Raw genomic sequence first — 57671 nt, forward strand, 5'->3', positions numbered from 1 at the left:
TCTCGCCCCCTCCCAACAAAGTTGGGAGGGGGTCGGGGGGAGGGCAACGCCGCTTACTTGTCGAGCCCGCTTGCGTGACAAGCACCAGGGGGCCAGTTCATAGCAAGCCGGCATTGGGAAATACGCGTCCAAAGGCAAATTGAGAATTGCTGGCGTGCAGACGGCGGCCCGTTCGCCGCAACTGCGCGCTCCATCCCGAATTAGTGTTTATAACCCCGCCATGGGCCATAAGTTGCGAGGAAGTTATGGAGGAAGATCACGAACCGGCGGGCGGCTCCGGCGCCGGTATGCGCGTTGCCGGCGGCAGGCTCTGCTGCTGGCGCAGGCGCTTGGTGACGAAGATCAGCATCGCGTACAGGACGCCGGCGACCGGAATGCCGAAGAACGCGCCCCAGATGCCCCCAACGCGCACGCCGACCAGCAGCGCGCCGAAGACGAGCAGCGGGTGCAGGCCGACCGATTCCGACATGATCTTCGGCATGATGACGTTCATCAGCACCTGCTGGAACACAAACAGGACGATGAGCACGATCAGCGCGGACGGCAGGGAACCGATGAAGAAGGCGATCACGACCGGCGGAATCAGCGTCAGGGCCACGCCCAGCAACGGAATGAGCATCAGGATGCCGGAGAGGACCGACGCCAGCACGAAGAAGTCCAGCCGCAGGATGAGCATGATGACGGCGGTCGCCAGGCTGGTGAGCAGCGCCTGCACCAACTGGCCGCGCACGAAGCCGCCGAAGTTCTTGTTCACGCTCGCCACAAACACACGCGCTTCCTCCCGGTAACGGCGCGGGAGGAGCGCCTCCAGCTCCAGGGCCAGTTCGCGGCCGCTGAAGCTCATGTAGAGGCTGAGGATGATGACGAGCAGCGAGTTCGAGACCGTCGCGGCAATGACGGAAAACGCGTTCATGAACTCCTTGAACGCATTGCCGGCCAGGTCCTTCAGGCTCGGCGCGACGTTGGCCTGGTACAGGCCGGGCAGGTCGACCTTAATGCCGATGCGCGTCAACTCGTCTTCGAGCGTCGTCATCAGCGCGGGCAGGCGGTTGGGCAGCTCGGGGATGAGCGTGCCCAGCTTCTGGCCCTGTTCGATAACCACCGGCAGGATGCTGCCCACCCCGATCATCAGCGCCAGCACCATGCACAGATAGACAATAGCCACCGCGCCGCCGTGCGACAGCAGGCCTCTGGCGCCTGGTGCGGCGTAACGCCGCTGCAGGGCCGGCGGCCAGTACGGGCGCTTCAGCCACTCAACCACAGGCGTCAGGGTGAACGAGACCAGCCACGAGAGCGCAAACAGCAGGATAATATCCTGGAACAGCAGCGCCAGCGACCAGAAACGCTCAAAGACGTATAGCAGCGCCGCCACGCCGACCAGAAAGGCGGCGACACGGTAGATTTGGTGGTTGTTGCCCATGGCGGTTATCCGCAGTGCGCTACATCGCCATCACGAGCTTGCCGAAGACGTCGCCCGCGGTCAGCACACGGTGCAGCTCGCGCGCCGACTCCGCCCCGAACGGCAGCACGCGATCAACCGGCGCCGTCACCTTGTGCGCGAAGACGGCCTGCATGGCCGCGCGGAAGTCGGCCTGGCTGCCCATCGTCGAGCCGATAATACTCAACTGGCGGGAGAAGATGAATCGGCTGTCGAGCTGGATGTTGTAGCCGCTGGTGTTGCCGACGACAAGCATGCGGCCGCCGCGCCCGAGCGAGCGGATCGACGACGTCCAGGTGGATTGCCCCACGTTATCCACGACAACATCCACGCCGCGCCGGTTGGTCAGCCGAAAGACTTCGCGGCTCCATTCGGGCGTCTGGGCGCGGTCGATGACGATAGCGGCGCCGAGCGCTTTGGCTTTGGCGGCTTTCTCGGCGTTGGAGGCGACGACGAGCACGCGCGCGCCGGCCATCCGCGCGATCTGGATCGAGACGGAGTTGACGCCGCCGCCCGCACCGACGATCAGCACCTCTTCGCCGGGGCGCAGGTTGCCCTTGCGGATCAACGAGTGCCAGGCGGTCACCATGACCAGATTTGCGGCGGCCGCCTGTTCAAATGAAATATCGTCGGGCAGCGGCAGCAGATTGCGGGCCGGAATCGCCATCTGCGCGGCGTAGCCGCCGCGCGTCGATTCGCCCAGCAGGTGAAACTGCACGCACATCTGGTCTTCGCCGCGCGCGCAGTATTCGCACTCGCCGCACGAGAGCGTCGGGTTGACGGTCACCCGCTGGCCAACCTTCACCGCGGTCACGTTCGCGCCGACGGCAGCCACCACACCCGCCACGTCTGCGCCGAGGATGTGCGGCAACGGCAGCTTGAGTGCGGGCCAGCCCTCGCGCACGAACAGGTCGAGCCGGTTTAGCGCCACCGCTTTGACGTCGAGCAGCACGTCGGACGGGCCGATCGCCGGCGCGGGCACGTCGGCTTCCTGAAGGACATCGATGGGGCCATGCTGGTGGAATACTACCGCTTTCATGGGCGGGTCTCCCGGTTCAGGCTGTGGCGGAGGCGGCGCGACTGCCGCCCTCCTTTAGGCTCAAGGGCGCGCCATCGCGGCCGTAGCGCACGGCGACAATTTCGGCCATGATCGCCAGCGCGACTTCTTCCGGCGTTACGGCGCCGACATCGAGACCGATCGGGCCGTACACGCGGCGCAGCAACTCGGCGGGCACGCCCTCGCCCTGCAACTGCGCGAAATGCTCCAGCCGTGTCGCTTTGCTGCCGATCGCGCCGATGTAGCGCGCGTTAGTATACACCAGGCGCTTCAGCGCGGGTAGATCGAACTTGGGGTCGTGCGTCAACACCGCCACATAGGTGGCGGCGTCGAAACGCAACTGCGGGATCGCATCTTCCGGCCAGGCATGGATCACCTTGTCGGCGTGCGGGAAGCGCGCGGCGTCGGCGAACCTGGCGCGGCCGTCCACGACGACGACCCGGAAACCGAGCGTGTGCGCGAACAGCGAGAGCGGAATCGCCGTGTGCACGCCGCCGAAGATGACCAGCGTGGGCGGCGGCATAACCACATCGACGAACACCTCGGCTTCGCCGGCGCGTACGATGCCGGACTCGGCGCGTTCCAGCCGCCGCCGGGCCGCCGCGGCCATGGCGGCGCGCAGCGGCTCGGGCGCGCCGCCCGCGATGCTCCCGTCGGCGCGGATCAGCAGCTTGGCGCCGATGTCGCCCGGCCCCGCAATGACCGTCGCCAGCGCGCACGGCTCACCGTCGGCAACGAGTTGTTTGAGCTGCTCGAACAGCGGCGCGGGTTCCATGCTACTGGCCGCTGAGCAACCCCGCGATGCGGTCGGCAATCGCCGCGTGCTCGGCCGATTCCGGGTGCTCGGCCCGGATCTGCTCGGCGATGCGCCGCAGGACGTTCGGGTTGACCGCCGCCAGCGCGCGCGTCGCCTCCAGCCAGCGCTGGCGCAGGTCGACGTTGGGGTGGCCGGCGGCCGTGGCGGCCACATCCGCCGGTGTGCTGGCCGGGCTGATGTGCAGATCGATCTCGCGGGCCAGATTGACCCAGTAATAAGAGAGCATCGGCACCATCAGGCCGCGCATCTTGCCCCACAATATGGGATCATCCTCGCGCACGAGCGAGAAGTAGGCGAGATAGTACGGCCGCGCGCCGGCGTAGTCGCGGTGCACCTGCGACAGCTCGCCGGCTTTGGTCGAGGCGTACGACGCGAGGTACCAGCGCAGGTCGTCGAGCGTCGCGCCGGGGTCGCCGCGCTCGACCGCGTCCCACTGCAGGCGGCAGGCGATCAGGAAGTCCTGCGAGGCAGCGCGGAAATCCTGCGAGCGCTCGACCATCGCGCGGCGCGCGTAGGCGTCGGCGCTGATGCCGTTGCGGCGCGCTTCGAGCGCGGGCTGCGCCAGGTCGCGCATGAGCGGCGCCAGCGGCGGGTAGTCGAGCAGGTCGCGCAGCGATTGGCGCCGGCGCTCGGCCTCGCTGCGCAGCGCGCCGCGCGCCGACAGGCTGTCCACCAGCGCCTGCACGTAATCGGTCTGGGCGCGGTCATTGAGCAGCATGCCGGCGAGCTCGGCGTTATCGATCGGCAGGCCGGCGGCCAGGGCCGCCGCGATAAACGTCGACTCAGCCTGCCGCACGAACTCGTCCAGGCTGGTCAGGCCGGACGCAATGCTCAACGGGACGTGGGCCGAGGCCGTCATGCTCCCGAAGTCGAAGGCGTGCTGCCGAAATGCCAGTTGCCAGATCTGGAACAACAGCGGTTTGCCGCGCGACAGGCCTCGCAATTCGTAGCGGTCGCGCAGCACGTCCAGCATCTGCTCGGCAGTCAACGCGCCCGGCCGCTCGCTGACCAACTCGTAGATGTCTTGCAGCACCGCGCGGCGCTCGGCAAAATCGGCCAGCGGCAGGCCGGCCTGCACGATGGCGCGTTGATAGTTTTCCAGCGGCGACGGCGGCGGCAGCGGCGTCGCGGGCAGCGCGGCCGGCGACGACTCGCCCGGCTCGATGCGCTCCGGCACGCGGAAGTCGCGCGGCGCGACGTACAGGTGCAGGTCGCGGAAGAACACCTGCACGAAGTCGTGGTTGTCTTCGAGCCACGATTTGAACTGGGTGTAACCGATAGCGGTCTCGCTGAACGCCGGCGAGAAGGAGAGGATGGTCTGCTTGAGGCGACTGGCGAGCACCGGCAGGTCGCCGCGCTGGACGTGCGCCTGGATGGCCCGCTCCAGCAGCCGGCGCGCCTCGTCGCGCTCGGCGCTGGCGCCGCGCGGCTCGTCCGGCATCGCGCCCAGTACCGTCTCCAGATAAACGAACTCGTCGCACGACTTGACGAGCAGCATGTGCGTGATCTTGCGCGGGCCGATGCCGAGCGTGTAGCGGCCGTACTCGCGCAGGCGCGAGGCGAGCATGCTGAAGTCGCTGTCGCCGGAGACAATGACGAACGTGTCGATCTGCGGGTGCGTGATCGCCGTCTCGAGCGCGTCGAGCGCGATGCGGATGTCGGCGCGGTTCTTGGACTCGCGCACGCTGAACAACTGGGTCAGGTCGATCGTGTGCGCGATCAGGTCATCGCGGTAGTTGCGGAACGCCGTCCAGTCGCCATAGGCGCGCTTGATGACGAGCGAGCCGCGCGACTGCAGGTACTCGATCAGCGGGGTCAGTTCGAAATCGAAGAACTCCTGTCTTGCCCAAATCGCAATGTTCTCGAAATCAATAAATACGGCAATCTGCGCAGTCATAGGTCGTGCCCTCGCCCGCGCCACGCACGGGCGTCCTTTATTTTAGTTTTCGGCGAACGCGTACCGCTTTTCCGTCGCCGCCGGAAAAGCGCCGGCCTGAATGATTTGGCCCGGGCCGGGCGAGCAGGTTAACCGCCAATGTTCGACGCGTCCGCGGTAGCGGGGAGCGGCTACCAGTCGAGGCGCTCGACAAAGACATCAATCGCGCCGCCGCACGCCAGGCCGACGTCGATCGCAAAATCGTCCGCGATGCCGTAATGCAGCAGCTTCGGCTGGCCGGAGCGGATCGTCTTGAGCGATTCCTGTAGCACGGCGCCTTCCACGCATCCGCCGCTGACGGAGCCGGTCATCTCCCCGGATTCGCAGACCGCCAGTTTGGCGCCGACGGCGCGGGGCGCCGACCCCTGCACGCGCACGACCGTGGCGATGGCGACTCGCTCTCCGCGCGCGCGCCAGGCGGCGACGACCGTAAGAATATCTTGCATGCTGTTCACTGCCGGGCACGGCAGTTCCGCCCTTATATTAAGCCGGGCGCGACATTTGCGCAAGGCGCAGCAATTCTCAATTTGGCATTGGACGGGTATATTCCAATGTCGGTTTGTCATACGCTGGTGCTCAGGTGCTTATCACGCAAGCCGATTCGACGAGTAATTAGTGCTGCCCTCCCCCCTGCCCCTTCCCAACTTCGGTGGGAGAGGGCAGCGATTCGATGGGGATTGGCGCGGCGGCTTTGCCACCGCGCCAATCCCCATTCATCTTTCCCCTTTCTCCCCGCGCGCGGGGAGAAAGGGCCAGGGGATGAGGGGGAAACCTGGGGCCAGACTTCAAAATGAGAATTGCTGCGCAAGGCGCCGATATGCCAGCCGGCGGGTCTTTTCGAGGTCGCGCGGTTTCGATGCTATAATTCTCACTTGCGGTTCAGGATTTCTTAATGCTACCGCATTATGATCTGAACCGCATCGCCGTGGGCGATTGCCACCAACCACGTTTCCGTTTATTGCCGATCAACGCTTCCTGGAGTCGCCATGATCGATGTCCAAAACCTCACCAAGACGTACGGCGCGCGCAGCGCGCTCAGCGACGTGACCTTTGACGTGCGCAAGGGCGAGATTGTCGGATTTCTCGGCCCGAACGGCGCCGGCAAGACAACTACCATGCGTATCCTCACCGGTTTCCTGCCGCCGACCTCCGGCAAGGCCACCGTGGGCGGCTTTGACGTCGTCGAGCAGTCGCTGGACGTGCGCCGGCGCATCGGCTACCTGCCGGAGTCGGTGCCGCTCTACACGGATATGACCGTCTGGGGCTACCTGAACTTCATGGCCGAGTTGCGCGGCGTCAAAGACCGCGAGGACCATGTCGATCACGTAATGGACGCGGTGCAGATCAGCGACCGCGCCGACCAGTTGATCGGCAAGCTGTCGCGCGGCTACCGCCAGCGGGTCGGCCTGGCGCAGGCGCTCGTGCACGATCCCGAAGTGCTAATCCTCGACGAGCCGACCGTCGGCCTCGACCCCAAGCAGATCTCCGAAGTGCGGCAGATGATCAAGAATCTGGCCGGCGACCGCACGATCATCCTGAGCACGCACATCCTGCCTGAAGTCCAGCAGATCTGCACGCGCGTGCTGATCATCAACAAAGGCAAGATTGTCGCGGAGGACACGCCCGAACGGCTGACCTCGGCGCTGCAGGGCAAGGAGCGCATCCACCTGCACGTCCGCCAGCCGGGCCCCGACGCCGCCGCGCTGATCGGCCAGGTTGAGAGCGTCTCGACGGTGGCGGCCACGGGCGACGGCGTCTTCGAAATCGAATGCGCGCTCGGCGCCGACCGCCGCGAGGAGATCGCCCGGCTGGCGGTCAATAAGGGTTGGGGTCTGCTCGAATTGCGGCCGGTGCGCCTGAGCCTGGAGGATATCTTCATCCAACTCACCACCGAGGATACCGAGGAAGACGCCGCGGATGACGAGTACGACGAGGACGAGATCGATGAATCCGACGATTTCGAAGATGACGACGAAGCCGACGAAGAGGAGGAGAAGTAGACCGCTGCGTTAGCGGCCTGCCGAACACCGATGAAAAACATCTGGGCCATCACCAAGCGCGAATTGGGCGCGTATTTTGCGTCGCCCGTCGCCTACGCGATCATCGCGGCGTTCCTGGTCTTTTCCAACGCGCTGTTCATGTTGTATCTCCAGCAGCGCGAAGCAAGTTTGCGCGGATGGGTAGGCACGACGACCTTTCTGGCGATCTTCTTTGGACCGGCCATCACGATGCGACTGCTGTCCGAAGAGAAGCAACTGGGCACCATCGAATTGCTGCTCACTTCGCCTGTGCGCGATTGGGAAGTGATCCTGGGCAAGTTCTTCGCCGCCCTGGGCTTCTGGGTGGCCTTGCTGCTGCTGACCCTGGTGTATGTTGTCATCCTGCGCATCTTCGGCAACCCGGACATGGTCCTGGTGGCGGCCTACTATCTGGCGCTGGTGCTGTTCGGCGCGGCCGCGCTGTCGATCGGCGTGCTCACGTCAACGCTGAGTTCAAACCAGAATGTGGCTGTCTTTACGGCGATCGCCATCATGTTGGTGCTGTGGATCGCCAGTTTCCTCACGCAACTGATTCCGGGCGGTAGCGGAAACGCGATTGCCAGCATCATCGCTTACCTGTCTATTGCCGACCATACCAACGACATGGTCAAGGGCGTCATTGACAGCAAGGACCTCATTTACTATCTCAGCGTTACGATCGGGTGCCTGTTCCTGAGCACGCGCGCGCTTGAAGCGCGGAAGTGGGGTTAGTTATGAACGAAAACCTTCGCCGTATCGCACCCGGCGTGCTCTTCGCCGGCGTGATCGTGTTTGTGCTGGGGCTGGTGGTTTTGGTCAGCACCATGATATGGGGCACGGGCCGCGGGCCGGTGCCGACCGAGTGGATGCTGCTCGGCGGCGTCGTGCTGATGCTGGTCGCCGCCGTGCTGAACCCGGACCCGGTGCGCCGGCTCTTCGGCGTGCGCTCGGTGCGCGCCGGCAGCAACGCGCTGGTCGTCTCGCTGGCGTTTATCGGGATTCTGGGACTGGTGAACTACTTGGGCACCCAGAAGCAGTTCAACTGGCGGCAGGACTTCACCAGCAACAAACAGTTCACACTGTCACCGCAGACGCTGCAGGTGCTCGAGAGCCTCAAGAAGCCTGTAAAGGCCTACGTCTTCACCGGTCTGGACCCTACCACCGGGCAGGAGCAGCCGTATAACAAGAAGGAGATCCTGGACAGGCTTAACGAGTACGCGCTTCGCTCGCCCAACTTCTCGTACGAGCAGGCCGATCCGTACGGTGCGCAGGGCGCCGTGCTGGCCGACCAGTTCGAAATGCGCCTGCCCTACTCGGTCATCATGACCGCCGGCGGCAAGCACCAGGAAACCAGCGGCACCGGGGAAAGCGATTTCACCGGCGCGATCCTCAAAGTCACGACGGACGTGACGCGCACGGTCTACTTCCTGGCCGGCCACAAGGAACGCGATCCCAACGACGCAAGCGTGGCCGGTTACAGTTCGTTGCGCGCGGCGCTGGAACGCGAAAACTATACGGTGTCCAATTTCAGCTTTCTGGTCACCGACACGGTGCCCTTCAGCGCCACCGTGCTGGTCATGGCCGGGCCGGCCACGGCGCTCGGCGATGCCGAGGCGGCGGCACTCGACGCCTACGTCAGGAGCGGCGGCCGACTGATGCTGCTGATTGATCCGCAGAAGCCGAACCCGGCGCCCGCCCTGCTGGCCGCGTGGGGCGTCGAACTGCGTAATGATGAGGTGCTGGATCAGCAGTTTGTGCAAGGCGCCAACCCGCTCTATCCGCTGGTGGTGCGCTATCCGAACCATGCGATTACCAAAAAGTTCACGGGGCTGCCCTCCGTGATCCCCATGGTGCGTTCGCTGAAACGATCGGAGACGTACACCGGTACCGCCACCATTGAGAGTGTTATCCAGAGTAGCCCGCAGAGTTGGGGCGAGACCAATCTCGATTTCCAGGCATCGCCGCCGCAGTTCGACAATGGCAAAGACACCATGGGGCCGCTCGATCTGGGGCTGGCGATTGAAAGCTCCGGAGCCGACTTGGCGCCCGGCGCGAAGAAGTCGCGCATCGTCGTCTTTGGCACATCGGAATTCGCGTCTAACCGTATGCTTCAAGCGAACCAGTTTGTGAACGGCGACCTGTTCTTGAATGCCGTGAGCTGGCTGGCGGAGGAAGAGGCGCTTATCTCTATCCGCCCGTCCCTGTCGGACACCCGCCAAATCACCATCAACGATCAGCAGTGGTGGCTGGTGCTTGTTTCGCTGGTCTGCTTGATGCCCGGCCTGGTCGCGCTGGCCGGCTTCAGCATCTGGTGGCGGCGGCGCTAAGGCGGCACGCATGTCACAATACCGCAACACCATCATCATGGTGCTGGTGCTGGCCGCGCTGCTTGCGTTCGTCGTTTTCAACGACCAGCAGCAGCAACAGCAGGCGGCCAACGCGCCGCTGCCGACCCCGGCGCCCGAGACGCTGGTGCTGGACCGCAAGGCCGACGACGTGACGCAGATCGCGGTCACGACGCCGTTCTCGCGCACGGTGGTGCGCCGCAGCGGCGAGGCCTGGCAGATCGCCGAGCCGGTCGCCGAGGACGCCGACCCCGTGCGCATGAGCGGGCTGGCGGCCGGCTTCGCGCGCTTGCGCGCAACGCGCGCGCTGACCGATACGCCGGCCAACATGGCCCCGTTCGGGCTGGTGACTGGGACGCTGACGCTGACAGTGCAGTTCAAGGACAATCAGAGCGAGACGGTGCGCTTCGGCAACGCCGTCATCGGCGGCGGCGCGTATTACGCCCAGCGCGCGGGTGACACGAAGGTCTATCTGGTCGCCGCGCAAAGCTATAACGATGCGCAGGGGCTGCTGACGACCCTGCCCAAAAAGCCCACGCCGGCGCCGACCATGCCGCCGCTCGACACGCCGGCCGGCACGCCGCAAGGGCCGCCGCTGCCCCCGGCGCCGACGCCGACGCCGTAATTCACGACCAGGCTTGCCCCAATCGGGCAAGCCTGGTTTTTTGTGCCCGTCGCGCACGCCCAACGTCGAGACCTCGCGGGTTTTCAAAACCCGCGAGGTCTCGATGCGCGCTATCCGCGAAGAACCGTTAAATCGTCCAGCAGTTCTCATTTTGGAGTCGGCTGCCAATATGCCCCCTCAGCCCCTGCCCCTGCTCCCCCGCGCGCGCGGGGGAGCAGGGGAAAAGCTAACGGGGAGGGCAGCGCCATTTTTTTGGCGGGCCAGCTTGCGTGACAAGCGCCTGAGAGCCAGCGCATCGCAAGCGGCATTGGAAAGTGCCCGTACAAAGCCAAATTGAGAATTGCTGTAAATCGTCCGCCGCGATTGACGCGCCTCAACGGCTTTGCTAGAATGACCTTAGTTTACCCGGGCGACCGTTGGCAGTGTAGCACAATCAGCCTCCCACGCTGCGCGCTATGTTGTCCACCAAGGGAGAACCCATGCCCGTCCCACTACGTCTCCTGCTCGTCGAAGGCAGCGCGGACGACGCGCTGCTGGTGGTGCAGGCGCTTGAACGCGGCGGCTTCGATGTGAGCGCGACACGCGTCGAGACCGCCGATGCGATGAGCGCCGAACTGGCGTGCGCCGAATGGGACGTGGTCATCGCCGACTATAACCTGCCCCGCTTCGACGGCACGGCCGCCTTGCGCCTCGTGCAGGCGATCGGCAAAGACATCCCGTTCATCCTCGTCTCCGGCACGGTCAGCGACGATGCCGCGATTGAGATCATCAACGCGGGCGCGCACGATTTCATCCGCACAGACCAATTGGCGCGCCTGCCCGCCGCGGTGCAGCAGGTGATGGATGCCGCCCGCGCGAGCCATCCCCAACCCCCGCCGAGCGCGCCGCCCACGCCGCCGCTCAAACCGCGGCTGCGCTGGCGCACGTCAGTCGTTGGCAAACTGACTCTGGCGGCTGTCGCCATGTTCGTCGTGCTTCTGGCAGTCCTTGCCTATGTGCGGTGGATGCAACTCCAGAGCGCGGAATCCGACGCGATCAGAGATGGAGAGCATCTGGCCCAGGCGATCGCACTCGCCATTGTGCGAGAAGGCAAACTGACGCAAACCCTGCCGTTGTTTGCTGACCCCGTCGAGTTGCAGGCTTTTGTCGCCGACCTCGGCCGCATCGCGACGCACGAGAGCCACGAGGGATACAGCATCGTCGTGGTGGACAGGAACAAAAAGGTCGTCGCCAACACGGTCGTCGCGAACATCGGAACAACTTTTGATCACGACGCCGTCAATGAAGTGAGCAAAACGATGGCCGATGGCAAGCCGCGCGCTTTTGTCGAGATCAGTCCCGAGTATCCCGCCGGTATCAAGCAGTTGGTCGTACCACTCAAGTTGGAGCAGAGCGAGACCGTCGGCGCGGTGATCTTGGAATACACGCCGCTGTACCAGGAGCATCTGACAAGCCGGATTGAACAGACGACGGGCGTCGCCATAGTACTGATTGGCGCGATCGCGCTGCTTATCGTCGCGATGTCTTATGTGTCCTCTCGCGTCATCATCCGGCCGCTCAATGAACTGCGGCAAGCCGCGGTGCGACTGGGGCTGGGGCAACTGGACACGCCGGTGCCGATCGGTCGCGCGGACGAGATCGGCGAACTCGCCGACGCATTCGAGGAGATGCGCGTCAATCTGCGCGCCGCGCTGGATGCGCAATGCGATGAAGTGCAGCGCCGCGCGCGCGTGGAAGCATCGCTCCTGGCAAGCAATCAAACGCTGCGCACGCTGGTTGACACCGCGCCCGTGGCTATTACGCACGTCACCACCGACGCCATCGTGCGGCTGTGGAATCCCGGCGCCGAGCGCTTGTTCGGTTGGCGTGCGTCGGAGGTGGTTAACCGTCCCCTGCCGATTATTCCGCCCGACAAGCGTGACGAATTCGATGCACTGTTCGAGCGGATGAGGCACGGCGAGGTGATCATCCAGCATGAAACCACGCGGCTCCGGAAAGATGGCACGTGCGCGGACGTCGCGCTTTCGCTTTCGCCGCTGCGCGATCCGGGAGGCGCGGTGACCGGATCGATCGCGATTATCCATGACATGACCGACCGCAAACGCGCCGAAGAAGCGCGGCAGCAGGCCGATGCCGAAATCGCCGCGTCGGTGCGCGCGCTGGAAGGACGCACGGCGGAACTCGACACGCTGCGCGAAATGACCGAGCTGGTGCAGAGCAGCAGCGGTCCCGGCGAAGCGCAACCGGTGTTGCAACGCTATCTGACGCGGCTCTTTCCCAACGACACGGGCACGCTCTATCTGCTGCCGCCCTCGCGCGATTATCTCGAAGCGGTTGCGGTGTGGGGCGCGGAGGCGGCGCGCATGGCGCTCACCATCGTGCCCGACGACTGCTGGGCCTTGCGGCGCGGGCGCACGCACCACGCGCGTACGAGCCGCAACGACGCGTTCTGCCGGCACATGCCCGCCGCCGACATGTGCGAATCGCTCTGCGCACCGCTGACCGCGCAGGGCGAGGTGCTGGGCATCCTGCACGTCTGCCGCCGCGAGGCGGCGCAAACGCCGGCGGTGGAGCAGGCATTTCTGTCGCTGGCCGAAATGGTCGCCAACAGCATCGCGCTCTCGATCGCCAACCTGCGCCTGCGCGAGACGCTGCGCCAGCAGTCGATCCGCGATCCCTTGACCGGCCTGTTCAACCGGCGCTACCTGGAAGAGATGCTGACGCGCGAAGTGCTGCGCGCCAGGCGCCTGGGCGCGCCGCTCGGCGCGATCATGCTCGACCTCGATCATTTCAAACGATTCAACGATACACATGGGCACGATGCGGGCGACGCGGTCCTGTCCGCCCTCGGCCGATTCCTGCAGGACCGCGTGCGCGGCGACGACATTGCGTGCCGCTACGGCGGCGAAGAGTTCACACTGATTCTGCCCGGTGCGTCGCTGGACATCGTGCGCGAACGCGCCGAGCAGTTGCGCGTCAACGCGCAGTCGCTGGCGGTGCGGTTTGCCGATCGGCAGTTGGAAGCCATTACGCTGTCGCTGGGCGTCGCGGTCGTGCCCCAGCACGGCGAGACCGCCAGCGCGGTGCTGAAAGCGGCGGACGCCGCGCTCTATCGCGCCAAGCATAACGGCAGAAACCGCGTCGAGGTGGCGGCATAACCCGGTGCACGCGCCCGCCGCCGCTTGAAACCGGGCTATAATACCGTCACCTAACGACCACCGCGCATGAAAGTGGCTGCGGTACGGGCGTTCAATTGAACGCCCCCGGCGATCGGCTTCTTCATACGGAGCAGAAAAGAGAGCTATGCGCCAACCACGCTGGGCCGCACTCGTCCTCGTCATCCTCGCGGCCGCCATCGCGCCGCTGGCCGGCGGCTTCGCCGAGGAGTCGCTCGGCTGGCGCGACCCGGCCACCGGCGCCACCCACCCCACGCCGCCGGAAATCAGCACGATTCACGACGACATGACGTACGTGCTGGCGCTGGCGGCGGGCTTCTCGATCACCGATAGCCAGACGCTCCAACTCTGGAACCAACTGACCGATTCCGAGTTGCTGCCCGGCGCGGTCGTGTCGTACACCAACGGCGGTGGGAGCTATCCACCCGTCGTCAACTCCGGCGACCCCGGCGTTTGCACCGGCGTGTTGCCGATCAACCGCGCCAAGACCATCTGGCCGATGCCGGAGCGGATGATCGTCACCAGCAGCGTCACCTCGCGCTACAACGTCTACACGCCGTTCTTCCACTTCCCGCACCAGAACGCCGCCGACCTCGGCGCGCTGCACGACTGGGCCTGGGGCATCACGACGACCCTGCGCGCGTACGAAGCCTATGCTTGGGGCAATTCATCCGACCTGACCGTCATGAGTGCCAAGTGCCTCTACACGCGCACGTCAGTCATCGCCACGCCGGTCACGCTGACGGCCGGTTCGCTGCCCGCCTTCGCGACGTACCTGCACTCGCTGGCCGATTCGTACTCGCACAAAGACTGCATCGATGCGATGGACGCGCTGGGCATGCCGTGGGCGACGCATTCCACGCCGCCGATCGACGCGAGCGTGCCCGCCTGCGACTATCACCCGCAAACGCCGGACGCCGATGACGTGCACGGCCGCGAATTCTACACCTACACCGATGCGCTGCGCACCGACCAGGCGATCCATGCGGTATACGGTGAACTGGTCTCGCGCAGCCTTCAATACGAGGGCGTATATGCGCCGGTCAGCCTGAGCGCCGTCCTGTCCGGCACGCAGACCTTCAGCGAGACGCTGTACACGTTCGTGCACCAGTGGACGTTCGACCAGCCGGCCAATCGCCGAGCGTATGCCGACGCACTCGCCACCAAGATCATCCTATACCAGGGACGGCAGCGCATCTGGCTGCCGGCCATCCGGCGCTGAGCGGGCGCGCAGCCGCGCGCTGTCGCCATGAGATAAAGCGGCCGGCACGTCGCGTCGTCGCTCCGGCGGAAGCCGGAGCCCAGGATCATGGACCGGATGCCGGGTTGATTGCGTGTGTGCGCCCCGGGCTGAAATTCGCCCGCATGCATTGCACGCACCGTTGCGGCGCCAGCATGCTACTTGCGCGTGATCTCAAGCACCGTCACCAGCGCATCCGCGTAGACCGTCTTGAAGCAGCTATCCGGCTCGTCCTTGTCCACCAGCCAGTTGTACGCGCGGGTCTGCGGCTCGATCAGGATCACGTCAATGCCCAGGCTGCGGAAGATGCTGCACGACTCCTCCATGGTCGGCGCGGCGAACGCCTGCTGGATGCGCTCGCGCCGCTTCGCGTAGACGTCCAGCGGCGTCGCATACAGCCATGCGTTATCGTGTACAAACAAGCTGCGCCGGTGCGCCGCGACCGTGATCGCCGTTTCAGACTGTCCCAGGTCGGGGTCGACCTGCATGACCGTCTCGGGCCGCGTCTGGGTGCGGATGGCGCGCAGCGCATCGCTATAGGCGAAGCTGTACGCATCGGCACGCGCCGTCTGAGCGTCCAGCGCCGGCAGGAACCGGGCCACGTCGAACACGAAGAGCTGTCCGAGCGTCGTGAGCAATCCAACGAGCACGAGGGGTGCGATCAGCAGCTTGAACGGGCGCGTCTGGCCTGTAGCGAGGCGACACCCCACCGCGCGCCAGGCCGGTACGCCCGCATAGCGCACGAACCAGATCATACCGAGGAGCGCGGCGGCATAGGGCAGCGCGGGCGCAGCGAGCGGCCGGGCAATCAGCAAGGCGATGACCGGCGCCAGCACGCAGGCGATCATCCATCGGCGGCTCATGCCCGCGCCGAAAAAGCCGGCGCAGGCGCAGGCGATCAGCACATCCCACGACGGCAGGGCGAACGGCGCGGCTGGACCCGCCGGGAGGAGCTCCACCGATTCAAGCAGCACGCCGAGCGCGCGCCGGTCGCCGAGACCGAAGTCGGCGGGCCGGAACGTATCCACCTGCAACTCGATCTGCACGCCAGTCTGCCCGCCGAATAGATCGGGGCCGAGGTCGGCCGCATACGCCTGCGGCGCGACCACGACATCAAACTGCCCGCGCTGGGCGCCATTGGCCCAAACACGCACGCGCGCGGGAGGCGCACCGGCCGGCCGGCCGCCGGCCGCCGCCCGCACGACGAGTTGGTACGGCGCGTTCGCCGCCAGCCCGTCGAATGACAGCCCGACCCGCTCGCGTGTCCAGCGATACGCGCCGCCCCCCTCTGGAGCGTAAAGCCCTGTCACCGGACGGAACGACGGCGCGCCGCTCAGCACGTCCGCCCGCCAGGCGTGCGGCCATTGATAGGCCAGCAGCGCGCCCGCCACGGCGAGCACGCCCCACAAGACGCCCGCGCGGATGGGCATATTGGAACGGGGCTCCGCCGCAGTCTCCGCCGCCGGCGCGAGCGGCGACGGTCGCGTCAACGCCAGCCAGCCACCGCCCGACAGCAGCGCGAGCACTGCCTGCGCCGGGAAGATCGAGCGCATCCCCAGGTCGTTGCACGACAGCGTCGATTTCAGGAACGTGCTGATCACGAGCCCGGCTGCCATGCTCAGCAAGCCGATGAGCCAGCCACGTTCCAGCCGCCGGCCGCGCAGAGCCGCCAGGCCGAGCAATGCCAGCGGCAGCGCCGGACCGATCTCAATCAGGTAGTTCAACGGCAGGTCGAGCATCTGCGCGAGTATGCCGCCCTGCGGAAACAACTGCCGGAAGACGGTACCGCTGACCAGCCCCCACACTGGCACGCTGCCCGTGCGCACCCAGGGCACGATGAGGGGTTCCGACGAGACGCCGGACTGCCCGGAAAATTCATAGGCAATCAGCGGTATGGCGACCAAGGTGGCAAGCGCCGCGGCCAACGCCCAGGGCCACGCATCGGACAGCGCGCGACGCCATGCGCCCGAACGCAGCGCCTGTGCGCTATTGAACACCGCCACGAGGCCGATGCCGGCCACCGCGCCCAGCGGCACATAGACACTGTGGCCCACCGCGCTGACCACCAGCAGCGCAATGATCAGCGGCGCGCGACGGCTGCGCGGATGCCCTTCGTAGATCAGCCACGCCGCGAGCAGCACCACCAGGGACGCCGTATGATGCGGGACCCAGGTATACGCCGTGAAGAACGTGCTGACCTCGGCGTTGCAGCCGGGCCAGCCGTCGAGATGCACATAGAGGTTCGGCGCGACGCCGGTCGCCGCGCGCGACAGCAGGTCGTAGAGCACCGGGATGATATCCAACCCGCCGAGCACCGATGTATACAGCAACGCGCCAACCGCGGCGGCCGTGTACCGGAACAGGCGGCGCGCCAGCGTGTAAACCAGCACGAGCAGGTTCAGCGTCGTGAGCGTGGCGCAGGCAACGAGCCAGAAACTGAGGCCCAGCCACTGGTCGGTCAGCAGATCGAGCAGCGCAACGGGGATATAGAAGAAGATGTAGTAGACCTGAGTCTGGGGCGGCCGGGTGAAGTAGAACAGGTTTTGCGGCGGGATGCCGCTGACCTCGATCTCAACCGGAATGCCGTAATGTTTTGACGAGTCGCCCGCGCGAATCGGACCCCACATCGGGATGATGTTGTCGCGGAGCGGAGTGCGCAGCGGCGCCAACGCCACGAAGACGAGGATGACCGTCAGCGCAATCAGCAGCGCGCCCGCACGCGAGAGCGTGATGCGCGGCGCATCCGAGTCGTCGCCCGGCGCTGTCAGCAGGACAGCGCCCGTGAACAGCGCGATCGCCAGCGCCGCGCCGGCCGGCGTGAACACGCTGACGATGGACAGGGTGAACACGACCAGCGACGAAAACGCCGTGCCCAGCGGGAGCACGGTTGCCCAACTGCGCAGATCGCGCCAGTGCAGGCGCTGCCCTAGCCAACGCGCGACGGCCACACCCGGCCAGAGCAGGACGAGCAAGGGCGCGGCGAGCAGATGCAGCGCGGGCAGCGGCGTCAGCACGCCGGCGAGTGTCAGCCCGAGCAGCGCCAGCAGCATCCAGCGGGATATGTGTGGATTGGCGTTCATGAGTTGAAGCCGAACGCACCGCATAATCACGATGCCGGGGGATTATACCGTGATGGCATGGCGAGGCCAATCACGAGGCGGGCGCCCAATGCCCCTCAGCACAGCGCATTGACGCATGCCCCGAACGGCTTATACTGAGAGTTGCGCGCCCAGCAAGGAGCATACTCGCATGACGCATACGCCAACCGGCCCGCAGGCCAGCTACGATCAGGTCGCCACAGAGTACGCTGAACGGTTCCGCGACGAGATGGACAAGAAGCCGTTTGATCGCAAGATGCTGGACTGGCTGGTTGAACGGGCCAGCGGCATGGGCGCGATCTGTGACATGGGCTGCGGCCCGGGACAGATTGCCCGCCACTTGCGCGGTCGCGGCGCGGAAACGTGCGGCATTGACCTGTCACCGGAGATGGTGAAACAAGCGCAGCGCTTGAACCCGGACATTCCCTTCCAACAGGGGAACATGCTTGCGTTGACTGATGTGGCCGACAATGCGTTTGGCGGTATCGCCGCCTTCTATTCCATCATCCACATCCCGCGACCCGCAGTGGTCGATGCGCTGCGTGAGCTATGGCGGGTGCTGCGTCCGAACGGCACACTCCTGCTCACCTTCCATATCGGACACGAAATCCGGCATCTCGGCGAATGGTGGGGCAAGCCGGTGTCGCTCGATTTCATCCTCTTTGAGACCACTGAGATGAAAGACTACCTTCAGGCAGCGGAACTTACGCTGGCGGAAGTGATTGAGCGGGACCCCTATCCCGACGTCGAGGTGCAGACGCGCCGCGCGTACATCTTCGCCAGGAAGCCGCGAATCTAGAGCGTTTCCCAGAAACAACGATACGCGACCTATCACTGCGTAACCCATGCTGGGGCGCGGCATGCGCGGCCGGCAAGATTTCTCAGGCACTGCGTGCCTTCGAAATGACGGTGCGCGCGCTGTCGTCATTTCGAAGCCGCGTAGCGGCTGAGAAATCTTGACATCGTCTCGCCACCCACTGGCCGTATCGGGTGGTTATTGAAAATGCTCTAAACGAGGAGTCCTCATGACCGATGCCACTCGTCCCCGGACTACCTATCACGGCGAATCGCTGCGCGCCGTTGCCATGCCGCTCGGCGGCATCGGCACCGGCACGATTGCACTGTGCGGCGACGGTTCGCTGCGCCAGTGGCAGATCCACAATCAGGTCAACCACGTCGCTTGCGTGCCGCACTCGTTCTTCGCGCTCTGGGCGCGGCGCGCACGGCCGCCGGAGGAACCGGTCGCGCGCGTGCTGCAATCGGCCGCGCTGTATGACACGGCCGGCGCGTCCCCACCGCCGACCGCCAATGACCATCTGGTGCCGCAAGCACATCGCTCGCTGCTCAAGAAACTGCCGGGCGTCGCCGAGACCGAGTTCGCCGGCGAGTATCCAATCGCCGAACTGACCTACCGCGATCCGGCGCTGCCGCTTGACGTGCGGCTCGAAGCGTTCAGCCCGTTCGTCCCGCTCGATGCGGACGATTCCGGCCTGCCGGCAATCCTGTTTCGCTTCAGCGTGAGCAATCCGACCGATCACGCGATGCTCGCGTCGCTGGCGGCCTGCCTGCAGAACTCGGCCGGCTGGGACAACGTCACACCGATCTTCGGCGCGAAGTGTTCGCTGTACGGCGGCAACGCCAACACGCTGGCCCGGCTCGGCGGCGCGACGGCGATCCACATGGGCACGACGCGTCTGCCGGAAGACGATGACGCCTACGGCACGCTGGCGCTGGCCGCCGACACACCCGACGCGACGTACCTGACGCAGTGGGAGGATCTGCGCGCGTTCTGGGACGACTTCAGCGCCAACGGCCGCCTGCATAACGCCGCCGATTCGACGCCGAGCGCGGCCGGGCGGACGTGGAACGGCGCGCTGGCTGTGCCGTTCGCGCTCGCGCCCGGCGAGACGCGCACCGTCACATTCACGATCGCGTGGCACTTCCCGAACCGTTACGTGAACTGGTCGCAAAACCGCTTTTTCGGATTGCAGGACGAGCGGAGCAAGTTCTGGCTCGGCAATCGCTATGCGACGCGCTTCCAGTCCGCGCTCGACGTCGCGGCCTACGTGCAGGCCAACCAGCCGCGCCTGCGCGACGAGACACGCCGGGCACGCGACACGTTCTACGACACCACGCTGCCGCGCGCGCTGATCGACGCGGTCACGTCGCAGATGAGCATCATCCGTTCGCCGTCGTGTTTCTGGGCGGAAGACGGGCGCTTCTACGGCTTCGAGGGCTGCGGCGGCGCGTCCACCCCGCACATGGAGCCGGTCGGCGGCTGCTGCCCGCTCAACTGCACGCACGTCTGGAACTACGAGATGGCGCTGGCGCGGCTGTTCCCCGGTCTCGAGCGCACGATGCGCGAGATCGAATGGGACATCCAGCAGCACCCGAGCGGCTACCTGCCGCATCGCGTCCTGCTACCGCTCTACCTGCCGCGCGTCTGGGATCGCGACTCGGAAGGCCCGGCGCATCCCGCGCTCGACGGCCTGCTCGGCGCGATCCTCAAGACGTACCGCGAGTACCGCGCTTGCGGCGACCGCGCATGGCTGGCGCGCGCATGGCCGGCCGTGACCAAAGCGCTCGATTACATCTGGGCGCGCCACGACCCGGAGCGCACCGGCGTCATCACTGGCGAGCAGCCGAACACGTACGACATTTCGATCTACGGGCCCAACACGTTCATCGGCACGCTCTACCTCGCTGCCCTGCGCGCCGTGGAGGCGATGGCGGCATTACAGGGCGACGATACGCGTGCGGCGCAGTGCCAGGCGGCGTTCGCGCGCGGGCGCGATGCGCTCGACCGGCAACTGTGGAACGGCGAATACTACATCCAGGACGTGGATTTGGCCGCGCACCCGGAGCAGAACTGGGGCGCGGGCTGCCACTCGGATCACTTGTTGGGACAGTGGTGGGCGCATGCGCTCGATCTCGGCCATCTGCTGCCATCGGAGCACGTGCGCGCGGCGGCCGCAGCGATATACCGGCACAACTTCCGCGAGAACTTCCGCGGCCACGTTCAGACGCCGCGCGCATTCGTGAGCGACGACGATCAGGGGCTGTTGCTGTGCACGTGGCCGCGCGGCGGACGTCCGGCCGTGCCGACGCTCTACTCCGACGAAGTCTGGTCCGGCATCGAGTACGCCGTCGCCGCCTTGCTCCTACACGAGAGCGAAACGGACGCGGCGGTAAGGATCGTGGAGGCGGTGCGCGCCCGCTACGACGGGCGGCGGCTCAATCCGTGGAACGATATCGAGTGCGGCGACCACTACGTGCGCGCGATGTCGTCGTGGTCACTGCTGGAGGCGGCGTCCGGCTACGCCTACGATGCCGGCGCGGCGATGATGGCGTTCGATCCACGGCTCACACCCGCCGACTTCCGCGCGCCGTTCTTCGCTCGCGACGGCTGGGGCACGTTCGCCCAGCGGATCGCGAATGGCGCGCAGACCTGCACGCTGACGATCGCATGCGGACGACTGGAACTGGCTAGCCTGCGTCTGCGCGCGCACGGTACGCCATCGAGCGTGGCGGCGACAGTGGACGGTCAACCTGTGGCGGCTTCACTCACGATGGATAGTGATATAGTTGCCATCACGTTTCAGCCCACCATCTGCCTATCGGAAGCTGGCACGCTGGCGGTGACGCTGCGCGAGTAGATTGGCGCACAAATAGAACGGGACGTTCGCGCAACGCGCGAACGTCCCGTATCCGTTCATCCGTTAAATATCCGTTGACAAGCGCGGCTAGATCAGCCGCCGGTTCGCCAGGCTCGGCACCTCGCGGCGAATCTTCTCCAGCCGCTCGGTATCCAATTCCGCCACGATCGTGCAAGGCTGGTCCGGCGCTTGCGCCAGCACCGTGCCCCACGGGTCCACGATCATCGAGCGCCCGTACAACGACTTGGTCGTGCGCGCGATCGGCCCAAAGTTGCCGGCTGTGATCATGTAGTTCTGGTTCTCGATCGCGCGTGCGCGGATCAGCACTTCCCAGTGGTCGCGGCCAGTGTTGGAATTGAACGCGGCCGGCAGGAAGACCGCCTCGGCGCCCTTCACCGCCAGGTCGCGGAACAGTTCCGGAAAGCGCAGGTCGTAGCAGATCGCCAGCCCGACCGTCAGCGGCCCGATCTCGGTGACGACCGTATCCGAACCTGCCGCCACGGTCGCCGATTCCTCGTATTTCTGCCCCGCGCCGAGGTCCACGTCGTACAGGTGAATCTTGCGGTAGGTGGCGATGCGCTCGCCATCCGGCCCCAACAGCACGGTCGTGTTGTACGTCTTGTCCGAGTTGGGGATACGCTCGTTGATGCTGCCGCCATGCAGGTAGATGTGGTTGCGGCGCGCCGCCGCTTCCAGGCGCTGCACGATCGGGCCGTCGAGTGACTGGGCGTTGGCCACCACGGTCGCGTTGTCCGCGCTGATACACGGCCACGTCTCTGGCAGGGCCACCACCTGCGCACCCTTCGCCGCCGCCTCGTCAATCAAGGCGTCGGCGGCGTTCAGGTTGCGCTCGACGCTCTCGTCGGCCAGCATCTGCACTGCCGCTACTTTCATTTTCATCGGTTCGCTCCTATTGTTTGTGGACAGCGCTTGCGACGGCCGCCACTTGCCGAATCGTCTCGAAGGGTTATCACATTAGATCACGGATTCGCCCGAGCCAACAAGGGTCATCCTGAGCGCGGAGGCAACATCCAGCACTTCCATGGAGCCACGCGCGCGAAGGACCTTAAATCTGTGACGTCACAGTGGATCGTTGATTGAGATGCTTCGCGCGTGCGGCAGACATAAAGCCAAAGGTGTTGCCTTCGCGCTCAGCATGACAAGGTCATGGAGGGCTTGTCGACTCGAATCAGTATAACCAATTGTGCAGTATCGGTGATTATGTAGCTATTCCCAACCTGAGCTATTGCATTTTCTGCAACAGTTGCCAAATGTCAAGCCATTTCGGGTCAGTTGTTGCATTTATTGCAACAACTGCGAGCACTATGCATTTTTTGCATATTGCTTTCTTCAGCCAGTTCTCCTTCCGCAAACACATTGCGAACATGGCGCGAAATCACAGACTGGTTGCGCTGAAACAGCTCTGAAAGCTGTGCCTGTGTCAGCCAGACCGTCTCGCTTTCAATGCGCACGTCGAGCCGGATCTTACCGTCGGCCGATTCGTACAGGACAATCTCGCCAGTACCTTTATTCACCCGCGCGCCTCAAGGTCAACAAACTCAAACTCGACGCCATCGCCAGGATAACGATGACCGCGATGCCCAGATTATAGCTGCCAGTGGCATCATGCAGGAAACCGGTGAACGGCACCGCTAGCGCCGAAGCGAGCTGGTTCATCGGGTTCAGCAGGCCCGCCACCGTGCCGTACGAGCGCCGCCCGAACGACTGCGCCGTGACGACCGACTGCAGCGCCGCCAGCCCGCTGATGCCGATGCCGCCGACCACCGCATAGACCCACGCCAGCGCCGGCTCGTTGGACAGGATCAGAATCCAGATACCGCCCGCCGCGATCCAGATGCTCACCGTCGCGATGCGCTGCACCGGCAGCTTGTCCGACAGGTAGCCCCACAGGAAGCGCGACAGCGCCGCGCAGACCGCGTAGGCCGAGACGATGGCGGCGGCGACCGCGTTGCTGAAGCCGCGCTCGGTCAACACCGGGAACTGGTAGACCAGCGTCACCTGCAGCATGCCGAACGCGAACATGTAGCCGAGCGCCTGCTTCCAGAACGCCGGCGCGCGCATGACTTCCCGCGTCGTCCACAAGCGCTCCTCCAGTGCCGACGCAGCTGTCACCGCAGGCGAGGCGCTGCCCGGCGGTGGCGGATCCTCGCCGTCCGGGTGCAGGCCCATCTGCTCCGGGTAGTCGCGCATGAAGAAGAAGACCGGCGGCAGCATCACCAGCAGGATGCCGATGCCGATTGCGCCCAGCGCGAAGCGCCAGCCGACGTTGTCGATCAGGTACTGCGCGGTCGGCACCATGACGATGCCGCCCGCCGAGATGCCCATCGTGGACATCGCGATCGCCATGCCGCGCCGCCGGCGGAACCAGCGCGTGACGACCGCCTGCGCCGGCACGCCGCCCAGCATGCCGTAGCCGACCGAGAGAATGACCGCGTAGAGGAAGTAGAACAGCGCCGGTTGCTCGGTCAGCGCGGCGAAGATGAACGCGCCGCCCGCCACCAGCGAGCCGGTCAGCATGATCGGCCGCGAGCCGAAGCGGTCGGTCAGCCGCCCGATGATCGGCGAGAGGGCGATGCCGGTCATTGAGCGCGTGAAGTTCATGGAGGAGACGAAGCCAACCGTCCAGCCGAACGCCAGCGACATCGGCTTGATGAACTGGCCGAAGATATAGCCGCCGGTGCCGGCCGTGATAAACGAGCCGCAGAAGGCGATGGCGACGATCAGCCAGCCGTAGAAGATGCTTGTGCGCCGTGATTGTGATATCGCCATCATGCGCTCCCGGCCGCGCGCCGCGCGTGCTCGATCTTCGGCAGGCGCAGGAGGCTCAGGCAGGTCGCCAGCGCGACGACGATCACTAGCGTGAAACCGAGGTTGTAGGAACGCGTGCCATCATACAGAAAGCCGACGAACGGCACGGCCAGCGCGGCCGCCATCTGGTTCATCGGATTCAGCAGGCCGACGACGGTGCCATACGAACGACGCCCGAACGAAAGCGCCGTTACTGTCGGCTGCATCGACGCCAGGCCGCCGATGCCCGCCCCGCCGACAATCGCATACAGCCACAGGACGGGCGTGTCGGTCGCAAACATCAGGATCGACATGCCGATGCCCGCCAGCCAGATGCCGGTGACGGCCAGTTTGCGCGGGTCGGCGCGGTCGGCGAAATAGCCCCAGCCGAACTTCGACGCGCCGGCCGCCAGCGCGTACAACGACACGATGGACGCCGCCATCGTACCGTCGAAGCCGCGGCTGACGATGAACGGGTACTGGTACACCTGAAGCGTTTGCAGCAGCGCGGATGCGAACATGTAACCGACCGCCTGCTGCCAGAACATGCTGGAGCGCATGACCTCGGCCGTGGTCCAGATGCGGTCATCGTGCACCGGCCCGGCCGTGGGCGCGGGGCCATCGGCTGCCGGCGCGTCGCCATCGGGATGCAGGCCCATCTGCTCCGGATAGTCGCGCATGAACAGCAGGACGAGCGGCAGCATGAGGATGACCAGCCCGACGCCGATCAGCAGGAACGTCATGCGCCAGCCGACCGCGCCAAGCAGGTACTGCACCAGCGGCACCATCACCACGCCGCCGGTGGACACGCCAACCGAGGTCAGTGCCAACGCCATGCCGCGCCGTCGGCGAAACCAGCGCGCCACCGCAGCCTGCGAGGGGATGCCGCTGAGCAGATTGAAGCCCAGCCCGATGCAGACCGAAAAGACGATGTAGAACAGCGTAGGGTCGTTGACGACGTAAAGCGCGCTCCACGATACGCCGGCCACCAGCACGCCCGCCGCCATGACCGGACGCGAGCCAAGCCGATCGGTCAGGCGCCCGATGAACGGCGCGATCGCGACGCTGGTCAGCGAGCGGACCGTCGTCGCCAGCGAGACTTGCCCGACCGACCAGCCGAACGTCTGGGACAGCGGCGTGATGAACTGGCCGAACACATACAGCCCGGCGCCCGCCGTGATGAAGCTGCTGAAGTAGGCGATGAGGACGATCAGCCAGCCGTAGAACACACGCGGCGCAGAGCGCGCGGCCGGCGAAGAACTTAAGGTCATGGGAAGGGAGCGGACCGCGCGCGGGAACGTGCAGGGTGATTAGTCCAACAGGCGGCGCAGTCCGGCCAGGCAGCGGCGCGCGCATTCGAGCTGCGAGTAGGGATACTGTTCCTGCTCGATAATGAACCATTCGGTGCCGCCTGCCTCGCGGCAGGTCGACAGCACGTTCGACCACGGCACATCGCCCTCGCCCAGCAACGCCAGCGGGTTGGCGCGCGAATACTCGACCAGGTGTACCGTCGTCGCGCGGCCGGGATACCGGCGCAGGACGGCCGCCGGGTCGGCGCCCGCTTCGAGCGCGTGCCCGACGTCCAGTTGCATGCTCAGTCCGGGCGCGGCGTTGCCGAACAGGATGTCCCACGGCACGGCGCCATCGACCGGCACGAACTCCCATGTGTGGTTGTGGTAGCCGAGGCGCAGGCCGCGTTCGCTCAACCGCGCGGCGAGGTCGTTCAGCAGCGATCCGCTGGCGGCCCAGTCGGCGCGCGTGCGGCGGCGCGCTTCCGGCAGCATCGGCACGACGACGAACGGATTGCCCAGTTCAAGATTGAACGCCACGGTGCGCTCGAATTCGTCGCCGAGCAGCATCTCCAGCCGCGTGTGCGCGCCGCAGACGCGCAGGCCGCGCTCGGCCAGCCAGCCGCGCCAGCGCGCGGCCGGTTCGGCGTAGTTGGCGGCGAACAGTTCGACGCCGGCATAGCCCATCTCGGCGATCGCCGTCAGCGTGCCCGGCATGTTGGCCGCGAGCGCCTCGCGCACGGCATATAATTGCAAACCGATTGGAATGTTCACAGGCCCGCCAGAAATCCCAACTTCCAAATCCCAAACCCCAATTTGGAATTTGGAAGTTGGGATTTGGGATTTGTCTACGCTTGCCAGTACAGGTTGATCATGTCGCGCACAACCGCGGCGGCCGTCGGCAGCGGGTTGCCCTCTTCGATGGTGGCGACAATTTCGCCGTTGACATCGGTCTCGTAGCGCACGCCCATCTGCCCGGCGCTCAGGCGGCCCATCGGGTGGTCTTTTGGCAGCGCGGTCGGCTTCACGGAGAGCGTGTACTTGTCGCCGTCGCGCGCGGCCGTGCAGAGCAGTTTGATGACCTTGCCCTCGGCCTTCGCGCGCGCGAGGTCGTCCATCGTGACTTTCGTGATGCCGGTAATCTCCACATCGGCCAGCGTCGCGTGAAAGTCCAGCGCGGCATGCGCCAGGATTAGCAGTTTGTTGGCGGCGTCGTAGCCTTCCACGTCGAGCGTCGGGTCGGTCTCGGCGATGCCGTTGTCCTGCGCGATCTTGAGCGCGTCGGCGTACGCCATGCCGTTCTCGGCCATCGACGTCAGGATGAAGTTCGTCGTGCCGTTCAGGATGCCCTCGATGCGCTCGATGCGCGCCACGACCAGATCGCGGCGGCCGATGTTGACGACCGGCAGGCCGCCGGCGACCGATGCGCTGAACGCCAGGCGCACGCGCTTGCGCTGCGCGGCTTCGGCCAGCTTCGGATACGCCAGCACCAGCGGCCCCTTGTTCGCCAGTACAACGTTCATGCCGCGCTCGATCGCCGTCTCGCACGCCGAAAGTCCCGGCTCGCCATCAGTCAGGTTGGTCGGCGAGAGCTCGATCAGCGCCTCCGCGCCGGACCTTTCCAGCATCTGCTTCGCGGTCATGCCGGCATGGCCGTACTTCGGCAGCGTGGCGATGCCCTGCTTGCTCTCCTTGATGCGCAGCACTTCGTGCATATCAAGCCCGTCGGACTTGGGGCCGAGTGCAAACGCCGGACGGGGTCCGTCGGCCACAATCACGGCCGCGCCGGACGAATCCGACGCGCCAACCAGCTTGAACGCCACGTTGTAGCGGTCGCGCATATGCGCTTCCTTGGTGATCAGCAACTCGAGCACGCGGCGGCCGACGTTGCCGAGGCCGACGAGCGCGATGGAAACCGTCTTGGTCATGGTTGCTCCCGATGGAGAGATGGATAATGACATAATGGCGTTCAGGCTGCGGCTCGTTCGAAGACGATCAGCCGCCAGATGCCGCGCGTCTCGTCCTGCACGGGGCGCAGGCCGCCCGCACACGCCAGCGCGATAATTTGCTCGTTGGAGTGAGCGAATGCCCGGAAGTCGCGGCGCACCAGCCAGAGACCGGCGTTCAGCACGCGCATGCCGAGCCGCACCCACCAGGCGTCGCGCGGAAAGACCAGCGCCAGCACGCGGCGCGCGCGCTGCGCGGCCGGCACCACCAGCGCCGGCATGTCCGGATAGCAGCAGACGACGCGATTCATCACCACGACGTCCGCCGCATCGACTTGCGCGGACTCCAGCGCGAAGTCGAGCGCGCGATGCTCGGCACGCTCGGCAAAGCCGAGCGACGCGGCCAGGTCGCGCGCCGCCTGCACGTAGCCGCGCGAGATGTCGACGTCCACGGTATGCGCGGCGCCCGCCTTCAGCAGTTCGAGCTGGATGCCGCCAATGCCGCCGCCGACCTCCAGCACCGTCGCGCCCTGCACACCGCGCCGGACCACGCTATCGGCCAGCGCGCGGTTGGCGCGGTCGAGGCCGCGCCGGCGGTAGCGCTCCACTTCGGCGCGCGCGGCGCCCGGCGTGAAGACCTGGTTCAACCCCTGTTGTTGGGTGCAGCAGTTCATCGTTTATACCTCATTATTACGGACGCCGTCGCGCACCGATTATACCAAAAAACGACTGCGGCCCCAGATTGGCGGCCGCAGTCTCGGAGATAATATCCGGTTGTACTTGTTTACCGGGTAGTCATGATAAGTGCGTAGCCAGAAAGGCTCGTGTTGGGCGTTGATCGATTGGCAGACCCGCTCGACTGCGTGGGGTGACGCCACGGGCAGACTCGTGTATATGTATCGACCCCACCCCCGACCCCTCCCCGCGAAGCGAGGAGGGGCGAAAATCAAAGGGGATTGGCGAGGCGGCTACGCCGCCTCGCCAATCCCCCAACATAGTTCCCCTTCTCCTCCGCGCCGCGGGGGAGAAGGGGGCAGGGGATGAGGGGGCGCTCAGGCCAGGCTCGCACATGCGAGTCTGATACAGGTTGAGTGCGCATGCGATCACCGACGGCTTATCTGGGCCGTGCCTGCGGAAATACCAATATACACGCGTTGGCCGACGAGGTAAACAAATACCTCCGGTTATTCAGCGTTGCCCGGTGTCACTTCGCCGATGCGGGCGGGCGCGGCTTGATCGTGATCAGCGTGGCGTCCACGCCGCCGTACGCGTTGCGCTTGCCCAGCACCACTACCACGTCGCCCAGGCGCATGTCGCGCACGCGCACGCGCTCGCCGTTCATGCGCGCGATCGTCGCGGGATGCAGTGTCACGGTGACAACTTTGTTGGCGCGTGTCAGCACGATGATCGCCTGACTGCGAGGGTCAAACTGCACGATGCGGCCAGTCAACCCTTGAGGCGCAGGCGTGGCGTTGGGGGGCGGTGTGGCCGCCGGCGCGGGCGTGGTCGGCACAACGGTGGGCAGCGTGTCGCGATTACGCGCCGACTCTTCCGCCGACGCGCTAGTGATGCCCAGGAAAAGCCCGAAGACGATGACAAACGGCACCAGGAACCAGTATACGACCGGGCGCGCCAGCAGTGACCAGAACGCTTGCATCTCAGCCCGCCTTCGCTCCCTGGGCCGCCAGCCAGCGCGGCAGAACGACCACCGCGCACCAGACCGCCAGAATGCCGGCACCCACCGCAATCACGTCGCCCCACGGCACCGCATCGAGCAGGGCCGCGGCAAAATCATCGGCCATGCTGCCCGCCACGTCGAGGTTGCCGAGCAGGAGAGCGAGGTAGTCGAGCGCGCCTGAGAACGTCAGGCCGCGCCCCAGGACAAAGGCGAACATGCCCAGCAGCGCCAGCCCAACCAGCGAGACCGCCGCGCTGATGCTCTGGATGCGCCGCAACTCCTGCACGCGCGCCAGGACGCGCCCGGTAAAGTTGGGCGGTGGGTTGGCGAGCTCGATGCGGTCGTAAAGCCGATCCAGCTCGTCCGGTTCATTCGGCTTCATAAAGTTCCTCTACATTCTCCACGCAGCCGGCAGAGATAAAGTTTCAACTTCACACAAGCTGTGCGACGCAGGGTATACCGACAAGCAGTCGGAACCCAGCAGTCCGTCATGCCGGCGTGTAGTAAGCCGGCATCCATGTCCTCATGCGCCAAGTGTCCAGGCCAGGGTGGTCCAGATTGGATTCCGGCCAAAACTATGCCGGAATGACGTGTTGGTGGGTCGCGGTTGGTTTCACACTCTCCAACGATGATCAGTAATACCCAAGACTGTCAGCAGGCGAGTTATCAACGAAATCCTTCAAGCTGTTCGCGGAGTAGTTTCTTCGCCCGCTGGAAGTACGTCTTGGCTGTGTTTTCCGGCACACCCATCACCTTGCCGATCTCGGCGAACGATAATTCGTTTATGTAACGCAAAGTGACGGCTATACGGTAGTTGGGCGGCAGGGCGTTGATGGTGCGGCGCAAGACTTGCTGCAGGTCGGCACGCTCGGCGAGCTCATCGGGCAGCGGTGCGGGGTCGGCGACGTCGCGCTCGCCGGACTCGCCACCCAAGTCGTCGCCCGGCTCGTCCAGCGACAGGCTGACCGTGCGCCGCCGGCGCCAGAGGTCGATGCACTTGCGGCGGGCGATCTGGTAGACCCACGGCTTCAGCGGGCTGTCGAGCCGCGCGCGCGGCAGCGACTGGTACATCTGCACAAAGGCGAGTTGGGCCGCCTCGTCCGCTTCGTCGGCGTCGCCGAGGAAGGTGAGCGCGAAGTTGAAGATCGGCTTGGCATAGCGGTTGACAAGCGTCTCGAACGCGGCGGCATCGCCACGCGCAAACCGTGCCGCCAGTTCCTCGTCCGACAGCATGGGCGCTGACACATGCGTGATGATAACACCGCGCCGTTAAAATGTCATGTGAACAGGCTCAATTTTGTTTGAGTAATGCGGTCTAAGATGTTATAATCGCAAACACAGCGAGCCGGCATATGCCGGCACGCATGTTAGAGGGAGAGACGCTATGTTTGGACGCAAACCGGCGGTGAGCGAGGAGCAGGTGCTGAACGCCCTGCGCGTGGTGCAGGAGCCCGATCTGCACCGCGATCTCGTCACGCTGAATATGATCAAGAACGTGAAAATCGAGGGTGCGAAAGTCAGTTTTGGCATCGAGTTGACGACCCCGGCCTGCCCGTTCAAGAACAAGATGCAGGAAGACGCCCGGCGCGCCGTGGCCGCTCTGCCCGGCGTGCAGGACGTCGTCGTGGACATGCAGTCGTCGACCACGACCGACCAGCGTATCCGCGGCCAGTTGAACATCCCGGTCAAGAACACCATCGCGGTTGCCTCCGGCAAGGGCGGCGTCGGCAAGTCGACGGTGACGGTCAATCTGGCGGTCGCGCTGGCGATGGACGGCGCAAAAGTCGGGCTGCTCGACGCGGATGTCTACGGTCCGAACGACCACATCATGATGGGCGCGCCGAAACAGCCGCTGATGGCGGACGCCGAGACGAAGAAGATCCAGCCGGTCATCGCGCACGGCATCAAGCTGATGTCGATGGGCTTCCTGGTCGAGCCCGACCAGGCGCTCGTCTGGCGCGGCCCGATGCTGCACGGCGTCATCCGGCAGTTCCTGAACGACGTGGACTGGGGCGACCTCGACTACCTGATGATCGACCTGCCGCCCGGCACCGGCGACGTGCAGTTGACGCTGGCGCAGTCGGTGCCGCTGACCGGCGCGGTAATGGTCACGACGCCGCAGGACGTGGCGCTGGCCGACGTGCGCAAAGGGATCACGGCGTTCGAGAAGCTGGAAGTGCCGATCCTCGGCGTGATCGAGAACATGTCGTACTTCATCTGCCCGAAGTGCGGCGAGCGCACCGAGATCTTCTCGTATGGCGGCGGGCGGCGGGCGGCCAAGGAGTGGGAACTGCCGTTCCTGGGCGAGATCCCGCTGAACCCGGATATCCGCTTCGGCGGCGACAGCGGGACGCCGATCACCATCGCAAAGCCGGAATCACCGGTGGCGCTGGCCTTCCGCGATGTGGCGCGGCAGGTGGCTGCACGCGTCAGCGTGCAGAATTTCAGCCGCAAGTCGCCGATGACGATCGCCACCGGCGACATCCAGGTCGTGAAGCGTTAAACAACCGGCGCGGCCGGCAGCCTCGACACGCTGCCGGCCGCGTCCGTACCGCATAAGCGGAACTCCGGCGATGGTGCGCATTCATGTGACAGCCTACGGCGACCTGCGCCGCTATATCCCCGCCGAGCAACGCGACAGCGACGCGTCGCTCACGCTGCCCGCCGGCGCGACCGTCATGCAGATGCTCGACGCCTTGCGCCTGCCCTATCAGAACACCTGGCTGATCGGCGTCAATGACGCCGTGGTGGACCTCGAGCACGCGCTGTCCGATGGCGACCGGGTTGAGTTGATGATGCCGATCGGAGGCGGCGGCGCAGCGCTATGCCTACCGTTCTGATTGAAGGCCCGCACCGCTTTTTCTTTTTCAGTCGAGAAGATCACGAGCCTCCGCATATCCACGTGGAAACGGCAGAAAATGCCGCCAAGTTCTGGCTGTCTCCGGTTCGATTGGAATGGACGGTCGGATACACTTCAAAAGAACTTCGCCAGGTGCGACTGGTCATCGAGCGAAACGAAGCGCTATTCATGGAGAAATGGCATGAGCACTTTCGCAACCGCTAGCCCAACGTCCGTTTTAGCCGTGTCAGTACGATTTACCGAAGACACGATGCAAGTCCGGCTGTCCGACAGTCGCGAGGTGACTGTTCCGCTAGAGTGGTTTCCACGCCTGCGTGACGCGACGCCGGAACAACGCGCGCACTGGCGATTGATCGGGCGCGGCGTGGGCATCCATTGGGAAGACGTTGACGAAGACGTCTCGGTGGCGAGCCTGTTGCGCGCCTGGTAACCGCCGCGCATTATTAAGACGAGTTGCTGAGGTTGCGGCCCCGCAAATTCGCTGTCAGACCTTTGGGCCAATTCCACTCCTGGAGCGTACGATGCCGACTGATCCCATTCGACAAACCTTCATCAACATCCCGCAGTGGGCCGAACTGACGCTGTATCTCAGTTCGCTGGTCTCGATCGCCATTCTGGTGCTCGGCTTCGTGCGGCGCGCCAAACCGTGGGCGATCGACCGCAAGCAGTTCACGAAGCAGTTCGTCATCGACATCCTGCCCAACGGCGTCGAGAAGGTGCTGGCCAATGTGTTCGGCCAGCGGCGGCTCCTGCGTCAGTCGTACGGCGGCACGATGCACTTCGGCCTGTTTTGGGGCTTTGTCCTGCTCTTCATCGGCACGGCGCTGGCGACCGTCGATTGGGACGTCACCAAGAAGATCTTCGACATCCAGTTCCTGACCGGCGCGTTCTATCTCGGCTACGAATTGGTGCTCGACATCGCCGGGGTGGCGTTCATAATCGCGCTCGGCATGGCGCTCTACCGCCGCCATGTGCAGAAGCCGTCGCAACTGACCTACCTGCGCGATTTCCCGATCACGCTCTGGGCCTTGCTGGGCATCAGCGTGACCGGCTACGTCATCGAAGGACTACGCATCGCGGGCGTGCGGCCGCTGACGCACGAGGGCGTGCGTGCCGCGGCGGCGTTCGTGCCGCCGTGGGGCATCTGGTCGCCGGTCGGCTACGCGCTGGCGCAGGTGCTGGCGGCCCTGCCGGTCGATGTGCGCGAGGGGCTGCACTTCGTGCTCTGGTTCGCGCACGCGACGGTCGCGCTGGTCTGGATCGCCTCGATGTCGTGGAACGAGAACGCCGAGCACATCCTGACCGCGCCGCTCAACACGTTCTTCGCGCCGAAGCTGACACCGCCGCCCACGCTCGTGCCGATCAATATTGAAGAGGCGATGGAGAAGGGGCTGGCGCTTGGCGTCAGCAAGCTGGAGGAGTTCCGCTGGCAGCAGCGCATGGCGTTCGACACCTGCACGATGTGCGGGCGCTGTGAGGCGGCCTGCCCGGCGTTCCTTCAGCAAACGCCGCTGTCGCCGAAGCGTGTTATCCTTAAGCTGCGCGATCACCAGCACGCCATGGCACGACTGGCGCCGGATGCCGAGCGCCCGGCACTGACCGGCGCGGAGGGCGGCGTCGTGACCGCAGATGAATTGTTTTCGTGTACGACCTGTATGGCGTGCGTGCGCGAGTGCCCGGTCTTCATCCCGATCGTGGACACCATCGTAGACATGCGCCGCTTCCTCGCGCTGAGCGAGGGCGCCATCCCGCCCGCCGGGCAAGGCGCGCTGCGCAACGTCGAGCGCGCAGGCAACCCGTGGGGCCAGTCGCAGTCGGATCGCGCCAAGTGGGCCGACGGGCTCGGCGTCAAGACGCTGGCCGAGGCGCAGGCAGTCGACGTGCTGTACTGGGTCGGCTGCGCCGGCTCCTATGACGCGCGCAACCAGAAGATCGCGCGCGCGGTCGTGAAGATCCTGCAGACGGCCAATGTGTCGTTCGCGATCCTCGGCAAGGAAGAGAAGTGCGTCGGCGACTGGCAGCGGCGCATGGGCGAGGAGTACCAGTTCCAGACGCTGGCCGCCGAGAACATCGGCACGATGGGCGGCTACAAGTTCAAGACGATCATCGCCCACTGCCCGCACTGCTTCAATACGCTCAAGAACGACTACCCACAGTTTGGAGGCAACTACGAGGTCATGCACCATTCGCAGTTCATCGCGCGGCTGATCGGCGACGGGCGGCTGAAGCTGAGCAAGCCGCTGGCCGACCCGGCGGTGACGTTCCACGATTCGTGCTATCTCGGCCGCTACAACAATGAATTCGACGCGCCACGCCGCATCATCGGCGCGATACCGGGCGTGCAGTACAAGGAGATGGAACGCTCGCGCAGCACCGGCCTGTGTTGCGGCGGCGGCGGCGGGCAGATGTGGATGGAGCCGCTGGCGCCGAAGGGCGCCAAGAAGGCGAACGCGCACCGGCTGGACGAGGCACAGGCGACCGGCGCGAAGACGATCGGCACGGCGTGCTCGTTCTGCACGATCATGATGGAAGACGCCGTCGCCACGAAGGGCGCCCAGGAGCAGGTGCGCGTGCGCGATATTGCCGAGTTGACGGTGGAGGCGCTGTAATTGAACAAGAGCCGAATTGTGATCATTGACACTGATGAGGGAACTGTCCGAGTGATGAAGGGACTGGTAGCAGAATGACTCAACCTACCGTGACGGTGCCAAACGTGACATTGACGCTGGATCAACTTGTCGGCGCAATTCGTAACCTGGACAGGCCGGCGCGCGTCTGGATCGCCCGCGCGCTGATTGAAATTGACGCCGATCTCGATGCTCAGTTGGACGACCTGATTCGGCGACTGGAGACGCGGGAGCCCGCCGACGATATCACCGATTCGGATATCGAAGCCGAAGTTCGTTCGGTGCGCACCGCCCTGTAGGGAGTTTTGCCGCACAAGTGGATATTAAGGGCTCTTGGTGGTCCCGTAGGGGGCGGCTCGCGAGCCGCCCCTGCCGTGGGAAATCAGCTCACGACGCTGTATCAGTTCTCTCCGGGGTATGTATTGACGAGTTCACCGCGCCAGAATATTGACACTCTTTATGAGCACTCTGGCGAAAGCCGGAGCCCACTACGGGCAGTCTGGATGCCGGCCTTCGCCGACATGACGGCCTGGTAACGCAAGGTTCGAGCACTAACCCGACCAACACCGGCTTTCGTAGATGCTTATCAACCACGGAACAAGAAATCTGTGACCACTTCCCACTGGTACGACCCGGTTGCCGGGCAGCAGATCTTCGGCGCCGAGCTGCCGTCGTACGACACGCTTGTCTCGTGCGTGCGCTGCGCGCGCTGCCTGCCGGTCTGCCCGACGTACCGCGAGACGCTGAACGAGGTGCAGTCGCCGCGCGGGCGGCTGGCGCTGATCCGCGCCGTCGAGGACGGGCGCATCGCGCTCGACGCGTCGGGCCTTGAGGCGCACCTCTACCACTGCCTCGACTGCCGGGCGTGCAACACGGTCTGCCCGGCGGGCATCCCGATCGGCGAGACGATCCTCGCCGCGCGCGCGGCGATCGCGGCGAAGCGCCCGCGGCCGGCCGTGCAGCGCTGGCTGCTGGACTTCTTTTTCGCGAAGCACGCGCGACTGGAGGCGGTGTTCGGGCTGGCGCGGCTGGTCCAGGCGCTGCGGCTCGACGCGATCGCCCGCCGGTTGCCGCTGCCGCCGTCACTGCGCGCGATGCTGGCTATGCTGCCGGCACGAATGGCGATCCCCCTGCGGCCGCGCCTGTCGTCCGCGCCGCGTCGTGAGGCGGCGGCCGGCGACAAAGCACCGCGCGTCGGCTTTTTCGTCAACTGCGTGATGAACGTCGCCTACGCTGAAACGAGCGCGCGCTCGCTGCGCCTGCTGGAACGGCTCGACTGCGAGGTCGTCACGCCGGTCAACCTCGGCTGCTGTGGCGCGCCGCAGGAAGACCAGGGCAGCAAAGCGACGGCGCGCGACTTCGCCCGCCGGCTGATCGCCGAGTTCGAGCGGCACGGTGCGCTCGACGTGATCTTGACCGACAGCGCCGGCTGCGGAACCATCATGAAGGAGTACGGCCACCTGCTGCGTGACGACCCGCGCTGGTCCACGCGCGCCGCGCAGTTCAGCGCGAAGGTGCGCGACATCAACGAGTACATCGTCGAGCGGGTGAAGGCGCAGCCGCCGCGCGGGCGCGTCCACGGGCGCGTGACGTACCACGACCCGTGCCACCTGGTGAATACGCAAAAGGTGAAGCAGCCGCCGCGCGACATCCTGCGCGCCATTCCGGGACTCGAGTACGTCGAGTTGCCGGACGGCGCGTGGTGCTGCGGCAGCGCCGGCATCTACAACATCACGCACCCGGCGATGGCCGACCAGGTGCTGGCGCGCAAGCTCGACGCCATCGCCGCGAGCGGCGCGGACATTTTGGTGACCGCCAATCCCGGCTGTATGATGCAAATTCAAATGGGACTGCGCGCGCGCGGCCTGCCGGTGCGCGTCATGCATATCGTCGACGTGCTCGACATCGCGTATCAGACGACGGGCGGTTCACGAACCGCCCCTACATACGGTCGAAATTCATGACAACTGCGGACGTAGTGGGCATTCGCTTCCAGCGCGGCGCGACCAAGATCTACACCTATCGCGCCGGGCCGGCTATCGGCGGCATCAAACTAGGCGACCACGTGGTCGTCGAGACCAAGGACGGGCACGACATCGGCAAGATCGTGATGGTCGGCCCGCTGCGCGGCGGCAAGCGGCGCGACAACCTCAAGAACGTCGTGCGGCGGGCGACGCCGCGCGACCTGGTTTCGCGCCAGTGGTACCGCAAGCGCGAAGGCGACGCGCTCGTCGCGGCGCGCAAGGTCATCGTCACCAAGCGCTTGCCGCTCAAGGCGATCCGCGCCGAGTTCGCGTACGACGGCAGCCGCCTGCTGCTGCACATCCAACCGCTGGACGAGAAGCAGGAGGAGTTCGACTTCGGGCCGCTGTGTGACGATGTCGGGCGGCAGTTCCGCACGCGCGCAATGGTGCGCACCGTCGGCCCGCGCGACGCCAGTCAGTTGATGGGCGGCTATGGCTTGTGCGGCGAGGAGAAGTGCTGCTCGCTGGTCGGCGTCGGGCAGGTGGCGATCGACATGGTCAAGCAGCAGGGCATCGCGATGAACCAGCCGGACGCGATCGGGCTGTGCGGCCGCCTGCGCTGCTGCCTGCGCTTCGAGGCGTCGACCTACAAGGAAGCGCGCACCGACCACCCCAAAGTCGGCACGCAGGTGAAGACGCCGCAGGGCCAGGGCGAGGTCGTGGATGTCGACGTGCTGGCCGAGGTGCTGACGATCGCGCTGGGCGAGCGGGGTGCGGAAGAGCGCACCTACGTCAAGATGCTCTTGAGCGAGCTGGAGAAGGCCGACCCGGACGCCTGCCCGCGCTGCAACGGCGCCCGCCCGCCGCGCCCGGCCGAAGCGGCTACGGAGACAGACGAGTAGCGCGATTCACGACGAGTCCAGCATCATAAACTACATTCGCCACAGAGGCACAGAGACACAGAGGAATCTGAGGTTTTTCTCTGTGCCTCCGTGTCTCTGTGGTGGCCTTTGGGTGTGTAGCTTATAACATGCGGCGGGCGCGGCCCGCCGTTTTTGCATACGGAGAACGTACGCCATGCTCTCTGCTACGATCCTGAACGAACTGCGCGCGGCGGTGTCGCCGGGGCGCGTGCTGTCCGCGCCGGAGGAGTTGATCGTATACGGCTACGACGGCGCGTTCGTCGAGCACCGGCCGGATGTGGTCGTCGCGCCGGCCTCGACCGCTGAGGTGTCGCGCGTGCTGCGCATCGCCAACCGCGAGCGCATCCCGGTTGCGCCGCGCGGCGCGGGCACCGGGCTGGCCGGCGGCTCGGTGCCCGTGGCGGGCGGCATCGCGCTCAACATGGCGATGATGAACCGCATCGTCGAGATCGCTCCGGGTGATATGTGTGTCGTCACCCAGCCGGGCGTCGTCACCGGCGCGCTGCAGTCGGCGGTCGAGGCGCAGGGGCTGTTCTACCCGCCCGACCCGGCCAGCCTGAACCAGTGCACGATCGGCGGCAACATCGGCACCAGCGCCGGCGGGCCGCGCGGCCTGAAGTACGGCACCACGAAGGACTACGTGCTGGGGCTGGAAGTCGTGCTGGCCAACGGCGACGTGCTGCGCACCGGCGGCCGCGCGATGAAGAACGTCACCGGCTACAACCTGACGCAGTTGTTCGTCGGCTCCGAGGGCACGCTCGGCGTCGTGACCGAGATCACGCTGCGACTGCTGCCGAAGCCGCTGGCCAAGGCGACCGTGCTGGCTATCTACAACTCGCTCGACGCCGCCTGTCAGACGGTCGGCAACATCCTCGGCGCGAGCGTCGTGCCGGTCACGACCGAACTGATGGACAACGTGGTGATCAAGGCGGTCGAGGATGCGTTCCATCTCGGCCTGCCGACCGACGCGGGCGCGCTGCTGCTGATCGAGGTCGATGGCGATCCGCAGACGGTGCCGCTGCAGCAGCGCACGGTGGCCGAGATCTGCGCAGAGTCCGGCGCGCGCGAGGTGCGCATCGCGAAAGACGCCGCCGAGGCGAACGCGCTCTGGCAGGCGCGGCGCGACATCTATGCGGCGATCATGCGCCTCAAGCCGAACACGCTGCCGGAGGACATCTGCGTGCCGCGCTCGAAGATCCCGGAGATGGCGCGGCGCGTGTCCGAGGTGCGCGAGAAGTACGGGCTGGCGATGCCGATGTGGGGCCACGTCGGCGACGGCAACCTGCACCCGTCGATCATGTGCGACCGCCGCGACGCCGACGAGATGCGGCGCGTGCACGCGGCGCTGAGCGAGATCTTCGCGGCGGCGATCGAGCTGGGCGGCACGCTGACCGGCGAGCACGGCATCGGCGTCCTGAAGAAGGAGTATCTGCCGACCGACCTGAGCGCGACCGCCATCGCGCAGATGAAGGCCATCAAGCAGTTGTTCGACCCGAACGGCATCCTGAATCCGGGCAAGTTGTTTCCGGATTAACCAGGTAGACCTCGGGGGGTTGAAGACCCGCGCGGTCTGCATAACCGTAAGGTCTATAATATCCCCATGCCCAGCCTCACACCGCAACAGTTCGTCGATAAGTGGCGCAACGTCACGCTCAAGGAGCGCTCGGCGGCGCAGGAGCACTTCATCGACCTGTGCCACATGCTCGGCCACGAGACGCCGGCCCAGGCCGACCGCTCCGGCGCGTCGTTCGCGTTCGAGGCCGGCGTCAGCAAGAGCGCCGGCGGGCAGGGCTTCGCCGACGTCTGGAAGCGCGGCTACTTCGCCTGGGAGTACAAGGGCGTCCACGCCAACCTCGACAAGGCGTACCAGCAACTGCTGCAATACCACGAGGCGCTCGAAAGCCCGCCGCTGCTGGTCGTCAGCGACATGCAGGTGATCGAGGTCCACACAAAATTTGACCGATCGGTCAAGAAAATATATCGCCTGACGCTCGACGACCTGCTGACCGCTGACGGGTACAAGACGCTGCGCGCCGTGTTCACCGATCCGGATGCACTGAGGGCCGGGCAGACGACCGAGCAGGTGACGCAGGAGGCGGCGCGCGAGTTCGCGCGGCTGGCCGAGATTCTGCGGAAGTATGGAACGGAGCCGCACGCGGTCGCGCGCTACCTGATCCGCCTGCTGTTCTGCCTGTTCGCGGAGGACGCGGGGTTGCTGCCCGCCGGGCTGTTCACGCGGCTGGTCGAGCAAGGGCGCAAGTCGCCGCAGGCGTTCGCCGCGCAGGCGCGCGCGCTCTTCGGCGCGATGCGCGGCGGCGGCTGGTTCGGGGCCGACGAGATCGCCCACTTTAACGGCGGCCTGTTCGCCGATGACCACGCGCTCGAACTGCCGGGCGAGGCGCTGGAAATCCTGCGCGGCGTCTCGCGGCTCGACTGGTCGAGCATCGAGCCGTCGATCTTCGGCACGCTGTTCGAGCGCGGGCTTGATCCCGACCGCCGCTCGCAGCTCGGCGCGCACTTCACCAGCCGCGACGACATCGTGCTGCTGGTCGAGCCGGTGCTGATGTCCCCGCTGCGCCGCCTGTGGGCGTCGGTGCAGGCCGGCGTGCGCGACATGGCGGCGAAGCGCGACGCGGCGAAGGGCGCGAGCCGCACGCGCCTGCACAACCAGATCGCCAAGTTGCTGCGCGACTTCGCCGACCAGATTGCGGCTACGACCGTGCTCGACCCGGCCTGTGGCAGCGGTAACTTCCTCTACGTCAGCCTGCAACTGCTGCACGACCTGGAGAAAGCGGTCATCCGCACGGCCAGCGAACTCGGCATCGGCTCGTTCTTCCCCGGCGTCTCGCCGGCGCAACTGCGCGGCATCGAGATCAACCCGTACGCGCACGAACTGGCGCAGACGACGATCTGGATCGGGCATATCCAGTGGATGCGCGACAACGGCTTCGGCACGCCGGACGCGCCGATCCTTAGGCCGCTCGACACGATCACGGAGATGGACGCCATCCTGGCGCACGACGCGCACGGCAAACCGGTCGAGCCGGCATGGCCCAACGCTGATGTGATCGTCGGCAACCCGCCATTTCTCGGCGGCAAGCGTTTGCGGACAGAGTTGGGCGACAAATATATCGACGACCTGTTCGTCTTGTACGAAGGTCGCGTGCCGCACGAGGCTGATCTGGTCTGCTACTGGTTCGAGAAAGCGCGCGGACAAATCGAGGCGAAGAAGACTAAACGCGCCGGGTTGCTGGCGACGCAAGGTATTCGCGGCGGCGCAAACCGCGAGGTGCTGAAGCGGATCAAAGACAGCGGCGACATCTTCTGGGCACAGTCCGACCGAGAATGGGTACTCGACGGCGCGAACGTGCATGTTTCAATGGTCGGGTTTGATGACGGTTCCGAAACTAACCGCATACTGAACGGCATCGTAACGGCCAATGTAAATCCTGATCTTACCGGGACCACTGATCTGACAATGGCCAGGTCGTTGACTGAAAATCTTGGCATTTCGTTTATGGGTGATACAAAAGGTGGCGCATTTGATATTTCCGATGACGTCGCTCAGACCATGCTCCATGACAAAGGCAATCCAAATCGATTGCCCAACAGCGATGTAGTGCGCCCGTGGGTAAACGGCTTTGGCATAACGCGCCGCTCACGCGAAATGTGGATTATCGATTTCGGCAAAGACATGCCCGAAAAGCAAGCGTCGCAATACGAGCGACCGTTTGAGTACGTCAAAACGCATGTTCGCCCGGAGCGATTGAAGAATAACCGCGAAGCCTATCGTAGGCGTTGGTGGCTCCATGTCGAGGCGCGTCCTGCCATGCGAGACGCGCTGGAACCATTGCCTCGCTTCATTGCAACAATTACTGTAGCGAAATACCGGCTTTTCTCTTGGTTGCGGCATCCGACGCTACCTGATCACGCATTGATCGTCTTCGCCCGCGACGACGACTACTTCTTCGGCGTTCTGCATTCCAAGGTACATGAACTATGGGCGCTCCGCAAAGGCACTGCGCTTGAGGATCGCCCACGCTACACGCCGACCTCAACATTTGAGACGTTCCCCCTGCCGTGGCCGCCCGGCCACGAGCCAAAAGACGATCCGCGCGTGACTGCCATCGCCGACGCCGCGCGCGAACTGGTCGCCAAGCGCGATGCGTGGCTGAACCCGCCCGGGGCAACGCCGGTGGAACTGAAGCAGCGCACACTAACCAAGCTCTACAACGAGCGGCCGACCTGGCTCGACCTGCTGCACCGCGCGCTCGACGCCGCCGTGTGCGCCGCCTACGGCTGGCCCGCCGACCTGCCCGACGACGACATCCTCGCGCGGCTGCTGGCGCTCAATTTGGAACGGGCGGCGAGCCATTCGCCAATGCCTTACGACACGTTCAAGTAGGCTGCCGCGCCGGCACGCGAACGGACCAATGAGCGCAGAAGAGGTTGCGTCGCAAACATGCGTTCTAAATTGCGCCGGTTCCATTCTTGGCTGAAATTTGTCGCGAGTCTATAATTTGTTCCCGCACAAATGGCGGCAACGATAGACTCTAACCAAGTAAAGATGGCGGTGACATGATTTCAGATAGCGCTAGTCTCTTTCATGCCGGCATTAACTGGCTAATGTCGCCCTCACCGACGATATCGCGACGTAAATTCCGTGCATTCCAAGAAGCGCTTGATGAATTCACCGTTGACTATGAACAGGCGAAATACGGCGATCAGGCCATAGTGTTTGGCCGTTCCCAGCAAAGCTCGCTTGAAATCAAGATCGCACAGGTTCCTGGAGCCATACCGATTGGTCATCTGCTGATTGTTTCTCCAAACGCAAGGCAGACGATCCAGCAATTCAGGCAAGACGCCAAAGCAACAACGCATGCGTTCGAGCGCGTTTGGCCAGAACAACGCCAATTCATTACTCGCGACGTAACAATACGCTACCTGTACGAGTCAGAAAGCGAGCATGCGTTTAAGGAATTATGGGAAGGACGCTTCAAGCAGACTGATGAGTCTCTGAAATTGCTGGGACGCCCGCTATGGGGCGGCGGACTTCGTTTTGTACTGCCTCCTCTGCCTGATGAGCCTGAGCCCTGTAGTATTGAAGTCAAGATCGAATCGTTTCTGGAAAACCCTAAAAAGATGTTCGTTGAAACGGTATTCAAGTGGTTAAATCCACAGGAACCAGGCAGTGCTTTCGACGCAGACCGTCTGATTTCAACCGTAGATTCGTACATCGACAATCACGTGTTGCCATTCATCAATGGAGCGCCCAAATGAACAACGTTAAGATTGATAGCTCATCTGGCGTCTGGGTTCAGCCGCCAATTACCCAGTACGCGTTTGTCACCGAGTACGGTATTATTCGGGCTCGGCCCATGGGAGATAACTATCAGACTTCGAGCTCTGCCGATGTTACGACCGAACTGACCACAGAGGATCGCTTGCGCGAATCGCGCGATGACAGCCTGATGGGACGCTTCAAGGACTTTGATTCTATGGAGGAGTTTATCACTTCACTGGACGACCCATTGGATGAAGCGCGCTAAGGTTCATGCGTGTGAAGTATCGTCGCACCAACACGTTTCACCGCAGGTTTAACGAATTGCCAGTTCATATCCAGGAAAAGGCAAAGAAAGCATTCATGCTGTTCAAGAATGATCCGCGCCATCCATCGCTTCAGACGAAGAAGATGCGTGGGAAGGAAAACACTTGGGAGGGTAGGATAGATCAATCATATCGCTTCATATTCCACTATGATAGCGATGAAGCAACGGGTGAAACATTCTGTATATTTGACGAGATTGGCCCACACCGAATCCTTGATGACATATAGTATGCATCGCCGCCGCTCCTTGCAAATACAACCCGAGCCCGCCAGTGACGGCGGGCTCACTTTGCGTTTCGACGCCTGTCCGCCGCCCTACTCCTCCCCCATCACCTCGACACACGCGTGGATGACACGGCGGACGCCGAGGCAAAATTGCGTGCGCGCCATCGCCGACGCCGCGCGCGAACTGGTCGCCAAGCGCGACGCGTTGTTGGCCACGATGCCCTCTGGCCTCACGCCAGAGGGCGCCGATCGGTCTGCGGCGGAGGGCCGCAGACCCGATGTAACGTCGGTGGAACTGAAGCAGCGCACGCTGACCAAGCTCTACAACGAGCGGCCGACCTGGCTCGACCTGCTGCACCGCGCGCTCGACGCGACGGTATGCGCCGCCTACGGCTGGCCCGCCGACCTGCCCGACGACGACATCCTCGCGCGGCTGCTGGCGTTGAACCTGGCGCGGTCTGGCCGGCGGCCTCGCCCGCCCGGCGCCATGGTTAATGCAGGCTGCAGCCAATCAAGATCAGGACGTGTCATGGAAAACCGCATCGGCATCATCGATCTCGGCTCCAACTCCTGCCGGCTGGTCATCTTCGCGCTGGACGAGCAACTCTCGTTCCGGCTGGTCGACCAGGTCTCGGAGAAAGTGCGTATCGGCGAAGGGGGCTTCGCGGGCGGCGAACTGCTGGACGAGCCGATGGATCGCGCGGTTGCGCTCATGCGGTTGTTCCGCGAACTGTGCGACGCCAACGGTATCCGGCGCGTGCTGGCGACGGCGACCAGCGCGGTGCGCGATGCCGCCAACCGCGACGAGTTCCTGCGGCGTGCGCGCGCCGAGGCGGGGCTGTCGCTGCGTGTGCTCTCCGGCGAGGAGGAAGGCTATTACGCCTATCTCGGCGTCGTCAACAGCCTGCCGTTCGACGACGGCATCATCGGCGACCTGGGCGGCGGCAGTCTGGAACTGGTGCGCGTGCGCAACCGGCTGCCGGCCGCGATGCTCTCGCTGCCGCTGGGCGCGGTGCGCCTGACCGAGACGTTCCTGCGGCACGACCCGGTCCGCTCGTCGGAGGCGCGCGCGCTGATTGATCACATCGACGAGACGCTGGAACAGGTCGGCTGGCTGCGACTGGGCGCGCGCGAGCAACTGGTGCTGGTCGGCGGCACGGCGCGCGCGCTGGCCAAGGTGGATCAGGAGGAGCGCGCTTACCCGGTTGACCGCCTGCACGGCTACCGCCTGACGCGGCGCGCGGCGCAGAAGCAGATGGAACGGCTGCTCGATGCGCGCCTGAAAGAACGGTCGCGGATCGACGGGTTGAATAGCGAGCGCGCCGATATCATTCCGGCCGGCGCGGCGGTCATTGCGCGGCTGGCGCGCCACAGCGGCGCGAGCGACATGCTCATCTCCGGCCAGGGCCTGCGCGAGGGCGTCTTCTTCGAGGAGTTGCTGCTGCACCGCGCGCGCATCAAGGCCGCGCAACTGCCGGCTGCGCCTGCCGCGCTCCACCGCTCCCGGCCCAACACGCCGATCGCGCGGGTGGCCGATGTGCGCGCGCTCGGCGTCGTCAACGCCGCCTGCCGCTACCGTGTGGATTGGACGCATGCCGCGCAGGTGCTGCGCCTGGCGCTGTCGCTGTTCGACGCCCTGCGCCGCCTGCATGGCTTCGGCGCGCGCGAGCGCGAATGGCTGGCCGCCGCCGCGCTGCTGCACGACATCGGCGTGGCGGTGGACTACTATCGCCATCACCGCCATTCGGCGTACCTGATTGAAAACGCGGACCTGCCCGGCTTTGAGCACGCGGAGATCGCCGTCATCGCGCTGCTGGCCCGCTGGCACCGGCAGGGCAACCCCAAGCCGGAAGGCTACGCCGGCATCCTCGGCGCCGACGGCATCGACCGGGTGCGCAAGCTGTCGGCAATTCTGCGGCTGGCCGAGGACCTGGAGCGCAGCCGCGCGCAGGTCGTGGCCGGCGTGCAGTGCACGGCCGGCGCGGAGCAGGTGCGTATCGTCGCGCTGACGCGCGGGCGCGGCGAGGCGGAACTGTGGGCGGCCAATCGCAACGCCGACTCGTTCCGCTCGATCTTCAAGCGCGATCTGCGCGTCAGCGGCACGCGCACCACACGCCGGCCCGTCGCGCCGCCGCCCGACGGCACAATCTTCGAGCGCGCGCGCTGGTGGCGACAGATGCAGGACTGATGCGCCGCCGATAGAATTAGGACTTACGCAAGACAGCCATCGCCATACAAGATACAGTGCGGTAAGTCTCTTGGGAATACTACGCTTGGTATCTGTGCGTAAGTCCTAAGAATAATGAAAGAGGGGCACGGTTTACCGTGCCCCTCGGTTGTTCACTGTGTAACGCGCGGACGCTAGTAGCTCCGACTTCCGCGATCGCGGCCGCCGCCATAGCCGCCACGGCCGCCACCACCACCGCCGCCGTAGCCGCCGCGGCCACCACCACCGCCGCCACCGCCGTAGCCGCCGCGACCACCGCCGCCGCCACCATAGCCGCCGCGACCGCCACCGCCGCCGCCGCCCGAATCGGTCTTCGGCCGCGCAATGTTCACGGTCATGCGGCGCCCCTTCAATTCTTTCTCATTGAAGAGCTTGATAGCGTTCTCCGCCTCCGCCTGTGTGGCCATTTCGACGAAGCCGAAACCCTTCGACCGGCGGGTTTCTCGATCAAGGATCACTGCCACGTCCTTGATCTCGCCGGCCTGGCTGAACAGTTCGCGCAGATCGTCCTCGGTCACGTCATACGACAAGTTGCCGACGTACAGTTTGGATTCCATCCCGATCCTTTCAATGCTGGCCGATACCGGACGTCTTCGCGCCGGAAGCCCAATGCCTACACCGCCCCGGGGCAGACCCGGTCGGCAATCAGACAAAACTGCGGGTACCTTACCATATTTAACCGATGAGTGCAAAAGTGGCAGTAATTTGGATTTTCACAAACATGCTGCGCACGGCAAATCATTGCGGCCGCAAGGCAATTATCGCACTATGCCGTGCGCAACCAGACGCGCATCTCGCCGGCCGCGCGGTTATCCCACACGGCGTATGGAATCGCCACGATAGGCGCGCTCTCCACCGCAGGCGGATCGGGCCGGTACAGCGCGCCGCCAGCATCGCACAGGCGCGCGGCTGTCCCGTGCAATATGACCACGCCGCCCAGCAGGCCGGGCTTGCTCACCACGCGAAATGTTTCGGCTGCCGGCACGCGCGTGTCGAGCGCATAGCGATCCAGCGCGACGAACTCGTGATCGGCGCCTTCCAGGCAGTACACGACCGGGCCGCGTTGAAGCGCGACGCGCCCGCGCAACTGCGGCACCGCCGGATGCCCGTACACATAGTGCGCCGGCATCGCCAATTGCAGATCGACCACGTCGCCCGGCCGCCACGCGCGCGTCACACGCACGTAACCGTCGCGCGCAACGAGATCGCGCGACGCCGCGCCGTTGATCAGCAAACGCCATTGCGCGCACCAGCCCGGCACGCGCAGGCAGAGTGTGAAGTCAAGCGGCGCGTCGCACCGCACCGCGATTCGCACCGCGCCATCCCACGGATACTCGGACTCGACCGCCAGCGCGACGGCGCGACCGCCGACCTCGAACTGCGCCGCGCCCTGCGCATACAGATGCACCCACACCTCGCGCTCGCCCGCGCCGTAGAGGTAGCCGCCGACGCTGGCGAGCAGGCGCGCGATGTTGGGCGGGCAGCAGGCACAGTCGAACCACGCCTGCCGGTGGTGCGCGCCGCGGCTGGCCAGCGGGTTTTCGTAGAAGAAGCGCGCGCCATCGAGCGCGACGCCGCTGGCAACGCCGTTGTAGAGCGCGCGCTCCATCACGTCGGCGTAGCGGCCGTCGCCGCTCAGCGACAGCATGCGCTGCGCCCAGCAGACCAGCCCGATCGCCGCGCACGTTTCGGCGTACGCCGTTTCATCGGGAAGGTCGTACGCGCCGGTAAACCCTTCGTTGGCGCGCGTCTGGCCGATACCGCCGGTCAGGTACATCTGGGTACCGCAGACGTTTTCCCACAGTCGCTCGCATGCATCGCGCAGGCTGGCGTCGCTTGTTTCGGCGGCGAGGTCGGCCATCGCGCAAACCATGTACATGGCGCGCACGGCATGGCCGGTCACCTCGCGCTGCTCGCGCACGGGAACGAGCGCCTGCATGTACGCATAGGTTTTGGCCCAGAACTTCGCGGGGTCCTCGCCGCGCTCGCGCGCTTCAGCGTCGTAGTAATGCGGCTGCGCGCCGCGCTCGTCGATGAAGTATTGCGCCAGCCGCAGATAGCGCGCTTCGCCGGTGGCGTGATACAGCTTGACCAGCGCCAGTTCAATCTCCGGGTGCCCGCAGTAGCCGCGCCGCTGATGGGCGCCACGTCCAAACGTCGCGTCGATCTGGTCGGCATAGCGGCATACGATATCGAGCAGCGCGCGTTTGTCCGTCGCCTGCCAGTGCGCCACCGCCGCTTCGATCAGGTGCCCGGCGCAGTATAACTCGTGCGCATCGCGCAGGTTGGTCCAGCGCTTGCCCGGCTCGACGTGTTGGTAGTGGCTGTTGACGTAGCCATCGGCCAACTGCAAACGGGCGAGGTCGGCGATCGCCGCGTCGAGTTGGGCACCCAGCACGGGGTCGGGATGCGCGGCCAGTGAATAGGCCGCCGCCTCGATCCACTTGGCGACGTCGGAATCCCAGAAGACGTGCGGCGGGTTGGGGTCGCCGGGCTGCCAGCGGCCCGCCCACGCCGCCAGGCGCCCGGTCTGCCGCAGCATATCGTATTCGGCGGGCAGCGTGACGGTGCGGTTGGTTTCGATGCGCGGCGCCCAGAACGGGTCGGAGAGCGAAACGTGCGTGAACGGCACGGGGGTCACCACGAGGCTCATGCGAACTCCTCCACGCGCAGGGGTGCGCGGGCGTTATTGCACCGTAAAGCGGCGCGCGGCTTCCGGCGGCGGCAGTTCGCGCATCCACTCCGGTAGCAACTCGGCCACGTGCGCGCGCATGACCATCGCGGCCTGCACCTGCTCCTCGTCGGTCATCTGCTTGCCGTAGAACTCCGACAGCTCGAAGACGGGGCCGACGCGAATGATGATCTGTACCGGCTTCGGTAGCCGGGCGCCGACCGGCATCGCCTTCTCCGCGCCGATGACGCCGACCGGCAGGATCGGCACGCGCCGCGTGGCTGCCAGCTTGGCCAGCACCGGCTGGAACGCCTGCAACTGACCGTTGGAACTGCGCGTACCCTCCGGCGCGATGGCGAGCATGTGGCCGTCTTTCAGGATGCCGAGGATGGTGCGCACGGCTGCCGGGTCGATCCGCTCGCGGTCGAGCGGAAACAGGCCGAGACTGCGGCAGATGCGCGCCAGCCACGGCCGATTGAACAGTTCGCGCTTGGCGGCGATGAAGACCGTCACGCCCGGCGCCTGCTTGAGGCGCAGGCAGAGCGGGAAGGCCGCCACCGGTTCCAGCGAGCTCACGTGGTTGATGATCAACAGCGCGGGGCCGTGCGCAGGAATGTTGTCAACGCCCTCGACGCGCCAGCGGTGAAAGACCGTGAAATAGATATCGAGCAGGCCGCCGATGAAACCGGTCCACAGACGGTGCGAAAGCGTATTCTCGATCTTCCCTGTCATGATGGTCTTTCCAGATACGAGACGGCCCGAACTGGGAGCGATGCTATTCTATCGCAGTCCGGGCGCGTTTGAAAACACGCCGCGCAACCGGGCGTAGAGGCGAAGCATCGGCGCGAGCGTGTTCGTCGCGGCGGAACCATCCGCCGATGCTTCGCCCTTACTTGATCGCCGGGATTTGGTACAATCAACGCATCATGGACGCCGCTTTTATCTTTGACCTGGACGGCACGCTGGTCGACAGCATGCCGTACCATGTGCGCGCCTGGGCGCAGTTGAGCGACGAGCTTGGGCTGGGCCTCTCGGAGGCCGAGGTGTTCGCGCGCGTGTTCGGCATCTCGACGCGCGAGGTGGCGCGCGGTCTGTTCGGTGACCGCCTGTCCGACGCCGAGCAGGTGCGGCTGGGCGAACGCAAGGAGGCGATCTTCCGGGCGATCTACGGCCCGCAGATGCAGGCGATCCCCGGCGCGCTCGACTTCGTGCGCGCGGCGCATGCGCGCGGCATTCCACTGGCGATCGCCACCGGCGCGGGCACGCTCAACACCGATTTCATCGTGGACACGCTCGGCATCCGCGACTGCTTCGGCGCGCTGGTGACCGCCGACGATGTGACACACGGCAAGCCGCACCCGGAGCCGTTCCTGGCGGCGGCACAGCGGCTCGGCGTGCCGCCGGCACGTTGTCTCGTCTTCGAGGATGCGCCGGCTGGTCTCGCATCGGCGCAGGCGGCGGGTATGCGCGCCGTCGCGCTGACGACTACGCACCCGGCAGTCGAGCTGGCGCGCTTCCCGGCCATGGCCCGTACGGCCGCCGACTTTCGCGGCCTGTCAATCACCGACGCGCTGGCGCTGCTGGAATGATGTAGAGACCCCGGGGGTCTGAACAATGTCACCAACGGATTTCCATATTTTGCTCATGACATTCGCGGTATTTCGCGTAGGGGCACCCCTGGCGGGTGCCCGGTGGCGGGCCGGGGCAAGCCCGTCCCCACGCGGATGTCATGCAACGTCGCATACCCGCCGGTATGGACCATCTCAGGAGAACGATCATGGCGACTGAAACCGTCGTAACGATGGACACCTCGTCCATCAAATTCGGGCCGGGCGCAACCCGCGAGATCGGCTTCGACATGCAGGCGCAGGGCGCGACACGCGTGATGGTGGTGACCGACCCGCGCCTGTCCGACAGCGCGGCGGTGCGCACGGTCATGGCCGCGCTGGAAGCCGAAGGCATCGACGCAGTGCTGTTCGACCGCGCGCGGGTGGAGCCGACCGACCGCTCGTTCCTGGAGGCGATCGCCTTCGCGAAGGATGGCCGCTTCGACGGCTATGTCGGCGTCGGCGGCGGCTCGTCGATGGACACCGCCAAGGTCGCCAACCTGTACGCGACCTACCCGGCCGACCTGCTGACGTACGTCAACCCGCCGATCGGCCAGGGCAAGCCGCCGCCGGGCAAACTGAGGCCGCTGATCGCTGTGCCGACGACGGCCGGTACCGGCAGCGAGACGACCGGCGTGGCGATCTTCGACTACACGGTGATGCACGCGAAGACCGGCATCGCGCACCGCGCGCTGCGGCCGGTCATGGGCATCATCGACCCGGATAACACGCGCAGCCTGCCGCCCACGGTCGCGGCGTGCAGCGCGCTCGACGTGCTGAGCCACGCCATCGAGTCGCTGACGGCCGTGCCGTACGGTCAGCGTGCGGCGCCGGACAACCCCGGCCAGCGCCCGGCGTACCAGGGCGCGAACATGATCAGCGATGTCTGGGCGGCGCGCGCCATCGAAATCGCCGCGCGCTACCTGGTGCGCGCCATCAGCGACGCCTCGGACGACGAGGCGCGCGGGCAGATGCTGCTCGCGGCGGCCTTCGCGGGCATCGGCTTCGGCAACGCGGGCTGCCATGTGCCGCACGCGATGTCGTACCCGGTCTCCGGCATGGTGCGCGACTATCGCGCGCCGGACTACCCGGTTGACCGCGCGCTGATCCCGCATGGTATGTCGGTGATCCTGAACGCGCCGGCGCTGTTCCGCTTCACGGCGGCCGCCGGACCGGAGCGGCACCTGTACGCGGCGCAACTGCTCGGCACTGATATTCGCGGCGCGGCGCCGGAGGACGCAGGGCGCGTGCTGTCCGGCGCACTGATCGCATTGATGAAACAGATCGGCATGCCGAACGGGCTGGAGGCGGTCGGCTTCACACCCGCCGATGCCGACGCGCTGGTGGAAGGCACTATGGCGCAGCAGCGGCTGACGAAGCTGTCGCCCCGGCCGGTCACAGCGGGCGACCTGAAGGCGATCTTCCTCGACGCGATGCGGTACTGGTAGTACGCACCGATTGTCGATAGAAAGAGACACCGCCCGAGTCTTGAAGACCCGGGCGGTGTGCGTGCGGCCGTATGTACTAGATCGGCGATGCGGCCACTACGGCTTCGGCGGCGCCGCGGTCGGCACGGGCGCGGGTGTCGCGGCCGGAACGGCCGTGGCGGATGGCGTCGACGCCGGCGCATCCTTGCGCAGCAGCGAATCGAGCCCCAGGATCGGCGTCGTGCCGCTGGGCGCGAGGATCACGTTGATCTTGTCGGACAACTTTTCGATCGCCTTGAGCTGCACCAGTTCCGGCGTCAGCGATTTGGCGACCGTGCTGTTGTAGTAGAACTCGGCATCGGCTTCCACTCGCCGTGCCTCGGCCTTGCCTTTGGCCAGGATCGATGCGTAGTCGGACTCGCCCTTGGCTTCAGCAGCGCGGCCATCGGCCTTGCCCTTGGCTACCGCGGCGGCCGTCTTGGCCTCGGTTTCGGCCTTGTCCAACTCAAACTTCGCGCGCTCGGCTGCCTGCTGGGCCGACACCTTCTGCTCCAGCGACGTTTTCAGGGCGGCCGAGATGTGCACTTCGCCAACCTGCACCGCCTCAAGCTCCAGGTAGTCCTTGGACAGTTCTTCCTTCAGCAGCGCGAGGACGCTTTTCTCCAGCGTATCACGCTCATTGCCATACAAACCAATGACGGTCATCTTACCCGCCACGATCGGGATGATGGAACGTGTCGCGCGGCGCACCGCGTTGTCTTCGATATAGAAGATATCACGCCCCTGCCACTTGGTATACAGGCGACCGGCCTGCTCCGGAATAACATGGTACTTGATCGTCACGTCGATATAGATATCCTGGCCCTCGATGCTCTGCGCTTTGACTGAATCGTCGCCCAGCACGCGCCCTTCGCTCGTTTTGGCGACCATCGTCAGCACCTGCGTGCCGATCGGGTACTCCTGCACGAACTGGATGAGCGGGACTTTGAAGCCAAAGCCGGGCTTGAGGAACCCGGGCGTTACCTCGTGCGCCTGTGCGTCGAACAGCACCCCGACGTAGCCGGGCCGGATATTGACGAACGATGCCGAGCCGAAGATCAAGATGACTACAATAATGATCGTCGCGGTTGCAAACGCGCCCGCGCCGCGCATGCTGATGGCTGGGGGTGTGAAACTCGAGTCTCTTCGCATAATCGATCTCCCTAACTAACGTTTGTCCTTGTTCAATCCGCTTTCGATCTCCTTGATCAAGTCGGCATCCTCCCGCCGCTCGCGGCGGCGCGCCCACCAATCATAGAGACGATACACGACATACCAGATTATCGCGAGCAGCACGAAAAGCAGGAGCAGGTCCGCGAGATACATCGACACCTCCAGGGGGACGCCTGCAATAGCGGGTACACGCAACTACAATGCAAAGCCGCCCGTCAAGGCGGCTCTGGCACGCGGCTCCAGCCCGCAACGCGTGAAGCCTGCTGCAACAGTCATTATAGCGCGCTAATGCTTCGGGGGATATTAACGAGAAGCACCCGCATATACCGTGACCGTATGGCAGTGCGCGGGGTTATGCGTCCGCCGTCATGTAGCCGAACGCGCTCCACAACCGGCGCATGAGACCGTGTGCGAAATCGGGTTTGAGGAACTGGTTCGGGCAGGCGCCCGGAATGACGGTGATGCCGTTGTCGCGGCACAGTTGCACGGCATCGGCCGAGACGCTGGTCATACTGGCTGCCAGCCCCGGCTTCGTGCCCATCATGCAGTGCATCCAGACGCGCTTGATGCCCAGCTCAACGCACTGGCGGACGATCTCATCCGTCACGCGCGGGCTGCTCAGGATGAACACGCCGTCGGGCTTCTGCGGCAGCGCCTTCAGGTCGGGATAGCACGGATCGCCGTCGAAGGCCGTGATGCGCGGGTTCACGGCAAACACCGTGTAGCCGGCGCTTTTGAACTTGCGATAGTTGGCGTTACAGCCGGTCTCGCGCTTGTCGGAGACGCCGACGACGGCGATCTGCTTCTGCGCGAGGAAGTCCCGGACGAGTGAATCAATGCTGGTCATAGGGTCTACCTTTCTGTCTCCGCACGCCTATCGTGCGGCGCGTGGCACACATCCTCCATTAAAGGACGAGTGTGTTCGAGCGCACAGGGGCAACCATCCCGCCCGGCGCGGGACAAATGACAGCACCCGCGCCCGCCCGCTCCGTTCGGGGAATACCTGAGACGTAGCGAAACCGCGCGTATAGCCAGACCTCACAGGGTTTCAAAACCTGTGAGGTCTGGATGCGCGCCATAGGCAACGATGCAGGTAATCACCGGTTCAGCAGTCCGCCGCCAAGTGCATGGGCGACCAGCGGCAGCGCCTTCTGCTTCACGCTGCCCCGCGCCCCGGACGCATAAGCGCGTCGCCGCGTCGGATTGTTACGCCATCCGCGCTAATTCTTGCAGTCGTACAGCGACACGCGCATCGGCCCGAAGCCCCCGCCGTCCGTGCCCATGTTCGCCCCGCCGGGCAGCGTGCCGTCGGGCGCGCCCGCGTTTTGCGTTTGCGTCTCGTAACCCTGCACGGCCTTGCAGTGCGCCGTCACCCACGACGACAGGTTGGCCTGCCCGCCGACGCCGGGGCCGCCTGGCCCACCCCAGTAGATGTAGCGCAGTTCGCCGCCGGCCACCATCTGCGCCAGTTCGCTCGCGCTCAGCACCTGGTCGTTGCCGTTGAACCCGCCCAGATACAGCACCGGCCGCCCGGTCGCGATCACATAGTCCGCGCCCTGCATCGAGCTCGGCACCGCCATCATATACCGGTTGCTTTGCGTGTTCGCTTGCAGGAACGCCAGCAGTTTTGGGTCCACCTGCAGGCCGCCGCCGAGCGCCGGGCCGTTTGAGCGCCCGTCGTACGCCGCCGGCAGCGACTGATTGCCGCTCGAATTGAGCGTGGTCAGTCCCGACCAGATCGCCGGCGTCACCAGCATCGCCGCGACGATGCACACGAACCCGGCCGCCGCCATGCGCTCTGTGCGGCGCACCAGCGACGCCAGCAGCGCGAGCACACCGAGCGCCGCCAGCACGGCTACCACCGGCAGCCAGCCGATCGAGCGCATATAGGCGGCGACTGTGTTGTATTGCAGCCACAGCGTCACGCCTGCCGCGGCGGCCAGCCATGCGGCCGCGAGAGACGCACTGCGGTGTCGGAGCGCCCACAGTTCGCCCGCCGCGATGCCGACCAGCGCGGCCAGCGGCGGCGCCAGCGTCGACAGGTAATACTCGTGGAAGAAGCCGGCCACGCTGAAGAACACCCCCGCCGTCACCAGCCAGCCGCCCCACAGCAACAGCGCCTGATGCTTTGCCCCGACCGGCCAGCGCAGGCGCGCGCCGGCGAGCAGCAGGAGCATGCCGGAGATGCCGAACGGCAGCAGCCAGCTTGCTTCCTTGCTCAGCGGCGCTGTGAACAGCCGCTGCGCGCCGGGCTGACCCGTGCCGGGGAACCCGCCGCCCAGCCCGCCGGGTCCGCCGCCGGGCGTACCCCGGTTGCCGTTCTGCTGCGGTGGAAGGCCGCCGGTTCCGCCCTGTGGCGGCTGGAACGCGCCGGGCGTTTGTCCCTGCGGCAGCGGGCCGCCGTTGCGGGCGGGCGGGCGTGGCTGCAATGGCGTTGTGTTGGCGCCGTCGCGCGGCAGATTGCCGTTCGGCCCCATCCCGTTCTGGGGCGGTTGGAATCCGCCGTTTGGCGCCTGGCCCGGCTGTCCCTGCGGCAAGCCGCCGCGGGTGTTGTTGCCCCCGAACAGACCGCTCAACGCGCCGCCGCGCCCACCCATACCGAGCAAGCGCTGGACGCCGTTATAGCCCAGAATCAGGCTCAGCTCCGAATTGTCGCTGCTGCTGCCGACGTACGGTCGATCATTGGCCGGGATCAGATCGACGGCGACCGCCCAAGAGAGCGACACGATCAGCAAGACGACCGTCGCGGCTGCCAGTTTGGCGGTCTTGCGCCACAGCCGTTCCGGCGCGCCGAGGAAGTACATGGCGTAGAACGCCGGCAGCGGCAGATACGCTTCGAGCATCTTGATATTGAAGCCGACGCCGACCATCGCCACGCCGGCCAGCAGCCAGCGTATGCGTGTGCTCTCGGTCGCCTTGATGAATGCCCAGGTTGCGAGCAGCAGCGTCAGGATCAGCGTGCTGTCGATTGTGTTATTGCGGTCGGTGGCCACCGACACCGGCGTGATCGCCAGCGCCAGCGCGGCCAACAGCCCGGCGGCCGTGCCGAACGAGCGCCGCACCAGATGATAGACCACGACCACGGAGAGGATGCCCGCTGCGATCTGCGGCAGTAGCACCGCGAAGCCGTTGACGCCGAACAGATAGGCCGACGCCGCCTGTAACCATAGGCCGACAGGCGGCTTGTCCACCGTGACCGCGCCGCCCGGCTCGGCCACCGCGAAGAAAAAGTTGCTCCACGATTGCAGCATGCTGACGACGGCCGCCGTGTAGTAGTGGTTGGCGTAACCAAGCCCCGCGAGGTTGAACAAACGCAGCGCCGCCGCAAGCAGCACAATGGCTCCCAGCGCCGCGCGCCGCGCCCAGTGCGTGCCGGTGAAAACCCATGTGCGTGCGGGCGCCGCAGCGCCTGCCACTAGTTCGGTCAGTGCAGTCATTCTATGTTGCCCCTGGCGTGTCGCGCCGCGCGGATCTCAGTCTGCGCCGTCTGCCGGTGTCCCGGCCGGCGCGCGAAACGTCCACCGATTGTTGAGCGTAAAGTTCCAGAGCAGGCTGGCGCCGGTCGCGCCGAGCTTGGCGGCGGCCAGCCCGAGGCCGCTGTTGCCCAGCACCACTCCCAGCCATGGCGACAGCGACACCACCAGCAGGTCGTTCAGCACGAGCGCGCTGACGCTGACGATCGCGAACCGCGCGAACTGCCGCCCGATGCCCTGGCGCGGGCGGTGCGCGAACGTCCACCGCCGGTTCCACACGAAGCTGTTGGCGATGCCGGCGCTGTACGCCAGCGTGTTGGCTAGCAGCAGCGGCAGGGCCAGCACGCTGCTCAACAGCGCGAAGAGCGACAGGTCCAGCACGGTATTCAGCACGCCGACGGCGCCGAAGCGGCCGAGCGCCCGGACGGTTTCGCGCTCGACGAACGATCCGGCGGCGCGCAGCAAGCGGCTTGCGTTCATAGGTTGATCGTGATCTTTCTGATCTTTATGATCCATCGCAATGCTTTGCCTGCGCTGAGCCGGAACTGAGCGTCAGATGAGAAGGGGGGAGATGGCGGCCGCGCGTTGCGCGGCGGCGGGGTGGTCGGAAATCACGCCGCGGCCAGCGGGAACGTGACCGTGAAGGTGCTGCCCTGGCCGGGCGTGCTCTCCACACCGATCGTGCCGTTCTGCACCTCGGTCAATTCCCTGGCGATCGCCAGTCCCAGGCCGGTGCTGGCGCCGCTGCGCGATGCATCGCCGCGGTAGAATCGCTCGAAGATGTGCGGCAGGTCGGCCGGCGCGATGCCTGGCCCGCTATCGCGCACGCGGATGACGGCGCGGCCGCTCTCTGCCGCGGCCGACAGCTCAACAGCCGCTTCCGCCGGCGTGTGCGTGCGCGCGTTGTCGAGCAGGATCAGCAGCACCTGTTTCAGCGCGTCGCGGTCGGCCAGCACGCGCATGCCGGGCGGCACGGCGCAGGCCAGCGTCCTCTGTGGATCGAGCAGGCGCGCCTGGCGCCCGGCGTCGTCGACCAGTGGCGCGAGATCGACCGGCGCGCACTGCAGTTTGCGCCCCGCGTCGGCGCGCGCCAGCACCAGCAGGTGGTTCACCAGCCGGATCAGACGCTCGACTTCGCTGGTCGTGTCGGCCAGCACCTCGGCGCGCTCCGCATAGTCCAGCGGCGGCTCGTGCCGCAACAGTTCGATGTTGCCGCGCACGGTTGTCAGCGGCGTGCGCAGTTCGTGCGACGCGTCGGCCACGAAGCGGCGCTGCGATTCGAGCGTTTGCTCCATCTGCCGGTACGCCCTTTCCAGTTCGGTCAGCATCGAGTTGAATGTGACGGCCAGCCGGCCGACTTCGTCATTGGGGCCGGTGTGGCGCACGCGCCGGCTGAAGTCGCGCTGCGTGCCGATGGCGCTTGCCGTGCGCGTGATGCGCTCGATCGGGCTGAGCGATGCGCCGGCCAGCACCCAGCCGATCGCGAACGCGGCCAGGCTGACCACCGCGCTGCCGATCAACAGGAACAGCCGCAGGTTGTTCAGCGCCTGTTCGCGCTCCGTGATCGGCGCGGCCACCTGCACGATGGCGGTCACCCGGCTTTCAGCCATCACCGCGCGGCTGAAGATCAGCACCCGCTCTTCCTGCACGTGCGCAATCTCGCTCCAGGCTGCGCCGCTCTGCACGGCGCGCAGCCCCTCGTCGCTCAGCGGTAACGGCG

Annotated in this window: 48 protein-coding genes (1 of these 48 running past the window's edge); 23 read left to right on the forward strand and 25 right to left on the reverse strand. The window is 65.5% G+C overall.

Annotation, left to right across the window (positions count from 1 at the left end):
* Positions 1-256: 256 nt before the first annotated feature.
* The 5 genes from HZB53_16800 to HZB53_16820 all read right to left on the reverse strand — a co-directional run bounded on the left by HZB53_16800 (position 257) and on the right by HZB53_16820 (position 5694).
* Positions 257-1420: an AI-2E family transporter gene (locus HZB53_16800; GenBank protein ID MBI5879308.1), complete on the reverse strand. Its 1164-nt coding sequence runs from the start codon at positions 1418-1420 to the stop codon at positions 257-259.
* A 19-nt stretch (positions 1421-1439) separates the two neighbouring features.
* Complete coding sequence (locus tag HZB53_16805; GenBank protein ID MBI5879309.1) at positions 1440-2477, reverse strand: zinc-binding dehydrogenase; 1038 nt, start codon at positions 2475-2477, stop codon at positions 1440-1442.
* Between the two features lie 16 nt (positions 2478-2493).
* On the reverse strand, positions 2494-3270 hold the full coding sequence (locus tag HZB53_16810) for an XdhC family protein (GenBank protein MBI5879310.1): 777 nt from the start codon (positions 3268-3270) through the stop codon (positions 2494-2496).
* A gap of 1 nt (position 3271) precedes the next feature.
* Positions 3272-5209 (reverse strand): NYN domain-containing protein, encoded by a 1938-nt coding sequence (locus HZB53_16815; protein ID MBI5879311.1) that lies wholly within the window; start codon positions 5207-5209, stop codon positions 3272-3274.
* 170 nt (positions 5210-5379) lie between these two features.
* A complete protein-coding gene (locus tag HZB53_16820) occupies positions 5380-5694 on the reverse strand; it encodes an XdhC family protein (protein MBI5879312.1) in 315 nt (104 codons plus the stop codon).
* Positions 5695-6234: 540 nt separating this feature from the next.
* On the opposite strand from HZB53_16820, the gene HZB53_16825 reads away from it, so the two are divergent.
* The 6 genes from HZB53_16825 to HZB53_16850 all read left to right on the forward strand — a co-directional run bounded on the left by HZB53_16825 (position 6235) and on the right by HZB53_16850 (position 14634).
* Complete coding sequence (locus HZB53_16825) at positions 6235-7248, forward strand: ATP-binding cassette domain-containing protein (protein ID MBI5879313.1); 1014 nt, start codon at positions 6235-6237, stop codon at positions 7246-7248.
* Between the two features lie 30 nt (positions 7249-7278).
* Positions 7279-7998, forward strand: a complete 720-nt coding sequence (locus tag HZB53_16830) for an ABC transporter permease (protein MBI5879314.1) — start codon at positions 7279-7281, stop codon at positions 7996-7998.
* Between the two features lie 2 nt (positions 7999-8000).
* A complete protein-coding gene (locus HZB53_16835; GenBank protein ID MBI5879315.1) occupies positions 8001-9593 on the forward strand; it encodes a GldG family protein in 1593 nt (530 codons plus the stop codon).
* Between the two features lie 10 nt (positions 9594-9603).
* Complete coding sequence (locus tag HZB53_16840; GenBank protein ID MBI5879316.1) at positions 9604-10236, forward strand: DUF4340 domain-containing protein; 633 nt, start codon at positions 9604-9606, stop codon at positions 10234-10236.
* Between the two features lie 479 nt (positions 10237-10715).
* Entirely contained in the window at positions 10716-13394 is a 2679-nt protein-coding gene (locus HZB53_16845; protein ID MBI5879317.1) for a diguanylate cyclase, read from the forward strand.
* A gap of 145 nt (positions 13395-13539) precedes the next feature.
* Positions 13540-14634: a hypothetical protein gene (locus HZB53_16850; GenBank protein MBI5879318.1), complete on the forward strand. Its 1095-nt coding sequence runs from the start codon at positions 13540-13542 to the stop codon at positions 14632-14634.
* Positions 14635-14810: 176 nt separating this feature from the next.
* Here the strand turns inward: HZB53_16850 and HZB53_16855 are convergent, their stop codons facing one another.
* A complete protein-coding gene (locus tag HZB53_16855; protein MBI5879319.1) occupies positions 14811-17732 on the reverse strand; it encodes a hypothetical protein in 2922 nt (973 codons plus the stop codon).
* 169 nt (positions 17733-17901) lie between these two features.
* On the opposite strand from HZB53_16855, the gene HZB53_16860 reads away from it, so the two are divergent.
* Positions 17902-18549 (forward strand): methyltransferase domain-containing protein, encoded by a 648-nt coding sequence (locus HZB53_16860; GenBank protein ID MBI5879320.1) that lies wholly within the window; start codon positions 17902-17904, stop codon positions 18547-18549.
* Positions 18550-18775: 226 nt separating this feature from the next.
* Complete coding sequence (locus HZB53_16865) at positions 18776-21406, forward strand: hypothetical protein (protein ID MBI5879321.1); 2631 nt, start codon at positions 18776-18778, stop codon at positions 21404-21406.
* A gap of 87 nt (positions 21407-21493) precedes the next feature.
* Here HZB53_16865 and HZB53_16870 read toward each other — a convergent pair whose 3' ends face one another.
* The 10 genes from HZB53_16870 to HZB53_16915 form a co-directional block, all read right to left on the reverse strand.
* A complete protein-coding gene (locus HZB53_16870) occupies positions 21494-22300 on the reverse strand; it encodes a carbon-nitrogen hydrolase family protein (GenBank protein MBI5879322.1) in 807 nt (268 codons plus the stop codon).
* 395 nt (positions 22301-22695) lie between these two features.
* On the reverse strand, positions 22696-22941 hold the full coding sequence (locus HZB53_16875) for a hypothetical protein (protein ID MBI5879323.1): 246 nt from the start codon (positions 22939-22941) through the stop codon (positions 22696-22698).
* Entirely contained in the window at positions 22934-24196 is a 1263-nt protein-coding gene (locus HZB53_16880) for an MFS transporter (protein MBI5879324.1), read from the reverse strand. The genes HZB53_16875 and HZB53_16880 overlap by 8 nt, the downstream gene beginning before the upstream one ends.
* Positions 24196-25485 carry an MFS transporter gene (locus HZB53_16885; GenBank protein MBI5879325.1) on the reverse strand — a complete coding sequence of 430 codons (1290 nt, stop codon included), beginning with the start codon at positions 25483-25485 and terminating at the stop codon, positions 24196-24198. The genes HZB53_16880 and HZB53_16885 overlap by 1 nt, the downstream gene beginning before the upstream one ends.
* 39 nt (positions 25486-25524) lie before the next feature.
* Entirely contained in the window at positions 25525-26220 is a 696-nt protein-coding gene (locus HZB53_16890; protein MBI5879326.1) for a sugar phosphate isomerase/epimerase, read from the reverse strand.
* A 131-nt stretch (positions 26221-26351) separates the two neighbouring features.
* Positions 26352-27431 carry a homoserine dehydrogenase gene (locus tag HZB53_16895; protein ID MBI5879327.1) on the reverse strand — a complete coding sequence of 360 codons (1080 nt, stop codon included), beginning with the start codon at positions 27429-27431 and terminating at the stop codon, positions 26352-26354.
* 41 nt (positions 27432-27472) lie between these two features.
* Positions 27473-28123, reverse strand: coding sequence for a class I SAM-dependent methyltransferase (locus HZB53_16900; GenBank protein ID MBI5879328.1), 651 nt, complete (start codon positions 28121-28123; stop codon positions 27473-27475).
* A 530-nt stretch (positions 28124-28653) separates the two neighbouring features.
* Complete coding sequence (locus tag HZB53_16905; GenBank protein MBI5879329.1) at positions 28654-29106, reverse strand: hypothetical protein; 453 nt, start codon at positions 29104-29106, stop codon at positions 28654-28656.
* Position 29107: 1 nt separating this feature from the next.
* The gene (locus HZB53_16910; GenBank protein MBI5879330.1) at positions 29108-29509 is read right to left on the reverse strand and encodes a hypothetical protein; all 402 of its coding nucleotides are present in this window, start codon (positions 29507-29509) and stop codon (positions 29108-29110) included.
* 284 nt (positions 29510-29793) lie between these two features.
* Positions 29794-30372 carry an RNA polymerase sigma factor gene (locus HZB53_16915; protein ID MBI5879331.1) on the reverse strand — a complete coding sequence of 193 codons (579 nt, stop codon included), beginning with the start codon at positions 30370-30372 and terminating at the stop codon, positions 29794-29796.
* 139 nt (positions 30373-30511) lie between these two features.
* Between HZB53_16915 and apbC the strand changes: the two genes are divergently transcribed.
* The 13 genes from apbC (at position 30512) to HZB53_16980 (ending at position 45522) form a co-directional block, all read left to right on the forward strand.
* Entirely contained in the window at positions 30512-31630 is a 1119-nt protein-coding gene (apbC, locus tag HZB53_16920) for an iron-sulfur cluster carrier protein ApbC (protein ID MBI5879332.1), read from the forward strand.
* A gap of 70 nt (positions 31631-31700) precedes the next feature.
* Positions 31701-31967 carry a MoaD/ThiS family protein gene (locus tag HZB53_16925; GenBank protein MBI5879333.1) on the forward strand — a complete coding sequence of 89 codons (267 nt, stop codon included), beginning with the start codon at positions 31701-31703 and terminating at the stop codon, positions 31965-31967.
* Complete coding sequence (locus tag HZB53_16930; protein ID MBI5879334.1) at positions 31952-32191, forward strand: DUF4160 domain-containing protein; 240 nt, start codon at positions 31952-31954, stop codon at positions 32189-32191. The genes HZB53_16925 and HZB53_16930 overlap by 16 nt, the downstream gene beginning before the upstream one ends.
* Positions 32169-32417 carry a DUF2442 domain-containing protein gene (locus tag HZB53_16935; protein ID MBI5879335.1) on the forward strand — a complete coding sequence of 83 codons (249 nt, stop codon included), beginning with the start codon at positions 32169-32171 and terminating at the stop codon, positions 32415-32417. The genes HZB53_16930 and HZB53_16935 overlap by 23 nt, the downstream gene beginning before the upstream one ends.
* Positions 32418-32508: 91 nt before the next feature.
* Positions 32509-34596 carry a 4Fe-4S dicluster domain-containing protein gene (locus HZB53_16940; protein ID MBI5879336.1) on the forward strand — a complete coding sequence of 696 codons (2088 nt, stop codon included), beginning with the start codon at positions 32509-32511 and terminating at the stop codon, positions 34594-34596.
* A 74-nt stretch (positions 34597-34670) separates the two neighbouring features.
* The gene (locus HZB53_16945) at positions 34671-34913 is read left to right on the forward strand and encodes a hypothetical protein (GenBank protein ID MBI5879337.1); all 243 of its coding nucleotides are present in this window, start codon (positions 34671-34673) and stop codon (positions 34911-34913) included.
* Between the two features lie 309 nt (positions 34914-35222).
* A complete protein-coding gene (locus HZB53_16950) occupies positions 35223-36578 on the forward strand; it encodes a (Fe-S)-binding protein (GenBank protein ID MBI5879338.1) in 1356 nt (451 codons plus the stop codon).
* The gene (locus HZB53_16955; GenBank protein ID MBI5879339.1) at positions 36575-37480 is read left to right on the forward strand and encodes a hypothetical protein; all 906 of its coding nucleotides are present in this window, start codon (positions 36575-36577) and stop codon (positions 37478-37480) included. Before HZB53_16950 ends, HZB53_16955 begins: the two co-directional genes overlap by 4 nt.
* A 175-nt stretch (positions 37481-37655) precedes the next feature.
* Positions 37656-39035 (forward strand): FAD-binding protein, encoded by a 1380-nt coding sequence (locus HZB53_16960; GenBank protein MBI5879340.1) that lies wholly within the window; start codon positions 37656-37658, stop codon positions 39033-39035.
* A gap of 66 nt (positions 39036-39101) precedes the next feature.
* Entirely contained in the window at positions 39102-41906 is a 2805-nt protein-coding gene (locus HZB53_16965; protein MBI5879341.1) for a class I SAM-dependent DNA methyltransferase, read from the forward strand.
* Positions 41907-42079: 173 nt separating this feature from the next.
* Positions 42080-42781 carry a hypothetical protein gene (locus HZB53_16970; protein MBI5879342.1) on the forward strand — a complete coding sequence of 234 codons (702 nt, stop codon included), beginning with the start codon at positions 42080-42082 and terminating at the stop codon, positions 42779-42781.
* Positions 42778-43050 (forward strand): hypothetical protein, encoded by a 273-nt coding sequence (locus HZB53_16975; protein MBI5879343.1) that lies wholly within the window; start codon positions 42778-42780, stop codon positions 43048-43050. The genes HZB53_16970 and HZB53_16975 overlap by 4 nt, the downstream gene beginning before the upstream one ends.
* Positions 43051-43488: 438 nt before the next feature.
* Positions 43489-45522 carry a Ppx/GppA family phosphatase gene (locus HZB53_16980; protein MBI5879344.1) on the forward strand — a complete coding sequence of 678 codons (2034 nt, stop codon included), beginning with the start codon at positions 43489-43491 and terminating at the stop codon, positions 45520-45522.
* A 173-nt stretch (positions 45523-45695) separates the two neighbouring features.
* On the opposite strand, the gene HZB53_16985 is transcribed toward HZB53_16980, so the two are convergent.
* The 3 genes from HZB53_16985 to HZB53_16995 all read right to left on the reverse strand — a co-directional run bounded on the left by HZB53_16985 (position 45696) and on the right by HZB53_16995 (position 48964).
* On the reverse strand, positions 45696-46118 hold the full coding sequence (locus tag HZB53_16985) for an RNA-binding protein (GenBank protein ID MBI5879345.1): 423 nt from the start codon (positions 46116-46118) through the stop codon (positions 45696-45698).
* 209 nt (positions 46119-46327) lie between these two features.
* Positions 46328-48214, reverse strand: coding sequence for a glycoside hydrolase family 127 protein (locus HZB53_16990; protein MBI5879346.1), 1887 nt, complete (start codon positions 48212-48214; stop codon positions 46328-46330).
* A gap of 33 nt (positions 48215-48247) precedes the next feature.
* Entirely contained in the window at positions 48248-48964 is a 717-nt protein-coding gene (locus HZB53_16995) for a 1-acyl-sn-glycerol-3-phosphate acyltransferase (protein MBI5879347.1), read from the reverse strand.
* A 194-nt stretch (positions 48965-49158) separates the two neighbouring features.
* Here HZB53_16995 and HZB53_17000 point away from each other — a divergent pair, with 194 nt between their 5' ends.
* Together HZB53_17000 and HZB53_17005 are read left to right on the forward strand one after the other, a co-directional pair.
* On the forward strand, positions 49159-49821 hold the full coding sequence (locus HZB53_17000) for a beta-phosphoglucomutase family hydrolase (GenBank protein MBI5879348.1): 663 nt from the start codon (positions 49159-49161) through the stop codon (positions 49819-49821).
* A 188-nt stretch (positions 49822-50009) separates the two neighbouring features.
* Complete coding sequence (locus HZB53_17005) at positions 50010-51287, forward strand: iron-containing alcohol dehydrogenase (GenBank protein MBI5879349.1); 1278 nt, start codon at positions 50010-50012, stop codon at positions 51285-51287.
* Between the two features lie 96 nt (positions 51288-51383).
* Here HZB53_17005 and HZB53_17010 read toward each other — a convergent pair whose 3' ends face one another.
* From HZB53_17010 to HZB53_17035, 6 genes are all read right to left on the reverse strand, one after another.
* A complete protein-coding gene (locus HZB53_17010) occupies positions 51384-52457 on the reverse strand; it encodes a hypothetical protein (protein MBI5879350.1) in 1074 nt (357 codons plus the stop codon).
* A gap of 15 nt (positions 52458-52472) precedes the next feature.
* Entirely contained in the window at positions 52473-52631 is a 159-nt protein-coding gene (locus tag HZB53_17015; GenBank protein ID MBI5879351.1) for a hypothetical protein, read from the reverse strand.
* Positions 52632-52830: 199 nt separating this feature from the next.
* The gene (locus tag HZB53_17020; GenBank protein MBI5879352.1) at positions 52831-53325 is read right to left on the reverse strand and encodes a CoA-binding protein; all 495 of its coding nucleotides are present in this window, start codon (positions 53323-53325) and stop codon (positions 52831-52833) included.
* 373 nt (positions 53326-53698) lie between these two features.
* The gene (locus tag HZB53_17025; protein MBI5879353.1) at positions 53699-55915 is read right to left on the reverse strand and encodes a glycosyltransferase family 39 protein; all 2217 of its coding nucleotides are present in this window, start codon (positions 55913-55915) and stop codon (positions 53699-53701) included.
* A 36-nt stretch (positions 55916-55951) separates the two neighbouring features.
* A complete protein-coding gene (locus HZB53_17030; protein ID MBI5879354.1) occupies positions 55952-56431 on the reverse strand; it encodes a GtrA family protein in 480 nt (159 codons plus the stop codon).
* Positions 56432-56562: 131 nt separating this feature from the next.
* Positions 56563-57671: the 3' portion of a HAMP domain-containing histidine kinase gene (locus HZB53_17035; protein ID MBI5879355.1), read on the reverse strand. 295 nt of this gene lie beyond the right edge of the window; 1109 of the gene's 1404 nt are visible here — the last part of the coding sequence; its start codon lies beyond the right edge, outside the window; its stop codon occupies positions 56563-56565.

Source organism: Chloroflexota bacterium (genome assembly GCA_016235055.1).
GTDB lineage: Bacteria > Chloroflexota > Anaerolineae > JACRMK01 > JACRMK01 > JACRMK01.

Coding starts and splice junctions, on each gene's coding strand:
- HZB53_16995 (MBI5879347.1), bottom strand. CDS start 48,964: ATGACAGGGAAGATCGAGAATACGCTTTCGCACCGTCTGTGGACCGGT.
- HZB53_16965 (MBI5879341.1), top strand. CDS start 39,102: ATGCCCAGCCTCACACCGCAACAGTTCGTCGATAAGTGGCGCAACGTC.
- HZB53_16990 (MBI5879346.1), bottom strand. CDS start 48,214: ATGAGCCTCGTGGTGACCCCCGTGCCGTTCACGCACGTTTCGCTCTCC.
- HZB53_16850 (MBI5879318.1), top strand. CDS start 13,540: ATGCGCCAACCACGCTGGGCCGCACTCGTCCTCGTCATCCTCGCGGCC.
- HZB53_16880 (MBI5879324.1), bottom strand. CDS start 24,196: ATGGCGATATCACAATCACGGCGCACAAGCATCTTCTACGGCTGGCTG.
- HZB53_16895 (MBI5879327.1), bottom strand. CDS start 27,431: ATGACCAAGACGGTTTCCATCGCGCTCGTCGGCCTCGGCAACGTCGGC.
- HZB53_16910 (MBI5879330.1), bottom strand. CDS start 29,509: ATGAAGCCGAATGAACCGGACGAGCTGGATCGGCTTTACGACCGCATC.
- HZB53_16810 (MBI5879310.1), bottom strand. CDS start 3,270: ATGGAACCCGCGCCGCTGTTCGAGCAGCTCAAACAACTCGTTGCCGAC.
- HZB53_16885 (MBI5879325.1), bottom strand. CDS start 25,485: ATGACCTTAAGTTCTTCGCCGGCCGCGCGCTCTGCGCCGCGTGTGTTC.
- HZB53_16835 (MBI5879315.1), top strand. CDS start 8,001: ATGAACGAAAACCTTCGCCGTATCGCACCCGGCGTGCTCTTCGCCGGC.
- HZB53_16845 (MBI5879317.1), top strand. CDS start 10,716: ATGCCCGTCCCACTACGTCTCCTGCTCGTCGAAGGCAGCGCGGACGAC.
- HZB53_16820 (MBI5879312.1), bottom strand. CDS start 5,694: ATGCAAGATATTCTTACGGTCGTCGCCGCCTGGCGCGCGCGCGGAGAG.
- HZB53_16975 (MBI5879343.1), top strand. CDS start 42,778: ATGAACAACGTTAAGATTGATAGCTCATCTGGCGTCTGGGTTCAGCCG.
- HZB53_16960 (MBI5879340.1), top strand. CDS start 37,656: ATGCTCTCTGCTACGATCCTGAACGAACTGCGCGCGGCGGTGTCGCCG.
- HZB53_17010 (MBI5879350.1), bottom strand. CDS start 52,457: ATGCGAAGAGACTCGAGTTTCACACCCCCAGCCATCAGCATGCGCGGC.
- HZB53_16815 (MBI5879311.1), bottom strand. CDS start 5,209: ATGACTGCGCAGATTGCCGTATTTATTGATTTCGAGAACATTGCGATT.
- HZB53_16945 (MBI5879337.1), top strand. CDS start 34,671: ATGACTCAACCTACCGTGACGGTGCCAAACGTGACATTGACGCTGGAT.
- HZB53_16805 (MBI5879309.1), bottom strand. CDS start 2,477: ATGAAAGCGGTAGTATTCCACCAGCATGGCCCCATCGATGTCCTTCAG.
- HZB53_16905 (MBI5879329.1), bottom strand. CDS start 29,106: ATGCAAGCGTTCTGGTCACTGCTGGCGCGCCCGGTCGTATACTGGTTC.
- HZB53_17020 (MBI5879352.1), bottom strand. CDS start 53,325: ATGACCAGCATTGATTCACTCGTCCGGGACTTCCTCGCGCAGAAGCAG.
- HZB53_16985 (MBI5879345.1), bottom strand. CDS start 46,118: ATGGAATCCAAACTGTACGTCGGCAACTTGTCGTATGACGTGACCGAG.
- HZB53_16900 (MBI5879328.1), bottom strand. CDS start 28,123: ATGAACTGCTGCACCCAACAACAGGGGTTGAACCAGGTCTTCACGCCG.
- HZB53_16870 (MBI5879322.1), bottom strand. CDS start 22,300: ATGAAAGTAGCGGCAGTGCAGATGCTGGCCGACGAGAGCGTCGAGCGC.
- HZB53_16855 (MBI5879319.1), bottom strand. CDS start 17,732: ATGAACGCCAATCCACACATATCCCGCTGGATGCTGCTGGCGCTGCTC.
- HZB53_16860 (MBI5879320.1), top strand. CDS start 17,902: ATGACGCATACGCCAACCGGCCCGCAGGCCAGCTACGATCAGGTCGCC.
- HZB53_17000 (MBI5879348.1), top strand. CDS start 49,159: ATGGACGCCGCTTTTATCTTTGACCTGGACGGCACGCTGGTCGACAGC.
- HZB53_16825 (MBI5879313.1), top strand. CDS start 6,235: ATGATCGATGTCCAAAACCTCACCAAGACGTACGGCGCGCGCAGCGCG.
- HZB53_17015 (MBI5879351.1), bottom strand. CDS start 52,631: ATGTATCTCGCGGACCTGCTCCTGCTTTTCGTGCTGCTCGCGATAATC.
- HZB53_16955 (MBI5879339.1), top strand. CDS start 36,575: ATGACAACTGCGGACGTAGTGGGCATTCGCTTCCAGCGCGGCGCGACC.
- HZB53_16925 (MBI5879333.1), top strand. CDS start 31,701: ATGGTGCGCATTCATGTGACAGCCTACGGCGACCTGCGCCGCTATATC.
- HZB53_16830 (MBI5879314.1), top strand. CDS start 7,279: ATGAAAAACATCTGGGCCATCACCAAGCGCGAATTGGGCGCGTATTTT.
- apbC (MBI5879332.1), top strand. CDS start 30,512: ATGTTTGGACGCAAACCGGCGGTGAGCGAGGAGCAGGTGCTGAACGCC.
- HZB53_16800 (MBI5879308.1), bottom strand. CDS start 1,420: ATGGGCAACAACCACCAAATCTACCGTGTCGCCGCCTTTCTGGTCGGC.
- HZB53_16840 (MBI5879316.1), top strand. CDS start 9,604: ATGTCACAATACCGCAACACCATCATCATGGTGCTGGTGCTGGCCGCG.
- HZB53_16890 (MBI5879326.1), bottom strand. CDS start 26,220: ATGCCGGGCACGCTGACGGCGATCGCCGAGATGGGCTATGCCGGCGTC.
- HZB53_17030 (MBI5879354.1), bottom strand. CDS start 56,431: ATGAACGCAAGCCGCTTGCTGCGCGCCGCCGGATCGTTCGTCGAGCGC.
- HZB53_16940 (MBI5879336.1), top strand. CDS start 32,509: ATGCCGACTGATCCCATTCGACAAACCTTCATCAACATCCCGCAGTGG.
- HZB53_17005 (MBI5879349.1), top strand. CDS start 50,010: ATGGCGACTGAAACCGTCGTAACGATGGACACCTCGTCCATCAAATTC.
- HZB53_16935 (MBI5879335.1), top strand. CDS start 32,169: ATGAGCACTTTCGCAACCGCTAGCCCAACGTCCGTTTTAGCCGTGTCA.
- HZB53_16865 (MBI5879321.1), top strand. CDS start 18,776: ATGACCGATGCCACTCGTCCCCGGACTACCTATCACGGCGAATCGCTG.
- HZB53_16930 (MBI5879334.1), top strand. CDS start 31,952: ATGCCTACCGTTCTGATTGAAGGCCCGCACCGCTTTTTCTTTTTCAGT.
- HZB53_16970 (MBI5879342.1), top strand. CDS start 42,080: ATGATTTCAGATAGCGCTAGTCTCTTTCATGCCGGCATTAACTGGCTA.
- HZB53_17025 (MBI5879353.1), bottom strand. CDS start 55,915: ATGACTGCACTGACCGAACTAGTGGCAGGCGCTGCGGCGCCCGCACGC.